The 57,671-nt window shown below is 33.1% G+C and carries 66 protein-coding genes and 4 pseudogenes (2 of these 70 cut by a window edge); 49 read left to right on the top strand and 21 right to left on the bottom strand.

Translation table 11 applies throughout. The features are described from left to right. From M1D66_RS12765 to ltaS, 5 genes are all read left to right on the top strand, one after another. Window positions 1-343, top strand: partial view of a TetR/AcrR family transcriptional regulator gene (locus M1D66_RS12765; protein WP_001107309.1) — the 3' portion only. Its footprint begins 224 nt before the window's first position; the window shows 343 of its 567 coding nt (coding positions 225-567); the start codon falls outside the window, past its left edge; the stop codon is at window positions 341-343. A gap of 210 nt (window positions 344-553) precedes the next feature. Further along, on the top strand, window positions 554-3,670 hold the full coding sequence (locus M1D66_RS12770; RefSeq protein ID WP_242555185.1) for an MMPL family transporter: 3,117 nt from the start codon (window positions 554-556) through the stop codon (window positions 3,668-3,670). 470 nt (window positions 3,671-4,140) lie between these two features. Further along, on the top strand, window positions 4,141-4,989 hold the full coding sequence (locus M1D66_RS12775) for a P-loop NTPase family protein (RefSeq protein ID WP_242555186.1): 849 nt from the start codon (window positions 4,141-4,143) through the stop codon (window positions 4,987-4,989). 377 nt (window positions 4,990-5,366) lie between these two features. Further along, window positions 5,367-6,992, top strand: a complete 1,626-nt coding sequence (locus M1D66_RS12780; RefSeq protein ID WP_000633864.1) for an ABC-F family ATP-binding cassette domain-containing protein — start codon at window positions 5,367-5,369, stop codon at window positions 6,990-6,992. 527 nt (window positions 6,993-7,519) lie between these two features. After that, entirely contained in the window at window positions 7,520-9,493 is a 1,974-nt protein-coding gene (gene ltaS, locus M1D66_RS12785) for a lipoteichoic acid synthase (protein WP_000808770.1), read from the top strand. A 56-nt stretch (window positions 9,494-9,549) separates the two neighbouring features. Here ltaS and M1D66_RS12790 read toward each other — a convergent pair whose 3' ends face one another. The 3 genes from M1D66_RS12790 to M1D66_RS12800 form a co-directional block, all read right to left on the bottom strand. Then, window positions 9,550-10,224, bottom strand: a complete 675-nt coding sequence (locus M1D66_RS12790) for a TerC family protein (RefSeq protein WP_000346932.1) — start codon at window positions 10,222-10,224, stop codon at window positions 9,550-9,552. Between the two features lie 110 nt (window positions 10,225-10,334). Continuing rightward, window positions 10,335-10,997, bottom strand: coding sequence for a DUF3841 domain-containing protein (locus tag M1D66_RS12795; RefSeq protein ID WP_000637706.1), 663 nt, complete (start codon window positions 10,995-10,997; stop codon window positions 10,335-10,337). A gap of 157 nt (window positions 10,998-11,154) precedes the next feature. After that, window positions 11,155-11,982, bottom strand: a complete 828-nt coding sequence (locus tag M1D66_RS12800; RefSeq protein WP_000551452.1) for a peptidoglycan-N-acetylglucosamine deacetylase — start codon at window positions 11,980-11,982, stop codon at window positions 11,155-11,157. 293 nt (window positions 11,983-12,275) lie between these two features. On the opposite strand from M1D66_RS12800, the gene M1D66_RS12805 reads away from it, so the two are divergent. The 7 genes and pseudogenes from M1D66_RS12805 to M1D66_RS12835 form a co-directional block, all read left to right on the top strand. Then, complete coding sequence (locus tag M1D66_RS12805) at window positions 12,276-13,097, top strand: MBL fold metallo-hydrolase (RefSeq protein ID WP_242555187.1); 822 nt, start codon at window positions 12,276-12,278, stop codon at window positions 13,095-13,097. A gap of 188 nt (window positions 13,098-13,285) precedes the next feature. Beyond that, on the top strand, window positions 13,286-13,675 hold the full coding sequence (locus M1D66_RS12810) for a VOC family protein (protein WP_000800667.1): 390 nt from the start codon (window positions 13,286-13,288) through the stop codon (window positions 13,673-13,675). A gap of 451 nt (window positions 13,676-14,126) precedes the next feature. Further along, complete coding sequence (locus tag M1D66_RS12815) at window positions 14,127-14,810, top strand: DNA alkylation repair protein (protein WP_000923471.1); 684 nt, start codon at window positions 14,127-14,129, stop codon at window positions 14,808-14,810. A 16-nt stretch (window positions 14,811-14,826) separates the two neighbouring features. Continuing rightward, window positions 14,827-15,587, top strand: a pseudogene (locus M1D66_RS12820) (nucleotidyltransferase domain-containing protein). After that, entirely contained in the window at window positions 15,544-16,089 is a 546-nt protein-coding gene (locus tag M1D66_RS12825) for a GNAT family N-acetyltransferase (RefSeq protein ID WP_001102498.1), read from the top strand. The pseudogene M1D66_RS12820 and the gene M1D66_RS12825 overlap by 44 nt, the downstream one beginning before the upstream one ends. Before the next feature lie 33 nt (window positions 16,090-16,122). Continuing rightward, on the top strand, window positions 16,123-16,623 hold the full coding sequence (locus tag M1D66_RS12830) for a GNAT family N-acetyltransferase (RefSeq protein WP_000620314.1): 501 nt from the start codon (window positions 16,123-16,125) through the stop codon (window positions 16,621-16,623). After that, window positions 16,620-16,766 (top strand): annotated as a pseudogene (locus M1D66_RS12835) (DinB family protein); the annotation flags it as partial. The gene M1D66_RS12830 and the pseudogene M1D66_RS12835, both read left to right, overlap by 4 nt. A 32-nt stretch (window positions 16,767-16,798) precedes the next feature. Here M1D66_RS12835 and M1D66_RS12840 read toward each other — a convergent pair. Beyond that, complete coding sequence (locus M1D66_RS12840) at window positions 16,799-17,131, bottom strand: hypothetical protein (protein WP_419836395.1); 333 nt, start codon at window positions 17,129-17,131, stop codon at window positions 16,799-16,801. Between the two features lie 38 nt (window positions 17,132-17,169). On the opposite strand from M1D66_RS12840, the gene M1D66_RS12845 reads away from it, so the two are divergent. From M1D66_RS12845 to M1D66_RS12910, 14 genes and pseudogenes are all read left to right on the top strand, one after another. Beyond that, complete coding sequence (locus tag M1D66_RS12845; RefSeq protein ID WP_000644585.1) at window positions 17,170-18,108, top strand: DMT family transporter; 939 nt, start codon at window positions 17,170-17,172, stop codon at window positions 18,106-18,108. A 56-nt stretch (window positions 18,109-18,164) separates the two neighbouring features. Continuing rightward, a complete protein-coding gene (locus tag M1D66_RS12850) occupies window positions 18,165-18,566 on the top strand; it encodes a GNAT family N-acetyltransferase (protein WP_153595273.1) in 402 nt (133 codons plus the stop codon). A 230-nt stretch (window positions 18,567-18,796) separates the two neighbouring features. Then, entirely contained in the window at window positions 18,797-19,600 is an 804-nt protein-coding gene (locus M1D66_RS12855) for an AAC(3) family N-acetyltransferase (RefSeq protein ID WP_000783346.1), read from the top strand. 15 nt (window positions 19,601-19,615) lie between these two features. After that, the gene (locus tag M1D66_RS12860; protein ID WP_000676721.1) at window positions 19,616-20,305 is read left to right on the top strand and encodes a phosphopantothenoylcysteine decarboxylase domain-containing protein; all 690 of its coding nucleotides are present in this window, start codon (window positions 19,616-19,618) and stop codon (window positions 20,303-20,305) included. Window positions 20,306-20,445: 140 nt separating this feature from the next. After that, entirely contained in the window at window positions 20,446-20,919 is a 474-nt protein-coding gene (locus tag M1D66_RS12865) for a tetratricopeptide repeat protein (protein ID WP_153595272.1), read from the top strand. A 12-nt stretch (window positions 20,920-20,931) separates the two neighbouring features. After that, window positions 20,932-21,944: pseudogene (locus tag M1D66_RS12870) on the top strand (hypothetical protein). A 205-nt stretch (window positions 21,945-22,149) separates the two neighbouring features. Further along, window positions 22,150-22,659 (top strand): ribonuclease FAU-1 family protein, encoded by a 510-nt coding sequence (locus M1D66_RS12875; protein ID WP_001037874.1) that lies wholly within the window; start codon window positions 22,150-22,152, stop codon window positions 22,657-22,659. 239 nt (window positions 22,660-22,898) lie between these two features. Beyond that, entirely contained in the window at window positions 22,899-23,489 is a 591-nt protein-coding gene (locus M1D66_RS12880) for a TetR/AcrR family transcriptional regulator (protein ID WP_242555188.1), read from the top strand. Further along, a complete protein-coding gene (locus M1D66_RS12885) occupies window positions 23,486-24,214 on the top strand; it encodes a hypothetical protein (protein WP_000691333.1) in 729 nt (242 codons plus the stop codon). Before M1D66_RS12880 ends, M1D66_RS12885 begins: the two co-directional genes overlap by 4 nt. Before the next feature lie 348 nt (window positions 24,215-24,562). Further along, window positions 24,563-25,210 (top strand): annotated as a pseudogene (locus M1D66_RS12890) (ABC transporter ATP-binding protein); the annotation flags it as partial. Between the two features lie 17 nt (window positions 25,211-25,227). Then, window positions 25,228-26,214 carry an aliphatic sulfonate ABC transporter substrate-binding protein gene (locus M1D66_RS12895; RefSeq protein ID WP_000276907.1) on the top strand — a complete coding sequence of 329 codons (987 nt, stop codon included), beginning with the start codon at window positions 25,228-25,230 and terminating at the stop codon, window positions 26,212-26,214. Between the two features lie 16 nt (window positions 26,215-26,230). Beyond that, a complete protein-coding gene (locus M1D66_RS12900; protein WP_000432131.1) occupies window positions 26,231-27,079 on the top strand; it encodes an ABC transporter permease in 849 nt (282 codons plus the stop codon). A 76-nt stretch (window positions 27,080-27,155) separates the two neighbouring features. After that, the gene (gene ssuD, locus M1D66_RS12905) at window positions 27,156-28,268 is read left to right on the top strand and encodes an FMNH2-dependent alkanesulfonate monooxygenase (protein ID WP_000422248.1); all 1,113 of its coding nucleotides are present in this window, start codon (window positions 27,156-27,158) and stop codon (window positions 28,266-28,268) included. A gap of 195 nt (window positions 28,269-28,463) precedes the next feature. Further along, on the top strand, window positions 28,464-28,556 hold the full coding sequence (locus M1D66_RS12910) for a putative holin-like toxin (RefSeq protein WP_001289320.1): 93 nt from the start codon (window positions 28,464-28,466) through the stop codon (window positions 28,554-28,556). 228 nt (window positions 28,557-28,784) lie between these two features. Here the strand turns inward: M1D66_RS12910 and M1D66_RS12915 are convergent, their stop codons facing one another. Beyond that, window positions 28,785-29,606, bottom strand: a complete 822-nt coding sequence (locus M1D66_RS12915; protein ID WP_000189709.1) for an HNH endonuclease — start codon at window positions 29,604-29,606, stop codon at window positions 28,785-28,787. Window positions 29,607-29,755: 149 nt separating this feature from the next. Here M1D66_RS12915 and M1D66_RS12920 point away from each other — a divergent pair, with 149 nt between their 5' ends. Next, complete coding sequence (locus tag M1D66_RS12920; RefSeq protein ID WP_000837892.1) at window positions 29,756-30,841, top strand: AI-2E family transporter; 1,086 nt, start codon at window positions 29,756-29,758, stop codon at window positions 30,839-30,841. A 240-nt stretch (window positions 30,842-31,081) separates the two neighbouring features. Here M1D66_RS12920 and M1D66_RS12925 read toward each other — a convergent pair whose 3' ends face one another. The 6 genes from M1D66_RS12925 to M1D66_RS12950 are packed head-to-tail and all read right to left on the bottom strand — an operon-like array spanning window position 31,082 to window position 32,093. Then, complete coding sequence (locus M1D66_RS12925; protein ID WP_000668497.1) at window positions 31,082-31,222, bottom strand: YrzI family small protein; 141 nt, start codon at window positions 31,220-31,222, stop codon at window positions 31,082-31,084. Between the two features lie 27 nt (window positions 31,223-31,249). Then, window positions 31,250-31,390, bottom strand: coding sequence for a YrzI family small protein (locus M1D66_RS12930; RefSeq protein WP_086385749.1), 141 nt, complete (start codon window positions 31,388-31,390; stop codon window positions 31,250-31,252). 52 nt (window positions 31,391-31,442) lie between these two features. Continuing rightward, a complete protein-coding gene (locus tag M1D66_RS12935) occupies window positions 31,443-31,583 on the bottom strand; it encodes a YrzI family small protein (RefSeq protein WP_000669805.1) in 141 nt (46 codons plus the stop codon). A gap of 26 nt (window positions 31,584-31,609) precedes the next feature. Continuing rightward, window positions 31,610-31,753, bottom strand: coding sequence for a YrzI family small protein (locus M1D66_RS12940; RefSeq protein WP_000668963.1), 144 nt, complete (start codon window positions 31,751-31,753; stop codon window positions 31,610-31,612). 28 nt (window positions 31,754-31,781) lie between these two features. Further along, complete coding sequence (locus tag M1D66_RS12945) at window positions 31,782-31,925, bottom strand: YrzI family small protein (RefSeq protein ID WP_000142729.1); 144 nt, start codon at window positions 31,923-31,925, stop codon at window positions 31,782-31,784. A gap of 27 nt (window positions 31,926-31,952) precedes the next feature. Then, window positions 31,953-32,093, bottom strand: a complete 141-nt coding sequence (locus M1D66_RS12950) for a YrzI family small protein (RefSeq protein ID WP_000156193.1) — start codon at window positions 32,091-32,093, stop codon at window positions 31,953-31,955. Window positions 32,094-32,534: 441 nt separating this feature from the next. Between M1D66_RS12950 and M1D66_RS12955 the strand changes: the two genes are divergently transcribed. From M1D66_RS12955 to M1D66_RS12985, 7 genes are all read left to right on the top strand, one after another. Beyond that, the gene (locus M1D66_RS12955; RefSeq protein ID WP_086385748.1) at window positions 32,535-33,128 is read left to right on the top strand and encodes a DUF4825 domain-containing protein; all 594 of its coding nucleotides are present in this window, start codon (window positions 32,535-32,537) and stop codon (window positions 33,126-33,128) included. 13 nt (window positions 33,129-33,141) lie between these two features. Beyond that, window positions 33,142-33,630, top strand: coding sequence for a DinB family protein (locus tag M1D66_RS12960; protein WP_086385747.1), 489 nt, complete (start codon window positions 33,142-33,144; stop codon window positions 33,628-33,630). A 124-nt stretch (window positions 33,631-33,754) separates the two neighbouring features. Then, the gene (locus tag M1D66_RS12965; protein ID WP_000805199.1) at window positions 33,755-34,135 is read left to right on the top strand and encodes a GntR family transcriptional regulator; all 381 of its coding nucleotides are present in this window, start codon (window positions 33,755-33,757) and stop codon (window positions 34,133-34,135) included. After that, window positions 34,132-35,004, top strand: a complete 873-nt coding sequence (locus M1D66_RS12970; protein WP_144596329.1) for an ABC transporter ATP-binding protein — start codon at window positions 34,132-34,134, stop codon at window positions 35,002-35,004. Before M1D66_RS12965 ends, M1D66_RS12970 begins: the two co-directional genes overlap by 4 nt. After that, complete coding sequence (locus tag M1D66_RS12975; protein WP_078439471.1) at window positions 35,001-35,672, top strand: DUF4052 family protein; 672 nt, start codon at window positions 35,001-35,003, stop codon at window positions 35,670-35,672. Before M1D66_RS12970 ends, M1D66_RS12975 begins: the two co-directional genes overlap by 4 nt. 32 nt (window positions 35,673-35,704) lie before the next feature. Beyond that, window positions 35,705-36,184: a CcdC family protein gene (locus tag M1D66_RS12980; RefSeq protein ID WP_086385745.1), complete on the top strand. Its 480-nt coding sequence runs from the start codon at window positions 35,705-35,707 to the stop codon at window positions 36,182-36,184. A gap of 117 nt (window positions 36,185-36,301) precedes the next feature. Continuing rightward, complete coding sequence (locus M1D66_RS12985) at window positions 36,302-36,811, top strand: 2'-5' RNA ligase family protein (RefSeq protein WP_001259199.1); 510 nt, start codon at window positions 36,302-36,304, stop codon at window positions 36,809-36,811. Window positions 36,812-36,825: 14 nt separating this feature from the next. Here M1D66_RS12985 and coaW read toward each other — a convergent pair whose 3' ends face one another. From coaW to M1D66_RS13025, 8 genes are all read right to left on the bottom strand, one after another. Beyond that, window positions 36,826-37,647, bottom strand: a complete 822-nt coding sequence (gene coaW / locus M1D66_RS12990) for a type II pantothenate kinase (RefSeq protein WP_000442501.1) — start codon at window positions 37,645-37,647, stop codon at window positions 36,826-36,828. An 84-nt stretch (window positions 37,648-37,731) separates the two neighbouring features. After that, window positions 37,732-38,130 (bottom strand): 3-hydroxyacyl-ACP dehydratase FabZ family protein, encoded by a 399-nt coding sequence (locus M1D66_RS12995; protein ID WP_000547649.1) that lies wholly within the window; start codon window positions 38,128-38,130, stop codon window positions 37,732-37,734. A 56-nt stretch (window positions 38,131-38,186) separates the two neighbouring features. Next, window positions 38,187-39,386 (bottom strand): LL-diaminopimelate aminotransferase, encoded by a 1,200-nt coding sequence (locus M1D66_RS13000; protein WP_140335794.1) that lies wholly within the window; start codon window positions 39,384-39,386, stop codon window positions 38,187-38,189. Window positions 39,387-39,727: 341 nt separating this feature from the next. Next, complete coding sequence (locus M1D66_RS13005; protein ID WP_000757017.1) at window positions 39,728-40,090, bottom strand: hypothetical protein; 363 nt, start codon at window positions 40,088-40,090, stop codon at window positions 39,728-39,730. A gap of 169 nt (window positions 40,091-40,259) precedes the next feature. Then, window positions 40,260-40,559: a hypothetical protein gene (locus M1D66_RS13010; RefSeq protein WP_001279462.1), complete on the bottom strand. Its 300-nt coding sequence runs from the start codon at window positions 40,557-40,559 to the stop codon at window positions 40,260-40,262. Window positions 40,560-40,712: 153 nt separating this feature from the next. Continuing rightward, on the bottom strand, window positions 40,713-41,915 hold the full coding sequence (locus tag M1D66_RS13015; RefSeq protein ID WP_000269261.1) for an MFS transporter: 1,203 nt from the start codon (window positions 41,913-41,915) through the stop codon (window positions 40,713-40,715). A gap of 295 nt (window positions 41,916-42,210) precedes the next feature. Next, the gene (gene exsC / locus M1D66_RS13020) at window positions 42,211-42,645 is read right to left on the bottom strand and encodes an exosporium protein ExsC (RefSeq protein WP_000148797.1); all 435 of its coding nucleotides are present in this window, start codon (window positions 42,643-42,645) and stop codon (window positions 42,211-42,213) included. Window positions 42,646-42,813: 168 nt separating this feature from the next. Further along, window positions 42,814-42,966 (bottom strand): YqbF domain-containing protein, encoded by a 153-nt coding sequence (locus M1D66_RS13025; RefSeq protein ID WP_000291905.1) that lies wholly within the window; start codon window positions 42,964-42,966, stop codon window positions 42,814-42,816. 478 nt (window positions 42,967-43,444) lie between these two features. Here M1D66_RS13025 and M1D66_RS13030 point away from each other — a divergent pair, with 478 nt between their 5' ends. The 8 genes from M1D66_RS13030 (at window position 43,445) to M1D66_RS13065 (ending at window position 48,394) form a co-directional block, all read left to right on the top strand. Beyond that, window positions 43,445-43,813 (top strand): hypothetical protein, encoded by a 369-nt coding sequence (locus tag M1D66_RS13030; RefSeq protein ID WP_000071478.1) that lies wholly within the window; start codon window positions 43,445-43,447, stop codon window positions 43,811-43,813. Window positions 43,814-44,009: 196 nt separating this feature from the next. After that, window positions 44,010-44,795: a class I SAM-dependent methyltransferase gene (locus tag M1D66_RS13035; RefSeq protein ID WP_000031301.1), complete on the top strand. Its 786-nt coding sequence runs from the start codon at window positions 44,010-44,012 to the stop codon at window positions 44,793-44,795. A 69-nt stretch (window positions 44,796-44,864) separates the two neighbouring features. After that, complete coding sequence (locus M1D66_RS13040; protein WP_000621873.1) at window positions 44,865-45,053, top strand: DUF3970 family protein; 189 nt, start codon at window positions 44,865-44,867, stop codon at window positions 45,051-45,053. A gap of 77 nt (window positions 45,054-45,130) precedes the next feature. Continuing rightward, window positions 45,131-46,096, top strand: a complete 966-nt coding sequence (locus tag M1D66_RS13045) for a nucleoside hydrolase (RefSeq protein WP_001223682.1) — start codon at window positions 45,131-45,133, stop codon at window positions 46,094-46,096. Between the two features lie 180 nt (window positions 46,097-46,276). Next, window positions 46,277-46,519 carry a GlsB/YeaQ/YmgE family stress response membrane protein gene (locus M1D66_RS13050; protein WP_000638306.1) on the top strand — a complete coding sequence of 81 codons (243 nt, stop codon included), beginning with the start codon at window positions 46,277-46,279 and terminating at the stop codon, window positions 46,517-46,519. A 77-nt stretch (window positions 46,520-46,596) separates the two neighbouring features. Next, window positions 46,597-46,992, top strand: coding sequence for a hypothetical protein (locus M1D66_RS13055; protein WP_000834883.1), 396 nt, complete (start codon window positions 46,597-46,599; stop codon window positions 46,990-46,992). A gap of 320 nt (window positions 46,993-47,312) precedes the next feature. Further along, window positions 47,313-47,459 carry a hypothetical protein gene (locus M1D66_RS13060; RefSeq protein ID WP_000959548.1) on the top strand — a complete coding sequence of 49 codons (147 nt, stop codon included), beginning with the start codon at window positions 47,313-47,315 and terminating at the stop codon, window positions 47,457-47,459. A 263-nt stretch (window positions 47,460-47,722) separates the two neighbouring features. Then, complete coding sequence (locus tag M1D66_RS13065; RefSeq protein ID WP_002204763.1) at window positions 47,723-48,394, top strand: YjgB family protein; 672 nt, start codon at window positions 47,723-47,725, stop codon at window positions 48,392-48,394. A gap of 170 nt (window positions 48,395-48,564) precedes the next feature. On the opposite strand, the gene M1D66_RS13070 is transcribed toward M1D66_RS13065, so the two are convergent. Then, window positions 48,565-49,779: an MDR family MFS transporter gene (locus M1D66_RS13070; RefSeq protein WP_242555189.1), complete on the bottom strand. Its 1,215-nt coding sequence runs from the start codon at window positions 49,777-49,779 to the stop codon at window positions 48,565-48,567. A 101-nt stretch (window positions 49,780-49,880) separates the two neighbouring features. On the opposite strand from M1D66_RS13070, the gene M1D66_RS13075 reads away from it, so the two are divergent. The 5 genes from M1D66_RS13075 to M1D66_RS13095 all read left to right on the top strand — a co-directional run bounded on the left by M1D66_RS13075 (window position 49,881) and on the right by M1D66_RS13095 (window position 55,410). After that, complete coding sequence (locus tag M1D66_RS13075; RefSeq protein WP_242555190.1) at window positions 49,881-51,617, top strand: ABC transporter substrate-binding protein; 1,737 nt, start codon at window positions 49,881-49,883, stop codon at window positions 51,615-51,617. Between the two features lie 159 nt (window positions 51,618-51,776). After that, complete coding sequence (locus M1D66_RS13080) at window positions 51,777-52,400, top strand: YhbD family protein (RefSeq protein ID WP_000102241.1); 624 nt, start codon at window positions 51,777-51,779, stop codon at window positions 52,398-52,400. Between the two features lie 13 nt (window positions 52,401-52,413). Further along, window positions 52,414-53,124: a bactofilin family protein gene (locus M1D66_RS13085; RefSeq protein ID WP_242555191.1), complete on the top strand. Its 711-nt coding sequence runs from the start codon at window positions 52,414-52,416 to the stop codon at window positions 53,122-53,124. An 18-nt stretch (window positions 53,125-53,142) separates the two neighbouring features. Beyond that, the gene (locus M1D66_RS13090) at window positions 53,143-53,850 is read left to right on the top strand and encodes a polymer-forming cytoskeletal protein (protein ID WP_000400908.1); all 708 of its coding nucleotides are present in this window, start codon (window positions 53,143-53,145) and stop codon (window positions 53,848-53,850) included. A gap of 24 nt (window positions 53,851-53,874) precedes the next feature. Next, window positions 53,875-55,410, top strand: coding sequence for an MDR family MFS transporter (locus tag M1D66_RS13095; protein ID WP_000229616.1), 1,536 nt, complete (start codon window positions 53,875-53,877; stop codon window positions 55,408-55,410). A 54-nt stretch (window positions 55,411-55,464) separates the two neighbouring features. Here M1D66_RS13095 and M1D66_RS13100 read toward each other — a convergent pair whose 3' ends face one another. Further along, window positions 55,465-55,785 carry a hypothetical protein gene (locus M1D66_RS13100; RefSeq protein ID WP_001062733.1) on the bottom strand — a complete coding sequence of 107 codons (321 nt, stop codon included), beginning with the start codon at window positions 55,783-55,785 and terminating at the stop codon, window positions 55,465-55,467. Between the two features lie 252 nt (window positions 55,786-56,037). Here M1D66_RS13100 and M1D66_RS13105 point away from each other — a divergent pair, with 252 nt between their 5' ends. Together M1D66_RS13105 and M1D66_RS13110 are read left to right on the top strand one after the other, a co-directional pair. After that, window positions 56,038-56,817, top strand: a complete 780-nt coding sequence (locus tag M1D66_RS13105) for a BC_2878 family exosporium-associated protein (RefSeq protein WP_078187068.1) — start codon at window positions 56,038-56,040, stop codon at window positions 56,815-56,817. Between the two features lie 310 nt (window positions 56,818-57,127). Further along, window positions 57,128-57,671, top strand: partial view of a GNAT family N-acetyltransferase gene (locus tag M1D66_RS13110; protein ID WP_242555192.1) — the 5' portion only. It continues 227 nt past the right edge of the window; the window shows 544 of its 771 coding nt (coding positions 1-544); its start codon is at window positions 57,128-57,130; its stop codon lies off the right edge, out of view.

A 57,671-nucleotide genomic window follows, 5' to 3' on the forward strand; every position in this document is an offset into this window, starting at 1 on the left:
AAATATTCGTGAACAGTTTAGTCATACGTATAACCGTTTATTTGAATTTGCGAGAAACAATGTGGATGCTTTTTTATTTACAAATTCTCACTGTGATAGTTATTTTCTTGATGAGCAGAGTAAGAAAATATTTGACGATTTTATAGGCTTCTTTATGAATATTATTGAAGATGGAATCGCAAAAGGTTTGCTTCGTCCATTGCCTCCAGTTGCTTTAATTATTATTGTATATCAACCGTTAGAAAAATTAACGAAAGTAATTGCAACAGGGCAATTAGAATACTCGAAAGAGTTAGTAAAAGAGTTGGAAGAAAGCTCTTGGAACGCTATTAGAATCATTTGATTCTATAGCTTTATAAGGACAGGAATGAATATTCATTCCTAAATAGAATTAAAAAATGAGAGTAGGAGAGGGTATTTGTGCAACTAAAGGAATGAATATTCATTCCGGAAAGACTAGTTTAATAGAGTTTACAAAATAATGTAATAGAATAATAGGAATGAATATTCATTCCGTAACTAACGTAAATTTTAATCGCGGGAGATGATGCAAATGAGCAAGCTGAAAAATTGGAGAAGTTTATCTTTTCTATTATGGATAGTTATTACCATTACAATGATCGTAACGATGCCTAATATGGATAAATTAGTGAAAGAAAAAGGGCACATTACGATTCCTAATACAGAACAAAGTAGTATTGCTGACAAAATGATAAAAGAAATGGATAAAGACGGGACAGAAAAGTATGACATTATAGTTGTTTTTAATAGTGACAGTAAAACAGCTTTAACGACTGAGCAAAAAGAGGAAATAATAAAAACAATCAACGCTTTGCAAAATGAAAAAGAACAATTAGGAATTAAAGAAGTTGTTTCACATTTAGATAATAAAGAATTAGAGAAACAATTAGTTTCTAAAGATAATACGACTATTTTAACGCAAATATCGATAGATAAAAAGCATGGTGAAATATCGAAAGTTACAAATAACCTTCATAATAAAGTGAAAACGAAAGGGGTAACAACGTACTTAACAGGAAGTGATTTAATAGCAGGAGATTTCCTTACATCTTCTCAAGAGGGAGTGAAAAAGACTGAAGTTATTTCAATCATTTTCATTCTTGTAATATTAATCATTGTATTCCGTTCACCTATTGTTCCAATTGTTTCTCTTCTTACTGTTGGGGTATCATATTTAGTTTCAATGGGGATTATTGCTCATTTAGTAGATCAATTTAATTTTCCATTTTCTAACTTTACACAAGTGTTTGTCGTTGTTGTCCTGTTTGGGGTTGGAACAGACTATAACATTTTATTATTTACGAGATTTAAAGAAGAATTAAGTAAACAAGAAAACGCATTTTTGGCTACGAAAGAAACATTTAAATCGGCAGGGAAAACCGTTTTATATAGCGGGATAGCAGTACTAATTGGTTTTGCATCTCTTGCTTTAGCGAGTTTTAAACTATATCAATCTACTTCAGCGGTAGCAATTGGTGTCGCAGTTTTATTACTAGTATTAACTACGTTAAATCCGTTTTTTATGGTGCTTTTAGGAAAAGGGATGTTTTATCCCGTTAAAACATTTAAAGGTCATGAAGACAGTCGTCTATGGGGATTCTTTGCGAATAACTCAGTAGTGAGACCATTTGTAGCTTTAATTATTGTATTCGTGATATCAATTCCTTTCATATCAAAGTATTCTAATACACTTAATTACAACGATTTATTTGAAGTAGACAATAAATATGAGTCGAAAATGGGGATTAACGTAATAGAAGAACATTTTCCACCTGGTTTTTCTTCACCAAGTACGTTAGTCATTCAATCGAATAACAAGTTAGATGAGGCGAGTTCGCTTCAAACTTTAGATGAACTAACTGATAAGATTTTGAAAGTAAAAGGTGTTTCAGAAGTATATTCACCGACACGTCCAACTGGTGATAGGATTAAAGAACTATATATAAATAAACAAGCGGGTGAACTAAATACAGGTTTAGGAGATGCCAATGGTGGTATAAAGGAAATTAATGATGGATTAACTACTGCGAAAGATAAGATGGGTAATAAGGACTCAAATAGTCTTGCGAACGTTCAAAAGTTAATTGATGGAACAAATGAAGCGAAAAGTGGTGTATCAGCATTAGGAACAGCTTTAAATCAACTATCCAATGGCATAAATGACGGAGCACAAGGTGCGCGGCAAATTGAGAGTGGGTTAACTTCAGTAAATGAAAATATAAGTGTATTATCTCAAGCAACTTCACAACTTCATGCTGGCTATACACAGTTAGAAAAAGGTTTAAGTTCTTACGATCAATACTTCGGAAGTATTTCTCAAGCGATTGACGGTGCGAAGAAAGGTTATGAACAAATTGAAATGTTAATGACCAATTTCGTTCAAACGAAACCAGAATTAGCGAATGATCCAAACATACAACAAACGATAGGAATTGCTAAAGAGGCTCAAAAGAAATTAAGCGTACTTTCAAATGAATTAAATCAATTAGCAACGCAGCACAAAACGGCGATGAGTTCATTTAAAGAAGCGAATCAATCGTTACTGAAAGTGGATAACGGCTTAAAAGAAATGAGCAATGGAGTTAATAAGTTACAAAAGGGAGCAGCCGATCTTAAAAATGGATTAAATGAAGGTTCTTCAGGTTCAAAACAAATTGCAAATAAATCAGTTGAGTTACAATCTGGATTAACGAAAATAAACGATGGGCAAGGTCAGCTATTAACCGGACTGAAAGACTTGCAAGAACAGATGGGTCAATTACAATCCGGACTAACTAAAAGTACAGAAGGCCTTGAAAAGGTAAGTAATGGCCTAGGGGATGCTCAGAAATATTTAGGAGAACTGAACGAATCAAAAAGCTCTGAGAAATTCTATATTCCAAAAGAAGTTTTGGAGGGAGAAGATTTCCAAAAAGCTTTGAATACGTACATGTCACATGATAGAAAGACTGCTAAAATGACAATCATTTTAGACGTAAATCCGTATTCAAAAGAAGCGATGCCAATTATTCAAGAAATCAATAACACAATAGATGGTACTTTGAAGGGGTCGGAATTAAATCATGCGAAAACAGCAATCGGAGGAACGACAGCTAGAAACGTTGATTTAAAAGAAGTAACTGGGCAAGATTTCTTACGTACAGCTACAATTATGTTAATTGGAATCGCGATTGTATTAATTGTGATTACACGTTCATTATTAAACACCATCTTTATTATTGGATCGTTACTATTAGCTTACTTTGCATCATTAGGGATAAGTGAACAAATTAGTACGCATATTTTACATGTAGATTCATTAAGCTGGAATGTTCCATTCTTTAGTTTCATAATGATTGTCGCTTTAGGAGTGGATTATAGTATTTTTGTAATGATGAGATACAATGAGTTAGAAGGGGACCCAGCGACGAAAATTGTAACTGCTTCTCGTCATATCGGAGGAGTCGTATTATCAGCGGCACTTATTTTAGGTGGTACATTTGCTGCATTAATCCCTTCAGGTGTATTAACGCTTATACAAGTAGCATCCGTAGTTGGCGTTGCACTTCTTCTATTAGCTTTAATTGTGATGCCGATATTATTACCGGCATTAATAGGGTTAACGAGTAAAATGAAGAATTATGCAAAGAAATTAAGTGAAAGAAAATAAAAGAATCCCCTTTTAAAAGTAACTGTTTCAGTTATGGGAGAGAACATATAAAATAACACACAAATTAGGGATGTAAATCACATATGATTTAGCATCCCTTTTTTAATTGTTATTGCATTGTTTAAGTACTTTTATCTAGTTAAATTGCAAAGGAAGAGAAAAAGAAAACAGTAAAAACACCAGCGCAACGATTGGGGATTACTGACAAAGTATTTGATTTAAAAAATATAATTTACTTTAGATAGTTCACTCAAATAATGGTGGACTATCTTTTTTAAAAGGTAAATGGAAATTTATGTTAAAATAATGATAGAGATTGTGAAAAAATGTTCTTAAACTAACGGTCAGGTTACTTTAAGAAGGATTTTTCAAAGGAAATGTTGAATATCGTATTTTGAAGGAGTGATTGCAGTGGAGTAAGTAATTTTTTAAATCTTGGTTAAATACTTTGAAGGAAGGGATTTATAAATATGAATACAAAACTAATAATAGTAGAAGGTTTACCTGGATTCGGAAAATCGACCACTGCAAAGCTAATAAATGAAATTCTAAGCCAAAATATAATTGAAGTTGAACTATTTTTAGAGGGGAATTTGAATCACCCCGCCGACTATGATGGTGTATCTTGTTTTAATAAATTTGAATTCGATAGATTAGTATCTAACAGTGGAGATTTTAAAGAAGTGCTTCTTAAAAGAGTTTTAAAAAAAGGAAGCAATTATTTATTACCATACAGAAAGATAAAAAATGAGTTTGGTGACCAGTTTTCGGACCAATTATGTAATGATATTTTTAAAAACGATATATATGAATTACCATTCGATAAAAATGTTGAATTAATTGCTGACAAATGGAATGACTTTGCTGAAATTGCTCTAGAAGATAATAAGGTTTATATTTTTGAATGTTGTTTCATACAAAATCCATTAACAATTGGGATGATTAAATACGGTGAACAAAAAGAAAAAATAATAAATTATGTAATGAAAGTTGCAAAAATCATAGAGAATTTAAATCCAATGTTATTCTATGTAGAACAAGATGATCTTGAATTTTCATTTAGGAAGGCATTAAAAGAAAGAAATCCAGAATGGTCCACAGGAATTGTCGACTATTATACGAACCAAGGCTATGGGAAAGAACATAACCATTCAGGGGTAGAAGGAGCGATAAAAGTTCTTGAAGCTAGAAGGAATTTAGAGTTAGAAATATTCGATATGTTAAAAATGAAAAAAGAAAAAATCAATAATACAAAATATGAAATTGCCTCATATAGGTCAATGTTAAAAGATAAGTTAACAATACAAATGGTGAAATAGCTTTTTACACTACCTGGTGCTTTAGTTGGAGAAGGAAATGAAAACGCTCAGAATATTTTCTGAGCGTTTTAGTTTGCTATTTATAATGCGAAATGCATACAAATTATTGTGTTATTTCAATTGATAAACATAATGCTCCAATTATAAATGTTTTTTCAAAATGAATCCTCTTTAAAACGTGTATGTAACTTTAATCTAATTAAAAACAAAGGTTTTATTCGAGTTTGGAAAGAAAGGAATAGCAATCAACCGTTGCTATTCATCCAGCTTCTACTATATAATAGCTATAGTCTACAATAATTGAGTCGTAATATGCGATTTTTTAAGACAATCGGTGAGAAAACGCTGAAATAAGCGGTATTAGTAGGAGGACACAAATGATTACAGTAAGTAACGTTAGTTTGCGTTTCGCGGATCGCAAATTATTTGAAGATGTTAACATAAAATTCACGCCAGGTAACTGCTACGGTTTAATCGGAGCAAACGGTGCTGGTAAATCTACATTCCTAAAGATTTTATCTGGAGAAATTGAACCATCAACAGGTGACATACATATTACGCCAGGTGAGCGTCTAGCAGTATTAAAACAGAACCACTTCGAATATGAAGAGTTCCCAGTATTAGAAACAGTAATTATGGGTCACACGCAACTTTACAAAGTAATGCAAGAGAAAAATGCTATTTACATGAAAGAAGACTTTAGTGATGAAGATGGAATGCGCGCTGCTGAACTTGAAGGTGAGTTCGCTGAGCTTAACGGTTGGGAAGCTGAGTCAGAAGCTGCAATTCTTCTTAAAGGTTTAGGTATTGGTGAAGATCTTCATGATAAGAAATTGTCAGAATTAACTGGGGCAGAGAAAGTAAAAGTATTACTTGCTCAAGCTTTATTCGGTCAACCTGACATTCTATTATTAGATGAGCCTACCAACCACTTGGACTTAAAAGCGATTCAATGGTTAGAAAACTTCTTAATGAACTTTGAAAACACAGTTATCGTAGTATCCCATGACCGTCACTTCTTAAATAAAGTATGTACGCACATGGCTGACCTTGATTTCGGTAAAATTCAACTTTATGTTGGTAACTATGACTTCTGGTATGAGTCAAGCCAATTAGCTTTAAAATTAACACAAGATGCTAATAAGAAAAAAGAAGAGAAAGTAAAAGAGTTACAAAACTTCATTGCACGCTTTAGTTCAAACGCTTCTAAAGCGAAACAAGCAACTTCTCGTAAAAAATTATTAGACAAAATTACATTAGATGATATTAGACCGTCATCACGTCGTTACCCATTCGTTGGCTTCACACCTGAGCGTGAAGTAGGAAATGACTTATTAACTGTTGAAGGTCTTTCTAAAACAATTGATGGTGAAAAAGTGTTAGATAATGTGTACTTCACTTTAAATAAAGGTGATAAAGTTGCATTTATCGGCCGTAACGATATTGCGATGACAACATTATTTAAAATTCTTATGGGTGAAATGGAGCCGGATAGCGGTTCATTCAAATGGGGTGTTACAACCTCTCAATCTTACTTCCCAAGAGATAACTCTAAGTACTTTGAGAACAGTGATTACAACTTAGTTGAATGGTTACGTCAATTCTCTCCACAAGATGAGTCTGAAAGCTTCTTACGTGGTTTCTTAGGCCGTATGTTATTCTCAGGTGAAGAAGTTAAGAAGAACGTTTCTGTATTATCTGGAGGCGAAAAAGTTCGTTGTATGTTATCTAAAATGATGTTAAGTGGTGCGAACGTAATCACACTTGACGATCCAACGAACCACTTAGACCTTGAGTCAATCACAGCATTAAATAACGGTTTAATTGCATTCAAAGGTACAATCTTATTCACATCTCATGACCATCAGTTCGTGCAAACAATTGCAAACCGCATTATCGAAGTAACACCAAACGGTGTAATCGATAAAGAGGCTACTTATGATGAGTTCTTAGAAAATGAGGAACTTCAAAAACAAGTAGATGCAATGTACAAAGGTCAATAATATATAATGAAAAAACTCGCTCTTTTTAGAGCGAGTTTTTTTGTCGAGAAAACGTAACATCGCTGGTCGGTCAAATGAATAATTATTCAAATATAATATTAATGAACAGGAGAATTTTTTCATGTATGAAGGGATGTAATGACTTTAAGATTTAAAGAGTTAGTTGAAGAAGGGAAATGTAAGTGGAGTAATATAATCAAATCGTATTATTTTGTCATGTGAAATATGTACCAAATTTGGAGATAGAATAGTTTGCGAATGAGTTTATAAAGGTATATAGTATGGGGTGTCATAATTAGTGGATGAATCTTGGGAGAAAACAGGAAATGTTACAAATTTATTTTGTTAAATAGAAACCAAGGTCAAAATGTCTAGAAAGAAATAGTTGAATAAATACTAGCTTCAAATTATAATTACTAATATTCTTCATATAGTTAAATAAAGATAATCTATTTGAAGAAGAAAATTTGAATAGAGAGACAGACTTATAAAAAAATAAGCCTTGGATGATCAAAAGAGGTGGAGAAATGAAACAGTTCTTATTAAAGAGCAAAAGTGTGTTAAGCAATCATTTTGGATTCTTTCTGTTTGCCGTTATTTTATTGTGGCTCAAAACATATGCAGCTTATGTAACGGAATTCAATTTAGGAATTTCAAACACAATTCAAAAATTCTTGCTGTTTTTTAACCCGCTTAGTTCAGCAGTTCTATTTTTAGGACTTGCATTATTTGCAAAAGGGAAACGATCTTATATTTGGTTAATTATCATTAATTTGTTATTGTCGATTCTTTTATACGCAAACGTAGTATACTATCGCTTTTTCAGTGACTTTATTACGTTCCCGACATTAACACAAACGAATAACTTTGGAGATTTAGGTGGTAGTATTCTTGCGTTGCTACATCTTTATGATCCATTATACTTCTTAGACACGATTATATTAATTGTGTTAGTCGCAACAAAATTTGCAAATCCAAAACCAATTCGTGTTGCGAAGCATAAATTATCTCTAGTATTTGTAGCAGGTATTTTATTATTCAGTGTTAACTTAGGTCTTGCAGAGTCTGACCGTCCTGAATTATTAACAAGAACGTTTGACCGTAATTATATTGTGAAATATTTAGGTGCATACAACTACACAATTTATGATGGAATTCAAAGTGCGAAAGCATCGACAGAACGAGCATTAGCTGATGGCGATAATATGACAGAAGTACGAAATTATTTAACATCAACTTATGCAAGTCCAAATCCTGAGTATTTCGGTAAAGGAAAGGGAATGAACGTAATTTACATTCATTTAGAGTCATTCCAAAACTTCTTAATTGATTACAAATTAAATGGTCAAGAAGTTACACCGTTCTTAAACTCATTTACAAAAGATGCGAATACACTTTATTTTGATAACTTCTTCCATCAAACAGGACAAGGGAAAACATCTGATGCGGAGTTTATGTTAGAGAATTCAATGTTTGGTTTACCGCAAGGTTCTGTCTTTACAACGAAATCTCATAATACGTATCAATCAGCACCAGCTATTTTAGGACAACAAGGATACACATCAGCAGTATTCCACGGTAACTACAAAACATTTTGGAACCGTGACGATATTTATAAATCATTTGGTTTTAATAAATTCTTTGATGCGTCATACTACGATATGAATGAAAAAGACGTAGTAAACTACGGGTTAAAAGATAAACCGTTCTTTAATGAATCTATTCCGTTATTACAAACGTTGAAACAACCGTTCTATACGAAGTTTATTACGTTATCGAACCATTTCCCTTATCCAATCGATAAGGCAGAAGCAACGATTGAACCAGCAACAACAGGTGATTCATCAGTAGATACGTACTTCCAAACAGCACGCTATTTAGATGAATCTGTAAAAGGCTTCATCGATTACTTGAAACAATCTGGTTTATATGATAACTCAATTATTGTTATGTACGGAGACCATTACGGTATTTCAGATAATCATAACGCAGCAATGTCAAAAGTAATGGGTAAAGAAATGAACTCATTTGAAAATGCACAGTTACAACGTGTACCATTAATCGTTCGTGTACCAGGAGTGAAAGGTGGCGTACAACATCAATACGGTGGTGAAATTGACGTTCTTCCAACGCTATTACACTTACTAGGTACAGATACAAAGAATTATGTTCAATTCGGTTCTGATTTATTATCACCAGATCATAAACAAGTCGTTGCGTTCCGTAACGGTAACTACGTAAGCCCAACAGTTACTGCACTAAACGGCAAATACTATGATACAACTACTGGAAAACCTGTAGAATTTACAGATGAAATAAAGAAAAATGAACAAATGGTTCAAAACTCACTAAAATACTCTGACCAAGTCGTGAATGGTGACTTATTACGATTCTACACACCGGAAGGATTCACTCCAGTAGATCGTTCGAAGTATAACTATAACAACCGCGATAAAAACAAAACGAAGGTAAAAACGACTCCGGAAGGGGAAGCTAAATAAATAATAAAAGGCGCTATTCATATGAATAGCGCCTTTTATTTGTAAATATACCATCATTATGAGACAGAACCAGCTGTTGCTTTTTGTTTAGCCTTTCCGAAGAAAACTACGCCGATGATGATAATAATGATAAATGCCCATTTAACCAAAGGGTTACTTTCGAAAAATCCAGCGAACCATTTCTCATCTACAATCATTTTCGCGGCAGTATAAGCTAAAACGGCTGCTCCAATCGTAATGATGACAGGAAAACGATCTACCCATTTTAAAATCAATGTACTGCCCCATACGACTACTGGAATAGACACTAATAATCCGATGATTACTAAAGAAAAGTTACCATGGGCAGCTCCTGCAACAGCGAGTACATTATCGATGCCCATTAACGCATCAGCAATAATAATGGTTTTAATAGCAGACCAAAATCCTTCTTCGGCCTTAATATCATGATCTTTGCCTTCAGCAATTAATTTATAAGCAATCCATATAAGGAGTACACCACCAATTAGAAGTAGCCCTGGTATTTTTAACAACCAAACAACAACTAAGGTAGCGAGGGCTCTAATCGCGATTGCCCCGATAGTTCCCCATATAATAACTTTCTTTTGCTGATCTTTCGGTAATCTTCTTGCTGCTAATCCAATTACAATGGCATTATCACCGGCTAACACTAAATCAATTACAATGATGGCAAGTAGGGCGGACAAATATTCGGCTGAAAGAAAATCCATATACATATCACTCCTTAAGAGTAATATGTGCTAAAGTGTTGATAATATAAAAAATAGGATTGAATTTGTATATTCAATCCATAATTTCTTACTGTATTTTGATATATGTTTTAATTTCGTATAAGTCGCTTTTGTATTCTTTTTTGTTTATCGTTTCGCTTTCTTAATTTTCGATTCATCTTTTTAATGCGGTTTTCTTTTCTATTATCCCAGTTATCACTTCGGATTTTACTAATAGACTTATCTGTCTTAGCACGAAAACGTCTTACTTTTTTCACGAAGGAAAGGGGTATTTTGCCGATAACACCTTGTTTTTCTAACGAATCCTCTTTACCTAGACACCAATCAGGATGAGATAATAAATAGTCGAAATCAAATGTTATCCCGTATTCTTTATCCATATATGTATACCATTCATCTAAAGTACACTTATTTTTTGTATGTAAATATGTTGATCCATCAGTCATAGCACAGCACCAATAGTCAAAATAGCTCCATAGTACCCATTCTTTCGGTACATCTAGTGTTAAAATTACCATTTTTGAATTTGTTCTACCCCAAGCTTTATGATTTCGATTTGGGTAATTATTTGCTTCCCAGACCCAAATAGGATAGTTACCTTCGTAATGAGGCAATCTTGTTTTAGCGACGCGCACCATCCAGTCATATGAATATACATCGTCTGGATCGATGAATTCTTTATTACCTTCTAAATAACCAAGTTTCTTAAATTGTTTCCATGCTTCTTCAGTTTGTACTGTATATACGATCATATGGCACCTACTTATTTAAACTAAATTATAGTATAACATGTGATTTTGAATTTTTATTGATATTAGAGAAGGGGGAGTTTGAGTCGAATATACGAGGAGTAATTCCCAAAATGATAAAAAGACTTGATTCCCAGCTAAAGGAAATCAAGTCTTTTCATTACATACGATTATCATGCCAGAAGTTTAATGGGAAGTGTTCGTTCTCATTATATGCTTCTAATTCATATCCTTTTTCTTTCAGTCCTTTAATAATTCCAGGAACTGCTTTTACTGATTGTGGATGAATATCATGCATAAGAATAACTTCTGTTGGATTTGTAGCACCATGTAACACGTTTTCTACAATTTTAGCAGATGCAGCATCAACTTGCATTTTGTTATATTTCCAGTCTAAAGAATCAATTGTCCAATCCCAAACTTTTAAGCCATTTTCTACAACTTTGTTGCGAAGAGCTTCGTTTAATCCTGGCATAGAGCCGTAAGATGGACGAGTTAATACTGGTGATTTACCTAAAACACCAGCGATTAAGCCTTGGTCTTCCTTCATTTCATCTACGTAATGACCTTCAGTGTAAAGTTTCTTGTAGTTATGAGTCATACTGTGCATCCCAACGTAGTGACCTTCAGCATCTTCGCGTTTTACAAGATCAGGGAAAGCTTTTACGTTTGAACCAATTAGGAAGAATGTTGCTTTTGCATTTTCTTTCTTTAACATATCTAAAAGCTCAGCTGTGTATTTTCCAGGACCGTCATCAAATGTTAAATAAGCGACTTTTCTAACTTGCCCGTTATAATGTTTTGGAGCTTCTTTCGGAGCAAGAGATGTTTGAATCTCACTTACAAGTTGAACAGATTTTGCTTCATCCTCTGTACTAGCTAGAGCAGTATGTACTGATCCAAAAGCTACTTCGTATGTGAATAATACCCCCGCACAAACTAACATAGCCCTTTTTACTAAAGTTGTCATTCGAATTCCATTGTGCATAATTTTCCTTCTCTCTATAAAAGTTCTACTCTACTATATTAGCAATTATAGGTAGGGAAATGCAAAAAAAACTTTTTTACAAGTGTAAAAAAGTTTACTCAAAAGTATGCAAGATTTTATATCAATTGCAGTTTTGAAAAATAGGATGAATTTAAACTTTATTATTTAAACTTTCAATCACCAAATCATACTTTCGTATCACTTCGTTTTCGTTCCAATTATTGATTCGAATGTTTTTGTTTTTTATTAAAATATTGGTAAAGAAACAATTACATGAAAAAAGGAGTGGGAATATGGATAATTATATTTGCACTACATGTGGAGTACAGTATCCCGAAAATGAAGAAGCACCTTCTCGCTGTAAAATTTGTAACGAGGAAAGACAATATGTTAATCCAATTGGGCAGTCATGGACAACATTAGAAACGATGCAAAATAGCAATTTATACAAAAACGAAATAATAAAAGAAGAAAGCGGTTTGTATAGCATTACTACTAAACCTAAATTTGCGATTGGACAAACAGCATTTTTAATACAAAGTAAAACTCTAAATGTTATGTGGGATTGCATTGGTTATTTAGATGATAAAACGATACAACGTATATATGATTTAGGTGGTATTCAAGCAATAGCACTTTCTCATCCACATTATTACTCTACACAAGTTAAATGGGCGGAAACATTCAATGTACCTATTTATATTCATGAAGATGATAAAGAGTGGGTGGTTCGTCCGAGTAAGCAAATTAAATTTTGGTCTGGGGAGCATCTGATATTATCGGAAGAACTTACATTGCATCGCTTAGGAGGCCATTTTAAGGGTGGAACTGTTATACATTGGAAAGACGGTAATGAAGGGAAAGGTATTTTGTTATCAGGTGATATTATACAAGTAGTTTCGGATCGAAAATGGGTAAGTTTTATGTATAGTTATCCCAATCTCATTCCATTACCAGCGAATAAAGTTAGAGATATGGCAGAGAAGGTAAAAGATATCCAATTTAGTCGACTATATAATGCATTTCATGGTGTGGTGGAAGATGCGAATAAAGCTGTACAAAGATCTGCTGATCGGTATATAAAGGCCCTGCAAGGAGAACTATTTCATACGTAATAGCTTGTAATTCATCTCTATATTTATATAACTAATTTTATATGAATTTTATACTAAAGTCCTATTGTTTATTAACTAATAGGTCTTTCAACTTAGGAAGTTCACACTAATGAGGGATGTTAAAGGGAATATATGTAACCTATACTAATTACTATAAAGCTTTGGAAAATGAAAAGGAGGAGATTTGCATGAAGAATTGGGTTCAATTTAGAATTGCAAGACCAACAGATAAATTTGAAGAAGTGATAAGTTTTTATGAAACAGGATTAGGTTTAAAACGTATAGGGGAATTTCACAATCATGAAGGATATGATGGGGTTATGTTTGGCTTACCAGATGAAGAGTATCATTTGGAGTTTACTACACATGTTAATGGAAGTCCATGTCCGGCACCGACAAAAGATAATTTACTAGTTTTTTATATGCCTATTAAAGATGAAATTGAAAAGATAGTGAATCGATTAAGTAATATGGGCTATCATGAGGTAGAACCTGAAAACCCGTATTGGATAGAGAAAGGAACCACAATAGAGGATCCAGACGGTTGGAGAATTGTGCTTATGAATGCATCTGAATAAGAAAACTATTTTCATATGAAATAGAGTGTAACAAAATGATTTAGACATAAATCCCTACAGTGTTTGTAGGGATTTTTATATAAGAAATTTTTATTGAGAGAGTTATTAAAATGTAGAAAGTATTTTGGCTAAGAACAAATGTAGTAAACATAATTTATGAAGGAGGTATAAAAGTATGATAGTAAACCATTTTGAAGCGTTTTCTAAACATGTTGGAAATACACATCTTATTAAAAGTTCTTTCGTAGTTTATATCTTATTCTACGCAAAATTGATACCATCAAAAAACTGTATGTTTAACATGTATAGTTTTTTTGATGGTATAGCTGTGCAATGTTTAAAAATTTCACATACCGTATTTTAAAAATAAATATAGGAAAACCAAAAAGTAATGTAGAATATATCGTACATACATATATACAGTCAACATAAAAGATAAAGAGGTGGGTATATGTTACTTGAGGAAGTAATGCGGCAACTAGAGGAATATGGAACAGAACAAAATCGAAAAACGTATAAAAACCACGGAGCGAAAGAGCCGTTATTTGGAGTTAGTTTTGCGAATTTAAAATTGTTAAAAAAGAAGATAAAAAAAGATCACGATTTAGCAGTTGAATTGTGGGAAACGAAAAATATGGACGCAATGACATTAGCAACTTATATTTTAGACCCGAAAAAAATAACGACAGAACAGCTTAATAGTTGGATTCAGGATGTTGATTATTACTGTTTAATGGATGTTCTTATGACATCTATATGTACTTCGCCAATTGCAATAGAAAGAATGGAAGAGTGGACAAAGTCTAATGATGAATGGATTGGAAGAGCTGGCTGGTCTTTATTAGCAAATATAGCGATTAAAAATAAAACGTTACATGATGATTTCTTCTCTCCGTATTTAGAAGAGATTAAAGAAAATATACATAATGAAAAAAATAGAAAAAAAGAAGCGATGAATAGTGCTTTAATCGCAATAGGAATTCGTAATGAAGACTTAGAGCGACAAGCGATTGAAATTGCAAGTGAAATTGGAAAAATAGAGGTTGATCATGGTGCAACATCATGTAAAACACCAGATGCAGAAAGCTATATAAAAAAAGCGAGAGAAAGAGCTGAAAAAAAGAAAGTGAAATAAGAAAAGAGGATCGGTTATGAAACCAATTGAAGCAGCACAAAACATAATTACATTACAATTTCCGAATTGTGATGTAGCTTTACTCGGCGGAAGCGTTGCACGAGGAGAAGCGACGAAAACATCTGACCTTGACATTGTAATAGTCGATCAAAGTTTAACTTCTTGCTATAGAGAATCTTTCTATAGTAATGGATGGCCTGTTGAGGTGTTTGTTCATAATTTCGAAACATATAAAACCTTTTTCAAAATGGATTGTGATCGAGGGAGACCGTCGTTACCACAATTAGTTTCAGAAGGGATTGCCTTAAAAGGGGAACAGGAAATTGTTGAGAAATTAAAAAAAGAAGCGAATGATTTACTACATAAAGGACCGGCTAAATGGACCGAAGAAACGATTAAGCAGAAGCGATATTTTATTACGGATACTTTAGATGACTTTATTGGTGCAACAAAAAGAGAAGAAGAATTGTTTATCGCTAATTTATTAGCCGATTTAGTACATGAATATGTATTAAGAGTAAATGGTAAGTGGCTTGGGAGTTCAAAATGGTTTATTAGAGTGCTAAAAAGATATGATGAGCAATATGCAAACAAATTTGTAGCCGCTTTTGATCATTTTTATAAAACGGGAGGGAAAAATGAATTAATTCATTTTATAGAAAAGACGTTAGAACAGTATGGTGGAAGAGTGTTCGAAGGATTTTCTATTGGTAAATAAAGAGAGGAGAAAAAAATGAATGTACCATATGTTCAATTAAGAGAATTGACACTAGATGATGTAGAAGATCGCTATCAATGGTCATTAGATAGAGATGTAACAAAGCATTTAGTTGTACCAGATCAATATCCTCCGTTCACTCGTGGAGATACGAGAAACTGGATTGAAGCTTGTATAAGCCGAAAAAATGGTTATGAACAAAGGGCAATCGTTACTGAGACAGGTATACATATTGGATGGGTAGACCTTAAAAATTTTGATAAAACAAATAAAAATGCTGAACTAGGAATTGCGATTGGAAATAAAGACTATTGGGGTAAAGGATTTGGAATGGCAGCTCTAAACAGCATGTTACAAATAGGTTTTTCTCAGTTTGAATTGGAGAAAATTTGGTTACGTGTAGATGAAGATAATACAAAAGCTAAAAAGAGTTATGAAAGTGCCGGATTTGTATGCGAAGGGTTAATGAGAAATGATCGATTGAGACAGGGAAAGTTCATTCATCGCTATCGTTACAGTATATTAAAAGAAGAGTATGAATCAAAAAATAATAACCTGTAAAAATATTATGTAAATTAAAAAGGGGAAAATAAAATGATTCGATTACTTACAAAAGCGGATGCAAAAAAATATTGGGAGTTGCGTTTACAAGCACTACAAGTAAATCCAGAAGCATTTATAACGACTTATGAAGAAGCAGTACGTCAAGAAAACCCTCTTGAACGAGTTGCTAGTAATCTTTCATCCAACAGTAGTTTTACATTTGGTGCTTTTAATAATGAAAATCGTTTAGTTGGGGTTGTTACTTTATTAACAGAAGAAAAAGACGCATATAAGCATAAAGGACATATCGTTGCAATGTATGTAGATACTGAAAATCGAAGAAGTGGTCTTGCACGTGATTTAATACGTAAAGCAATTGAAAGGGCAAAAGAGATGAAGCTAGAGCAATTGAATTTAGGGGTTGTGTCAACGAACGAACCAGCCAAACGATTATATGAATCAATGGGATTTAAAACATACGGAATTGAAAAAAGGGCTATAAAAATGAATGGTGTGTATAGTGATGATGAACATATGGTGTTGTTCTTTTAAGAGAGGAAGTTTTGTATGAAAAAGGCGAAACTGCGACAATAAGATGGGGAATATGGCATATAGCAGATCATAATCGGTATCATCAAGCCCATATAAGTCGATTGAAGAAATTATACAGAGAATATAAACTACATATTCTTTAATTTTTTAATGAACGAACGCCCCTAAATAATAATTAAAGGAGGCGTTTGTTTTTATTCGTTCGCTTTTCTTCCCAAGCTATCATTAAATTTTTATGATAATCTTTTGGTTTCTCAATAGAAAACCAGTAAATTGAATGTGCAATAGTTGGTAACCATCTTTTATAGCGGATGCGTATATTTTCATGGTGAGTATAGTGGGGCGAGATTAAAGTAGATTTTGACCCTTGAAAATTTTGACATGTAATGGCCTCGATTTCATACCAATGCACTTTATTCCCATGTAAATCTACTACAATTCCTTCATCATCACTAAAGTGAAATGTAGGTTTGAATGTAGATTTTTCATCGCGTATACTAAAATATATGTCATAGAGATAAAAAATTAAATACAAGGGGTTTTACAATGAAAGCAATTGTTATAGGGATACTGGCATCATTTTTCTTTGCCTTTACTTTTGTTTTAAACAGGGCAATGGACTTAGAAGGTGGAAGCTGGATTTGGAGTGCATCATTACGGTATTATTTTATGGTTCCAATGCTATTACTTATTGTTATGTATAGAGGGAACTTAAAGCAACTCTTTCAATATATGAAAAACAATCCGAAAGAATGGTTAGTGTGGAGTATCGTTGGATTTGGTCTCTTTTATGCACCGCTTAGTTTTGCTGGAGCGTTCGGACCAGGTTGGCTCGTTGCATCAACATGGCAAATTACAATCGTTGCAGGGATTTTGTTAACACCATTTTTTGCGGTGGATCCACTACATAAAAAACTTCCGATGAAGGAATTAGTAATGTCGGCCATTATTTTATTCGGTGTCGTTCTCATGCAAGTAGAACATGCTTCTTCATTAGGTATTCGTGAAACCGTTTTATGTGTAGTTCCTGTACTTATTGCAGCATTTGCGTATCCTCTTGGAAATAGAAAAATGATGCAAGTTTGTAAAGGGGAATTAGATGTATTTCAGCGAGTACTCGGTATGACATTAGCAAGTTTACCATTTTGGTTTTTATTATCTGGTTACGAAGTATCAACAGGCGGATTACCGTCAAGTAGCCAAGTTTTTCAATGTTTTATTGTAGCAGTTAGCTCTGGGTTAATCGCGACAGTATTATTTTTCTTTGCAACAGATCTTGTGAAAGATGATCCGCAAAAATTAGCAACAGTGGAAGCGACGCAGTCTGGTGAAGTTTTATTTGCGCTAGTAGGAGAGTTGATCTGGTTATCTGCACCAATTCCATCATCATTATCTTGGATTGGTATGAGTCTCGTTATTATTGGAATGATACTTCATAGTTATGTGGCTGTCGTTGTAAAAAAAGAAGAAAAAATAACGGCGTAATGAGATTAGCTCTTTTTATTAAGAGCTAGTCTTTTTTCATAGAAAGGGATGAAAGTATGAATTTACAGTGTGTTAAACAAATTGAGAAAGATTCAATATTAAATGTGCTACAATATGCCGTCGGTCCAAATGAAATAAGCTTAAAGAAGGCAGTAATATTTTATCAAAGTAATAAAGGGACTTTGTACAAATATGAAGAAAAAGCTTGTCTAGGTATTGAAATAATCGGAGAAACTAAAGCACGCATATGTCATATAGCAGTGGCTCCAGATTATCGTCAAAAAGGAATTGCACTGCAAATGATTAAAGAAGTGGTAAGGATATATCAATTGACTTATATAGAAGCGGAGACAGACGATGGGGCGGTAGAATTTTATAAAAGAATTGGTTTTCAAGTTAAAAGTTTAGGAGAAAAATATCTAGGGATAGAAAGATTTCATTGTTACATGGAAAAATAGTATAAAAATATGCATATGGAGTATAGTTTGAAAAAATAGGATTTACATTTTTCTTCATTTCAAAAAACTCTCGCTCATCATTATCTACGATTTTAATAGAGTTTTGAGGCTTCAGTATAATAATATACATATTTTTGTAGTAATGAATATGATTAAGTTAAAAATTAAGAAAAATATGATAATATATTTATATAAAAGTTTAAATTTACGTGGCTAGTGGGGGAACCAATATGAAAATGAATGAAATAGTAGCAAGTACACAATTTCCAAATACAATCGAAACAATAACAAAAGATTTAAAAGCATTAGGAGTCGAAAAAGGAATGACAATTATCGTTCATTCATCACTAAGTTCTATCGGGTGGATATCTGGTGGTGCCGTTGCTGTAGTAGAAGCATTAATGAAAGTTGTTACGGAAGAAGGAACGATAATAATGCCAACGCAATCTTCGGATTTGTCCGATCCGAAACATTGGTCAAGACCACCTGTACCGGAAGACTGGTGGCAAATTATCCGAGATAACGTCCCAGCATTTGATTCACGTATAACCCCAACAAGGGGAATGGGTGAAATAGTTGAATGTTTTCGTACATATCCGAATGTAGTACGTAGTAATCATCCGTTAGGAAGTTTTGCTGCATGGGGAAAACATGCAGTAGAAATAACAATGAACCATTCGTTATCAATGAGCTTTGGAGAAGAATCTCCATTAAGAAAAATATATGATTTAGACGGGTACGTATTATTAATTGGTGTTGGATATGATTCCAATACGTCTGTTCATTTATCCGAGGTGCGTTCTGGTGCATGTGAGTTAATACAAGTAGGAGCACCTATTATAGAAAACGGTGAAAGAGTGTGGAAAGAGTTTGTTGAAATGGATTACGAATCTGAGAAGTTTGTAGAAATTGGTGTGGAGTTTGAGCGAAAAGGAACTGTAAAAAATGGGAAGATAGGGAATGCAACGTGTCGTCTAATGAAACAGCGTGATATAGTTGACTTTGGAACAGAATGGTTTCGTAAGAAAAATTAGTAAGGGATGGTTACAATGAAGGGGAAAAAGGTATTAATTACGAGCGGTGGTTGTCTAGAAAAATGGGATCAAGTACGCGGGCATACGAATATGGCCAAAGGTACAATCGGAAGGATAATCGCAGAAGAACTTCTAGCTAAAGGGGCACATGTTATATATTTACACGGTTATTTTGCGGAGAAACCGAGTGATATACATAGAGGGTTAGAATTACATCCATTTGAAGGAATCGTTGATTTACAAGATAAAATGAAAAGTATCATATCACATGAAAAGGTTGATGCAGTCATTATGGCAGCAGCTGGATCAGATTGGATTGTAGAGAAAATTTGTGATCAAGATGGTAATGTTCTTAATATGAACGGAAAAATTTCAAGTGATATAGCACCGATTATTCACTTTCAAAAGGCTCCAAAGGTATTAAAACAAATAAAAGAATGGGACCCAGAAACAGTACTTGTTGGTTTTAAACTTGAAAGTGATTTAAATGAAGAAGAACTGTTTGAAAGAGCAAAAAATAGAATGAAAGAAGCAAGGGCGAATGTAATGATTGCGAATTCACCACATTCTTTATATTCGCGCGGGGCTGTGCATTATGTAATTGGACAGGATGGTAAAGGGAAGTTGTGTAATGGGAAAGATGAAACAGCGAAAGAAATTGTCAAAAGCTTAGAGGTATTATGTAATCGTGTCACTGCTTTTTAAAATTAAGTTTTTAGATGAGAATGAATCCGCATAGTATAAGTAAGCGAAACTTTAATTGGTGGGAATTTTACTTTTACACGAATGTGAAGCGTATACCAATCAAGAGCTATACACAGAATAATTGGTGAGGAGTGGATTCTATGGAACATTTATTAAAGCAAGCTATTAAACTTAGAAATGAAAAGAAATATGCGCAGTCTAAAGATATGCTTATAGGATTAACAAACTTTACAAAGGATGCAGAAGTACTGTATCAGTGTGCGTGGATACATGATGTAATGGGGCTAGAAACAGAAGCAGTTCCGTATTATGAGCAGGCAATCGCAAATGGACTTGATGGCGAATCGCTTTGCGGTGCTTATATTGGTTTAGGAAGTACATATCGTTGTATAGGGGAATATGAAAAGGCAATTACAGTATTAGAAGCTGGGGTGAAAAAATTCCCAGAGAACGCTCCAATGAAAGTATTTTTATCATTAGCAAAATATAACGTAAACGATCACGAATCAGCGATGAAATTATTACTTGAAACTGTCGTGAAAGTAGAGGAAGTAAAAGAATTTGAACGTGCCATTTCATTTTATAAAGACCATTTAAATGAGGTTTTTAAATAAAGGAGTGAACGTATGAAGGTTACACTATCACGAAGGCGAAAAGGTACTTGGATTGGACTCGTCTCTTTAATTATGCTATCAAACTATTTATTGTATGCCCTTCCAATTGTATCAGTTGCGCCGAAAGAAGTTGTGCTTGGGTCATTATTAGATTGCATGTTTGTCATTCCAATCATCACGTATTTCTTCATTATTCGAAAAAGATACTCGTTAACATATATAGTTCCTGTTGTAATAGCTGGTTATATTTTTGCAAGATTTGTTATTCCAAGTGACTATTTACAAGCTTTTTCATTCATCTCTTATATTATTGTTGCGGCTGAAATTGCATTTGTAGGTTTAGAATTATTCCTTCTCTATAAAATTGTTAGAGTGCTTCCTAAAATAATAAAAAAATATAAAGAATATAGAAGAGAAAATTATTCCTTTTCTTATGCAATTGATGCAGCGTTTGACGCTACTATGAAAAGAGGTAAGTTAATAGATGTCATTCTAACAGAGTGTAAGTTAATCTATTATGCGTTTTTATCGTGGCGTGAAAAAGTACCAACAGGTAAATCTGTATACTCATATCATAAAAAGACTGGTGCTATAGGTGTGTATATCATGATTATTCACGCAACAGCAATTGAAAGCATTGGTTTTCATTATTTACTACATCAGTGGAATCCAGTAATAGCATGGATTTTACTTATTTTAAATGTATACGCGATGATTTATTTTATAGCTGAAATACAAGCGATGCGCAAAAATCCACTTGTCGTAACAGAAGAACAAGTAATCATTCAAATCGGATTAGGAAAGAAAAGGGTGAATTGCTAACGGCAAAAGAAGGGAGACAGGTATTGGATGCAACTGTTATGGAGTTCATAAAAGAACCTGCTACTTTTGAAATAACATTAAAAGAGCCAGTGAAAGCGCAGTTGTTATACGGCTTTTCTAAAACAGTAAGTCGTATTTACTTAAATGTTGATGAAGAACGAAAATTTTATGGTGCGGTTAAGGAAAAGTTAAAACATGAGTAATAGTACTGTTAGTTGCATAAAAACAAATGAGCTTCCGTTAGAAGTGAAAAAATATGAAACATGGATAGTGAAAAACTCTTTCTAAATAAGAAGGAGTTTTTATTATGTATTTGTATAAATCATTATATAAAAAACTATATACTTCTTTATTACTACATAAATGGATATAATTGAGGATAGAACTAGCATAAGGGGAAACAAAATAATGAATAAGTTACTTACATCGAAAATTGAAATTATAGAAAGAAAAATCCGGTATAACTCAACAATAGTAGATCACAATTGCTTATTACTTGAAAAGCAATCACAAAGTATCGTTTTATTTCACGAGGTGCAGTATTCATTTACAATGACTGCAAATGATACTAAGTTAATAATCCCAAAAGGGAGTTATACAATCGCATATTACTGGAAAGATCGTCCGTACAATTTATACGTATGGAGAGATATAAAAGGAAAGTATTTAGGTTCCTATTTTAATATCGTAAAAAACACACAAATAAAAGATGAAGTGGTTTCCTTTGAAGATTTAATCATCGATATTATGGTACTTCCAAATGGAGAATACTTCATATTGGATGAGGATGAATTACCAGAACCATTAGGAAATTTCGAAGGTGGTTATGTGAAGAAAGCTCTTTATGGATTAAAAGAAATCATTCAAAAAGAGCTGCCACCAATAGTTTTGGAGACAGCCAGGGTGCAGAGGAAATAAAATTTAATTACATAAATATTTTGAATGGGAATGAGTAGTCTCAAGTTATATGATCTAACTTTTTTAATAAATCTAAGGTTAGTAGCATATCTCTTGAGATTACTCTTTTTTTGTAGAAATTTCGTCGCTTAGTTATTAAATCGATTTTAAATTTATGAAATAATATTGACTGAATCAAGTTCAGTCGTTTATGATTGAATCAGATTCAGTCGTGGTGAAAACATTGTAGGAGATGACGTATGAAAAGAATATCAAAAGAACCAGATGTAAGACGCCAAGAGTTAATGGATATTGGTTTTGAACTATATATAAAAAATGGTATGAAAGGATTTGGCATAAAAGATGTTGTGAATCATGCAGGTGTAGCAACGGGCTTATTTTATTATTACTTCAAGTCTAAAGAGAATTTTGTTGATGAAGTTTTAAATGACTTTATTGTGAAAAATATGGAGTTAATTGAAGAAATACTTATTTCAAATGAACGGTCTGTCATGCAAAAGATGAAAGATTCACTAGATATATTTTGGACATTTATTGAAAAGTTAGCACCCTATAAAAATGTGAGTTCGTTTCAGACGGAACAACATTTTCAACTGGAACAGAAATTATTCGCACGTATGCAACCGTTAATTAGACAAGTAATTGAAGAGGGAGTGAAAACAGGGATTTTTTATACTGATAACTCATTATTAGCTTCTGGGTTTATTTTATACGGTCTTAGCAGTATTGCTCATTCAGAAGTAAAGTTGAATCTAGATACAAAACAAGAAATGGTTAATTTAGTATTAACTACACTACGATACAATCAAAAGGAAGGAGAGAGTATATGAAGATTATTATCGATGGAAATAATATCTCACAAGAGCAACTTATAAAATGGAAAAGAGAACGGATAAAAAAAGTATTATATATATTAGGACATAAAGAGTCTGAAATAAATGATACAGACGTCATGATAAAACAGCTAACGGAAATAAAGTTGCGATATACATACAATGAAATGTACGAAAAGTTGAAATCAAAACTTAGATTAAGTGCAATAGGTATGCGTATCTGTACTCTTTTATCTGGCGATAGACGAAAATTTTCAAAAACTAGTATTTATTTAGACGGGATTACAGCAGAAGAAGCCATACATGGAATTGATAGTTTGATGCTTGAACAATCACGTGAAAATAACAAAGTGAATTTATCTGCTTGTCCTGATCACTATGTACTAAGGCCCTTTGGGGAAAATGAATTAGAGGTTATCGAAACTACTGGTAATTCTCCGTTTCCAGTTCAATTTTTCATTGTTTTTGGTGACGAAACTGGATTGAAAACACCAAGAGATAAATCTTATCAATATCAATCAACAGGTGTTGCACGTATGAAAGATGGTACTACTATTGGTGGAGTTCGACATCAATTTAAAGATACTGATACAGGGATAGAAGTAAGTCTAGTTGTTGAGTTCCCAGCCCTTTGTCCTAATAGTCTAATTAAATCCCATCAAATGCATTTAGCGTGTGAGTTTTCTTATTGGTTACAGTGGATTAAAGATCAGAAAAAATAGTAAGTAAACGATATCGTTAAAATAAACAAAAGTAAAATGTTCAAACAAATCATATGTATGTTTTAATAAAACCTAGTTGACTTATCGGAAATATTTGTATAATATGTACTTAATTCCATAACGTATTGCTGATTGGAGAAACCGAAGGCATTTTATCTATTGATAAAATGCCTTTGGTTTTTTTATTGCATAAATACTGAATCTGTTCATTTATATGAATCATTTCAAGGAGGCGAAGAAGTGACTGTTTCAATTGATGGAGTATCAAAATATTTTTCGAAACAAACTGCTACGGTTCAAGTATTAGAGAATATTAATTTTCAATTAGAAAAAGGGGATTTCGTTACAGTAATTGGTCCGAGTGGTTGCGGAAAAAGTACATTACTAAAAATCATTGCAGGTTTAGACAGCGATTTTGAAGGTGAGATCACTATTGATAGGGAGCGTATAACAAAACCGAGTAAGAAGCAAGGATTTATATTTCAAGAGCATCGATTGTTTCCATGGCTTACAGTGGAAGAAAATATTGCAGCTGATTTGTCGTTAAAAGATAAGTATGTGAAAGATAAGGTGAGAGAATGGGTTGAAATCGTTCGGTTAGATGGCTTTGAAAAATCGTATCCGAAAGAAATTTCAGGCGGGATGTCACAACGTGTTGCGATAGCGAGAGCGTTATTAAGAGATCCAAATGTATTATTACTTGATGAACCTTTTGGAGCGCTGGATGCTTTTACTCGAAGTCATTTACAAGAAGTATTGCTAAATATTTGGGAGCAGAAGAAAACAACAATGATATTCGTTACACATGATATAGACGAAGCAATATATCTTTCAAACCGAATCATCATTATGAGTGCAAAACCAGGGAAAATACATAAAGTGATTGAAAATAATTTGCCTTATCCGCGAAATAAAACTTCTCAATCGTTTCAACAACTTCGAACGAAAGTATTACAGCAGTTTGAATATGGAGGGTTGATTCAAACAAGTATATAGGAAAAGGGTGATTTTATATGTATAAAAAATTTAAAATTCTTTCTTTTGCTTTAGCTATATCAGTATGTTTATTAGGATGTGAAAAAAGTACAGCAAGTAGTAAGAAAGAAGATGTAACAATACAAATTGGTATACAGCAAGGGTTAAGCCCGCTATTACTAGCAAAGAAAAAGGGGTGGTTTGAAGAGGAGTTTAAAAAAGAAGGAGTTAAAGTGAAATGGACAGAGTTCCAAAGTGGACCTCCTTATTTTGAAGCAATCGCATCAAACCGATTAGACTTTGGTGAAGTAGGGAATTCTCCAGTCATTTCAGCGCAAGCAGCAGGTATTGGATTTACCGAAATCGCCAATACAAGTTATGCAAGAAAAGGAACTGGAATTCTCGTTCAAAAAGATAGCAAAATTGCGAGTGTAAAAGAGTTAAAAGGTAAAAAAATTGCAGTAGCAAAAGGAAGTAGTGCCTTTAATTTATTGTATCGAGCACTTGATAAAGAAGGGATTGATGCAAAAGAGGTAAATGTCATTCAATTACAACCAGATGAAGCGCAGCCTGCATTCGAATCAGGATCAGTAGATGCATGGGCGATTTGGGACCCTTTCATATCATTACATACGTTAAATAAAGGTGCGAAGGTGATTGCAGACGGTGAAACATTAAATGTCTCTTCGCCAGAATTTTTAATTACGAGAACAAAATTTGCGAAAGAACATCCAGAATTAGTTGAGAAATTCCTCGAAGTTTATGAGAAAGCACGTGTATGGCAAGATGCTAACTTAGATGAAGCAATAAAAGTATATACTTCTGTAAAAAAGATAGATGCGGAGATCGTAAAAGAAGTGTTTAATCACGACAAACCAATTTTAGTTCCGGTAACGAAGGAAATAATAGCAGAACAACAAAAGACAGCGGATTTTCAATATAAGCTCGGTTCTATAAAGAAAGAAATTAAGGCGGAAAAAGTTGTAGATAATTCTTTCGTAGAAAAAGCATTGAAAGCGAAGTGAAAAGAGGTTTTGTAAAGTGGAAAATACGAAAGCTGTTATGAAACCAGCGAGTATAACGATTGAGAAAAACAGCGTTAAGAATGTGCGAAAGTTAAATGTAAAAGTTTTAGTAAGGGCGATTACTATACCGGTTATTATATTAATAATTTGGCAGTTAGCTGGCGTATTCGGTCTTGTTTCTAAAACAGTTTTACCAACACCATTAGATATTTTTCTAGCTTTCCAAGAGCTTATTAAAACAGGAGAGTTATTCGGCCATTTAAGTATTAGTGTATTCAGGGCTGCGGCTGGTTTCTTTATTGGTGGGGGCTTAGGAATCATTTTAGGAACGATTGTTGGATTTTCAACGAGAAGTGAGCAATATTTAGATCCATCTGTGCAAATGTTAAGAACTGTACCTCATCTAGCTGTTGCGCCACTTTTCGTATTATGGTTCGGTTTTGGTGAAACATCGAAAGTGTTATTAATTGCAGATGGTGCATTTTTTCCTTTATACGTAAACGCATTTTTAGGTATTAGAGGTGTGGATTCAAAGTTATTTGATGTTGCGAGAGTGTTAGAGTTTAGCAAAAGAAAACTAATTACGAAACTCATTTTACCATCTGCATTGCCTAACCTTTTACTAGGAGCAAGGTTATCGTTAGGTGTTGCATGGGTGAGTTTAGTAGTAGCAGAACTTATGGGATCTACAGAAGGTATTGGTTATATGATTATGGATGCAAGGCAATTTTCAAATACAGATATCGTATTTGTCGGCATAATTATCTTTGCATTTGTTGGGAAGTTTTCTGACTCTCTAGTACGTTTACTAGAAGTGAAGTTTTTAAGATGGCGAGATAATTTTAAAGGTGAGACTGGGAATTAACATATAAATTATTAGGGGTAATTTATATAGAATGTGTTAGTATACGTTTCAAAATAAATAAGGGGTGTGTAAAGGTATGGAATTATTATGGTTTATTCCGGCTTATGGAGATGGTCGATATTTAGGAACGACAAAACGAGGAAGAGCAGCTGAATATGGTTATTATAAGCAAGTTGCTGCAGCAGCTGATTATTTAGGATATACGGGTGTTTTACTTCCAACTGGTCAAGGATGTGAAGACCCTTGGGTGTTAGCTTCAGCTCTTGCTGCTGAAACAGAAAAACTAAAATTTTTAGTAGCAGTGAGGCCAGGACTAATGTCACCTACAGTTGCAGCGAGGATGGCATCTACATTTGATAGAATTTCAGATGGGAGATTGCTTATTAATGTAGTAGCTGGAGGAGATCCAGTTGAACTACAAGGAGATGGATTATATCTTGATCATGATGAAAGATATGAAGCAGCGGATGAATTTTTAAAAGTTTGGAAATCGACATTGCAAGGTAAAACGATCTCTTTAGAAGGAAAACATATTAAAGTTACAGATAGTAAAGTTGTATTCCCACCAGTTCAAACGCCATATCCTCCTATATATTTCGGAGGATCATCAGCTGCTGGAAAAGAAGTAGCAGCTGAACATAGTGATGTATATTTAACGTGGGGAGAGCCGCCAGAGCAAGTGAAAGAGAAAATAGAAGAAGTAAGAAAACTTGCAGAAGAGAAGGGGCGTACAGTACGATTTGGCATTAGATTACACGTAATTGTAAGAGAGACAGAAGAAGAAGCATGGGAAGAGGCCGAACGTTTAATTCAATATGTGGATAATGAAACAATTGAGCTTGCTCAAAAGACATTTGCAAGATATGATTCGGTTGGTCAAAAACGGATGACACATTTAAATAAAGGTACGAGAGAGTCGTTAGAGATAAGCCCTAATTTATGGGCTGGAATCGGACTTGTAAGAGGTGGGGCAGGTACTGCACTTGTAGGCGATCCGCATACAGTAGCAGAAAGGATAAAAGAATATGAATCGTTAGGAATTGATACGTTTGTTTTATCAGGATATCCGCATTTAGAAGAAGCGTATGAAGTGGCAGAATTGTTATTCCCATTATTGAAAGACAAGAAGAAAGAAGAAAATAAAATTGTTGGTGAAATGATTGCTGATGCATATGCATTAAAAAGATAGTGAGAAATAAAGTTTCACTTATTTATTGCTTCATTTTGTTTACTGCCTGTTAATACGGTATAAAAAATCCGCAAGTTATTCGCTTGCGGGTTTTCATCGTAAATTATTAGAAAATATGGTAAAATTAAAGGGTAACTTAAGGTGCGGTTGGTTGTTCAATTATCACTTCTCCGAGTAGGAGGGGGGTGATAATACGTGAGTGAAATAGCGTTGCTACTGCAAGGTGGACTGTTTCTCGTTGCATTGTTAACGTTCGTCGTCGTTTTAATAGACAAGCTCAAAAAATAACAACCCACCTATGCCTATAGAATGTGGGTTGTTTTGTTTGTAAGAAACAAATAGGATAAATGAACAATCCAATCTGCTAAGTTACGTGGACTAGTGTGTAGCCGCACACTAGTCTTTTTTATTTATATACAATTTATAATTGGTTTATGTGATTGTATTGTTCTTTTCATACTCATTATAACACAGTGTCTTTTCATCAAGAAAGGAGACCGTATGTTCTGGTCACTATTATATAGTAGGTGCTTTTTCTTTAAACAGCCCATCCATATACTGTTTTAAACTTTGGACATAAAATTTCTGTGTATTCACATTATTTACACCGACAATGGGTGATGGAAGGTCAAATCTTTTTTCTGATAAATGAACGACAACATCAAAGATGTCAAACAAGCGAATGAAGCAAAACAGACCGTCTTTATCGCTAAGTAAAATAAAGTAATGATTTTCACTACTTGTATTTAGCGTATTCCATAAAGAACTTTTGCTTAAATCACGTACAATGCTTTTTTCTTTTAGTTCCACGAAATCTGCATTTGAGAGAATGGTAGAAATATCAATTGCATCTTGATCTTCAAAGTAGCCATCAACTGCTTGTACAGCGAATGTATAAGCCATTTTTAATATACTCATTTTATATTTACGGTTATCTAATAGTAATTCACGTTGAATAGAACTCGCTACTTTCGTTACACGTTCCTCTTTCCAAATTTCATTATGTAAGGAAATATCGTGCTTTTTACATAGTTTCATAATTAATGCATTAGAATAAAGAATTTCGTCGCTTACTTCGACAACATCAGTCTCAGCAGCCGCAAGTTCCTCACCGTGCTCATTCGTATAGAGTGGGGAATCAATTTGTCTTTTCATTTGTTCAATCTTAAATTGACTCAATTTATGCCTAATTAAAGGACGATCAATATTTGTTGTCATTTGTTCATGACAAGTATCACAAATTGAGTTTGTGAAATAATATCCACATAATATTTCTGGAATGACATATTGTTCACTAAGTTCTTTCGTATCTTTTCTGCAAATGATGCATTGTGTCATTTTTATCACCTTTACCTGCAAATTTGTATGTAATCTCATTGTAGTGTATTTATCGGTATTTTGGAATATTGTAAAGGAAAATATTATGTGAAATTCATACTTATTTTGTTACAATGAAGAGAAGTGCTAGTTTAAAGGAGGCCATTTTTTTGAAATCAAAAGTGCACTTTTGGACATTAGAAGTGCTAATGGTTGTAGGAATCATATTTATTTGCACAAAAATATCATTTTTATTTCAACCGATTGGTATCTTCATATCAACATTATTTTTCCCAATCTTAATCGCGCTTTTTTTATACTTCATATTTAATCCTGTATTAATCTTTTTGGAGAATAAAAAAGTACCTAGAAATTTAGCGATATTGCTGTTATATCTTTTTATCATAACATTAACTGCGGTTGGCGTTGGAGTAGTTGTTCCTACGATTTCACAACAGCTAATGGACTTAGTAAAAAATATGCCAGGCTACATAAAAGAGGGAAAAGTATACATACAAGAATTATCACATCATAGGTTGTTTGAATGGTTATCTACACAAAACTACGTTTCCATTGAAACAATTGAAAAAAATGCGATTGAATACTTAAAAGATATACCAAATACAATTACGTCGAGTGCAACGGCTTTATTTGGTATTATCACGAACGTTGCATTAGTTGTATTTACTGTACCGTTCATTTTATTTTACATGTTTAAAGATGGACATGCCTTTCCAGGAAAAGCGGTAAGTTTATTACCAGAGTCTTACCGTGAAGAGGGGCTTCGTATCATTAAGGAAACGAACGAAACATTATCTGCATATATTCAAGGGCAAGCGCTCGTTTGTATATTTGTAGGTGCGTTTACTTTTATCGGTTATTTAATTATCGATTTACCGTACGCTTTCGTTTTAGGAATTATCGCAGCATTTACAAACATCATTCCTAACTTAGGTCCATTTATCGGGGCAGCACCAGCTGTTATTGTAGGACTGTTCGTATCTCCGATGCAAGCCTTATACGTAATTATTATCGTAACAATTGTACAACAGTTTGAAAGTAATATTATTTCACCACGTATTATGAGCTCGAAATTAAACATCCACCCATTAACAATTATTATCCTAATTTTAGGGGTAGGAAACTTTGCTGGAATCATCGGAATGATTTTAGCAGTACCAGTTTATGCAGTAACAAAAACAGTTGTTTCGAACTTAGTGAGATTGTTTAAGACGAAGAGAAGTAACCGAAAATAGTAAAAACTGAGGAAGATACACCGCTTTTTAAGTGGTGTATCTTTTGTTTATAAATAAATAATTAAAAGCGGGTTGATTTGATTTTATTATATATTTTTTATACATCAAATTCAGTGATAAACTTGTGTGATATAAGCTCTATAAAACTATGTGGAATCCCTCTGAACTATCCAAATCATTTCCTTACAGCGTGCTATCAACATCATAATCGACTCCTTTCAATTCTATATAGTTAAACGATTAAAGGTGAGTGTAGTACTTGCTTCTACGATCTCGAATTTCATCAATAACTTGTTTATATTGTCTTTCTTGTTTTAATTCATTTTGAGATATTGTTTCTTTTTGAATCGTAATCGTTAAAAAGAAAAGGTGAAACTTCATATGTGAATTCCTCCTTTCGAATTGGAATTACAGATGACTACAGTAATGACTTTGTCTTTCTTTTACAGAATTCATAGCCTGATTAATTTGTCGTTCATGAAGCATTTCAGACTCAGAAAATTTATTTCTTTGAATGGTAATGGTTAAAAAGAATGCTTTAAATTTCATAAAATAATTGCCCCTTTATAAATGATTTAGAAAAAACGAGTGTAATAAGAAATTATAGGTGACTACAGTAATGACTTTGTCTTTCTTTTACAGAATCCATAGCCTGATTAATTTGTCGCTCATGAAGCATTTCAGACTCGGAAAATTTATTTTTTTGAATGGTAATGGTTAAAAAGAATACTTTAAATTTCATAAAATAATTACCCCTTTATAAGTGATTTAGAAAAGACGAGTGTAATAAGAAGATTGACGCTCTTTTACTTCGTCCATAATGTTTTGAATGTGTTGTTCACGTAAAATCTCTTTCTGTGAGAGCTTACGTTTTTGAATAGTGATTGTTAAAAAGAATGCTTTAAATTTCATGAATATATTACCCCTTTAAAATATATTTTTAATACATTTGAGTGTAGTATGAACTTTTAATGTCAGTTATTTTATCAGTCAGTTGTTTTAACTGTTGTTTACGATTGATTTCAGTTTCAGATAAAGTATTTTTTTGAAGTACAGTCGTAAAAAAGAAAATATGAAAAGTCATAAATGAATTCCTCCTTTCGAAAAGGAATTACAGGTGATCACAGTAAAGTGCTTGGCGCTCCTTAACATCATTCATAGCTTTTTCAATTTGCTCATTATGAAGAATTTCATCTTTGGAAATTGTATTTCTTTGAATCGTAATACTTAAAAACAATACGCTAATAGTCATTGAATGTTGCTCCTTTCTTAGAAAAATAATGTAAGAGACTAAAAAATCGCGCAAAAAAACCACAGGAAGATACAGTTCTCCTATGGCTGGGCGTGAAAAAGCCACAGGAAAGTATACGACCTCCTGTGGCGAATTTATGAATTAAATGAAATAAAGTACGATTTTCAATTCTCCATTAGGGTGGTCGAATTCATATTTAATTGTCCAGAAAACACAGGTGCAGTTAACGCTAAAGTTAATGCATGTAATTGTAATTTCATCATTTCCTTCGACCTCCTTTTAGAATTTTTTTCTTACGTTAGTAAGTATATACAATTAATGGATAATTGTAAACATAAAAAATGAAAATTTTTAATTTTGATTAAAATGCGTATATTTAAAAAGGGATTTGAAAGTAAATATTGTAATTAACGAAATATCGATAAAAATGGGGGATGCTAAATGAAATATATGCATCATAACATGATCGTTATGCTAACAATTTTTTTATTCATTGCGGCTTGTTCTAACGGAGAAAGAATAAAAGATATATATGATGTTAGGTCAGATGATTTTAAGAAATATACTGGGACATACGTTGGTAATAATTCAGATGTGGTTGCAATTGTTAATCATTTACCCGGTGGTGGAACAGTTCAAAGTATAAGTTTAGGAAATGAAAATATAAAAGTGAACTATGGTGCAAAAGAAAGTGGGGCTCTTACAGAAGAAATGATTGAGACGTATTGGTTTGATGAGAAGGATACGATGAAGAAGAATTTTTTCTTTAATGCTATATATTTAGTGATTTTAGTACCAAATGCAAAAAGTTATGAGTTTCAGGTAGATAATAAAAACTTTAAGATAACGAGGGAAGAAATGTTATCAATTTTGCATAGTATATTCGATGATTTTCCAAAAGAAAAAGATATATGGGATAAAAATAAAGTTATAAAGTTCTTTAACGGCAATGAAGAAAAAATTAAAATGCTTGTGGAAGATAAAGATTTTCGGAAATCTTTATTTGCTAAATATCCAGTGAGCCAGTTGAAATAATGGAGGGGAGAAGATGGAGTTAGTATACAAAATTTCTTATCATAGAATGCAGGATTATTATTTACCTAAGTTAGTACAGGCGATTAGGCTCGTTAGTGAAGAAGATTTGTGGAAACAAGAGACCTCTGTTAATTCAATTGGTGGAATCGTACTACATATTTGTGAACATTTACAGAGAAATACAAGGCGTTATAAGGATCCCAATATAGTTTTTGAAAATGGAATTGAAGAATATTTTCCAATAAAACATTTAAGCTTCGAAACTTTGTTAAAAATTGTTGAAGAAACATTTGATGAGTGGGGAAAAGTATATATACAAGTATGGGAAGAAAAAAGGCATATTGATCTTCATAGTTTATTACATTTAGTGGAGCATACAAGTTATCATTTAGGGCAAATAGTAGATCGTACAAAGTCAATAAAGGGACAACAATTTAACTTTTGTCAAAATGGTATAAATGAAAAGAATTTGAGAACAAGAGTTGAAACCTCGAAATTTTAGAAAGAGAGTCATTCGTTTAAGAATGACTCTCTTTTTTGTAAAAGAAATTTATGGAAATAAATATATTTATGTGATATGGTTAATTACATAAGTAATGAACCTAAGAACCTAAGGTGGTGAAATTGTGAAACCTACTCTGGAGCAAAATAAATTAATATACTTACAAATTGCAGAAACAATTGAATCTGATATTTTAAAAGACATATTGCTTGAAGAAGAACAAGTTCCATCGACAAATCAATTTGCGAAGATGTTACAAATAAATCCGGCTACTGCAGCTAAAGGGGTGAATGTATTAGTGGATGAGGGGATTTTATATAAAAAGAGAGGGATCGGAATGTTTGTTGCAAAGGGAGCGAAAGAAGTCGTACTAAAAAAAAGACAAAATACTTTTATGACTGAATATTTACCTAAAGTGTGGGAAGAAGCGAAAGTACTAGAAATATCAAAAAATGAATTGATGGATATGATTCAAAAGATTACGAAGGAGGGGAAAGAGGGATGATTGCACTTGAAACGAAAGATATAACGAAAAAATATAAAAAGAAAATAGCTGTAAATGAAGTAACGATTTCATTGGAAGAGCATAAAATATATGGTTTGCTTGGAAGGAACGGAGCAGGGAAAACGACACTATTAAATTTACTTGCAGGTCAAATTACTTCAAGTAGTGGAAGTGTATCAATATTTGGTGAAAATGTATTTGAAAATAGTAAAGCAATGCAAAATATTTGTTTTGTTAGAGTTAAAGAAACTGCATATTTAAATGATAAAGTAAAAGATATTTTTAATTTATGTAACATGTTTTATAAAAACTGGGATCAAGAGTTTGCTGAAGAACTTGCTAGGAGATTTCAACTTAATTTGAAAGACAAATACCATAAATTATCACATGGAATGCAAACTGTAGTAGGAATTATTCAAGGATTAGCAAGTAGGGCGCCGATTACAATTTTTGATGAACCAACTACCGGTTTAGACGCAGCACATCGAGAGTTGTTTTATAGTTTACTATTAGAAGAGTATGGTGAGCATCCAAGAACAATTATATTATCAACTCATTTAGTAGAAGAAGTAACCCATGTTATCGAAGATGTAATTATCATAAAAGAAGGTGCAATTGTTGTTCAATCATCAGTGGAAGATTTATTACGACAAGGTCATATTATTTCAGGAAAAAAAGATAAAGTAGGTGAGTTTTCAATTAATAAAAAAGTTATAAATCGAGAAGTTTATGGAAATAAGGGGATTTCTGTTATATGGGAAGAACTTTCTAATGAAGATTATTACTCTCTTGAAAAAGAAGGATTATCAATTGATAGAATTACATTACAAAAACTATTTATTTATATAACTGGTGGTGAAATAAAATGACGATGTTAATGAAGCAGTTGAAGTTACATATAAAATATCAGTATAAAGCCATTCTTATCTTTTGGACTGTGGCATTACTTATAAAAGGGACAATGACTGCAACTGATTTAAAGGGAATAAAGGTAGCATTTTTACACGATATCTTTAATAATTCATCAATTGTAATCGTAATGTTTATTGTGATAAGCGTGTTTCTTATTCAACTTGATATTTTTCCTACAGTCGTCTCGTTTGGTGTTACTAGGTTGCAATTTTTGATTGGTTCAATATGTTTTAATTTATTGCAATCAGCATTGTTTTCATGTCTTCAAGCTTTGTTTTTACAGGATACATTTTATAAAACAGAACATGTAAATTTAGGAGCATCTGCAATTGAACAATTCTTTGTACAATTCATATTTTATAGTACATTAGCTTGTTTATTCCAATCAACAACTATTGTTCAGAAAAGATTTAATTGGTTCGGATTCGCCTTTAGTATAATAGTTTTATTCGGATTAGCGAGTACAATGTATGCAGGGATAGGTATAAAAGAGTTGGTGTTTATTAATAGTAAAATGTTACTAGCAATACCTAATTTCATATTAGTTTCGATAGTTCTTATTTGCATATATATTGTAATTAGCGCTCTATTTATTCGTAAGGTTTCGTTTGAAGATACAATTTAAATACAATTATTTTAGGGGAGAAGGAAGAGTAAATGGGAGATACTTCTTCATTAATAACCGTCTTTTTATGCATTGCACTACTAATATTTTGGCGTCGTTATCGCTCCATGCATAAGCCAATAAAGGGATCGGGAAAACGTATTTTATGGCCATTACTATTTTTAACACCAGGTATTGTATGGTTTTTAGGTCCCGTACATCCAGCTATATTGCAAGTAATTATAGCGGTATTCATTGGTGTACTTTTTGCTGTGCCGCTTATAGTATTAACAAATTATGAACGAAGAGATGATGGGAATATTTATACGAAAAAAAGTGCAGCTTTTTTAATTACTTTTATTGCACTTGTCGTTTTGAGATACGGTTCAAGAAAATATATTGTTGACTTAGATCGGCAAACAATAGGTTTATTATTTTATGTTGTTGCAATATCGTATATTTTTCCTTGGAGAATTGCCTGTTATATAAAGTTTAGAAAAGTTTGGCGGGAAAATAATAATCATGCTATATGAAAACTTCTCATTTGAGAAGTTTTTTTATTTTTACAGGTAAGCAAAACAAGTTGTTGAAGGGCAGGCTGTCATAGAATATGATACATATTATAATGAGGAAAAGTTGAGGGGATAAAAATGCGTACAATTTTACTTTTTCTAAACAACATGTTCATTAGCGAAATCGAGGACATTAGGCAAAAACATGATCCTTTATTTGGATTAATTTCACCGCATATTACAATTGTATTCCCATTTGAAAGTTCGATTTCAAATGATGAGCTGAAATTACATATTATAAATGTATCAAAACCGATACAGAATATAGAAATTGAATTTACGAATCAAATTACAAGTGAAAGAGAATATTTGTTTTTACGAGTTGAAAAGGGGAAAGAACAAATAGAGGAACTACATAATATTCTATATACAGGACCTTTATTACAATTTTTGAAAGAAGACATTCCGTACATCCCGCATGTAACAGTCGGAAGAAAAGAAAGTGCCGAATTAGCTGCTGAAGTAGTGAAGGAGATTCCTAGTTTTCATGGGAAGTTAAATTGTGTGATTGATAGAATAAGCGTGGAGCGAATTGGAGAGAACGGGGAATCAATTATTGAATTTGAAGTGCCATTTCTAAAAAGCTGACAAAAGTCAGCTTTTTATTTCGTAGCATGAAGTAATGCACCAATTGCACCGCTATTACCACCATCTTGTAAAAAGATTGGTGTTTTATTTTGATATTCGGTGTAGCTACTAATAATATGTTGAAGTTGTACGTTATTACATAAAGTCGAACCAATATAAATAATATGTTCAATGTTTTTTGTTTCAGCGAATTGAAGGCTTAATGCAGTAACGACTTCACCTACAAGTCCTTGTACAGTAGCTAGTATATCGGAGCTACTATTATTTGATTCTGTAATGGCTGCTTTTCCGAAGTTACTAGCAGTTAAGTTATTATCGATAGGGGAAAGAATACCACCATAAATATCTCCAACCGTAATATCTAGTTCTTTTCTAGATCCTACTTTTGTTAGAGGTATTATATCTTCAAAATGATCTATATTTGTTAACAATTTTGAGAGTCCCATAATAGTCCCACCGCCAACTCCGGTTCCACCAGCGCGAATATATTGTTCATTATAAACATAATGGATAGAAGTACCTGTACCGATATTGGTTAAAATAAAATTGTTTATAGTATGTTGTTCTTCTTTTAATATGAATTGGACACCTGCAAGAGTAGCTTCAAATTCGCTTAGCTCTATTATTTTATATGAACCTGTAAGCAGTTGCTGTAATAGTTTCGATTTACCACCCGTAATACATATTTGTTTTATGCCATTGTTGTTTTTAATCCAATCTATTATTTTATGTTGTTCATGCGAGTAAAATTTTTCAAAAGTTAATAGCTTTTTTTTGTTAAAATAAGCTATTTTCGTTAATGTGCCTCCAGCATCGATACCGATAGTACGTTCCATTTTCCTGCTCCTAACTACGTAATATGTTTTCCTATTTACTTAATCGGTTGAGAATAGATATTTCCAACTGATATAAGGAACACTTTAATCTGCTTGATATATTAATAGTTTTTCTATAGTTACAATAGGCTGGTCGTTTACAGTTGCAATACCTTTACCAAGAACAAAACCTCGGCGATTGCGCGTTAGCTCATAATGTAAATCAAGTTTATCACCGGGATATGCTTTTCCGTGGAATTCAACTCCATCTAAAGAGGAGAGGAATCCTAGTCCTTCAGAATCACTTGTATGTACAAATGCACTAAGCTGAGCAAGTGCTTCTACAATTAACATATGAGGCATATGTTTGTGACTATCATTTATAAACCATTCGTTATTTGTAATGAGTTTATATCCTGTAACGAATTCATCTTGTTTTACATTTGTTACTTTATCAATCATTAAAAATGGATAACGATGGGGAAGTGTGTCTTTAATATGCATATGAAAGTACCTCCAATTAATAATACCCCTGCTAAAGTTAAGCAGGGGAGCCGGAATTAATTTTTAACTAATTCATTTACTTTTTCAAGGACGAAAATGCCGCTATTTCTAATGTTTTCAACAACTTGTTGCAACACTTCTTTATCTTGAACGAGTGCAATACGTACGAAGCCTTCTCCGTGAGGTCCAAATGCATGACCAGGTGTAACAACGACATTCGCACGATCCATTAATGCATAAGCGAAGTCTAGAGAAGTCCACCCTTGTGGAATTTCTGCCCAGACAAACATACTGCCAGCTGGCTTATCGACATTCCAGCCAAATGTTCGGAATCCATCGACTAAAGTATCTCTCCGTTCTTGATAAATATTGCGGTTTTTCTCACAAAATGCAGCGCCATTTCTTAGTGCTGCAGATGCCGCTTTTTGAATTGGTAAAAATACACCGTAATCGGTATTAGATTTAAATTGAGTAAGTGCACGAACAATTTCTTCGTTTCCAATCATATATCCAATACGGCTACCCGCTAAACTATAACTTTTTGACAAAGAATTGATTTCTACACCAACTTCTTTAGCACCAGGTACAGAGAGGAAGCTAATTGGCTTATTACCATCGAAATAAAATTCAGCATAAGCAAAATCATGGACAACGATAATATTATGCTTTTTCGCGAATGCGATTACTTCTCTAAAGAAATCTTCATGAGCCATTGCTGGAACGGGATTCCCTGGGAAGTTTAAAATCATCATCTTTGCTTGATCGGCAATTTCTTCAGGGATGACTTCTAAGTCTGGTAAGAAATCATTCTCTTTCTTTAAAGGCATGTAGTAAGATGTTGCACCAGCCATTTGAATACCTGTTTCATAAGCTGTATATCCTGGATCAGGAACTAATATAATATCACCTGGATTTGCATAAACCATAGGTAAATGAACGAGCCCGTCTTGTGAACCCATTAATAATAAAACTTCTTTATCCGCATTTAATAAAACGTTATGAGTGTTGTTGTAATATTCAGTTACAGCTTCGTGAAATTCTTGAATACCTGATAATGTATACCCGTAGCTCTCTTTCTCACTCGCTGTATGTACCATTGTTTCTCTTACAAAATCAGCGGGCGGCATATCAGGATTTCCGATGCTCAAATCAATCATGTTATGACCTGCTGCAATTTTTTCTTTTTTATAGGCTCCTAATTCACTAAATATAGAAGATTGGAATGCTTTCATTCTAGTTGCTAACGTGTAAGTCATCAAAACCCCTCCTAAAACAGTGCTTTCATTCTGCGTTTTTAATTATTCTGAAAACACATGTTTATATTTTATCATTTTTTTATGAAAATTAAAACGATTGACAAATTTAGAGGAAGGATTAGTCTATTTTGAAAAGTATCGATGTAAATAGCGTAGATGTGTTAATTGAAATGTCTATTATAGGATTCATTTTATATAACTTAAGGTATTTTCTAGTTTTTATTAAGTATATTTCTCATGTTTTGAATGAAAAAGAATACGAAAACAAGGGCTGTTTTTGTGGCCGATTTCTAAAGTGAAATAACGCAGAAAATATTTTCTGCGTCTCCTCTGAAATGTAATCATTTCTTTTTATATGTGCATAATTTTTCGGCTGTCAAAAAGTATACATTTAATGTACCGTCGGCAACTTTTAAAGTTTGGTCCGATGTAAATGAATTACCATAATCAATGTGATATACATTAGAATTTTTGACAAATGAGCCTTTATATAAATCGTCTTTATTCTTTGTTGTCTGCATTTCTACTAAATTTTGCACAATTTCCTCTTTATTTTCTTTTTTGACAACTGTTTCAAATTTATAATATACAGGGCATTCACCTTTTTTATTGTCAACGACTTCCCAAGAACCGTATATATCGTTATTGCTGCATCCACTAAGTAGGATGATTAGTATAGGAATTGTAAGTAGAACCTTTTTCATTTTGTGCTCCTTTCTTTTAAATTTGAATAAACGTGCGAATACGATAGGGATATTATAATAAATAAAGTTTAAATTTTTTTAAAGAATTATTTAATTTCATATAAAAATTTAAGAGAAATTAAATAAGCATGAATCTAGTGTAAAGTCAGATTCATGCTAGTACTATAGCCTATGTTATGTCTTTTTTGAGGATAAATAAAGAGGAAAGCAGAATCACTATTCCATTTAATATATATACGCTTGCGATCATAAAGGCTAACGTACCTGCACCAAATCCTGCTTTATCGAATATAGAAGCAAATGTTGCGATAGTCAAAAAAATAATGGGAGTCAGTAGTAAAAATATGAAACCTGCCACGATTCTTTTTTTAAAACTATGTCCAGATAAGGAAATGGCTAAAAAGTTTAGGATGCTAAACAGAGCAATTGCAAAGAGCAGGACAATAAATACTTCGATGCCATCAGACATTTTACCACTCCTTTTATAAAGAGTACTTTTTATAATCTATTCGAAATAAAAGGGGGATACTCCTTTAGGTAATTTCAATAAACGTAATAAATAGGCGTATTATAAAACAAAGAAGTATGGATTCAATATTAGACCCATACTTCTTTGTTTATTTTATAAATTTGCAGATTGCGAATGCTGTTTTTCATAATGTTTCTGCTTAGAAAGGGAAATAGAAATAATCAATAATGAAACGACTCCAAAGATGAGAACCATATATTGTAACCCAATTGTATCTAAGAAGAAGCCTGTGCCAAGTAAGACGATTTGGAACATAACCCTCTCAAACATATTACGGAATGAGAAGAGGCGACCGTGATAACTTTTTTCCACTTTCGTTTGGAAAATCGTCGACATAATAGGGAAGAAGCAGCCAACACTAAACCCAAACAAGCCAAATGATGTAAGAGCCATCCATTTTATATCGCTAAAGAACAATGACAGATGTGCAAAAGCAGTACAAACTGCGAAGAAATATAGTAATTTTTCAGGTTTGAAATGATCAGATAGACGTTTAATTACGAAGGCACCTAACATAAATGCGACACCTTCAATTGTATATATGAACCCTTTAATCGTAGGATCATGTTGCATTTCGCTAATGTTAATAACCATTAAATTAAACCCAGCTATAAATAATAGAGGGATGATACTTAATATAAGTGCTGTAAAAGCAATAGGAATTCCTTTTAAAATACGAAATACTTCCATAAAGCTATTATCTTTTGCAGCTTGTTTACTTGGTGTTGTTGATTTCTTGTCTTCGAATTGTAGGAAGAAAGTCGAGAGGAATAATAAGGCGTATGCTGCCATTGAGAAGGCATACATGTACTGTAAACTCATCACAACTAAAAGAATTCCACCTAGTGAAGTGCCTGCAATACGAGCAATTGTACCAACATTCATATGTACACCGTTCATTTGTAATAACTCATGCTCACGTACGATGAGTGGAATTACAGATTGTAATGCAGGGAAATAAAATGCTGCTGAAATTTGAAGAGCAACCATAAATGCGATCATAAATGCGATACTTTCAAATTGAATAGCAAAAAACATGAAAATAACACTTAAAACTCGACCAAACCCAGCGTAAAGAAGAACTTTTTTCTTTTCATACTGATCGATGACACGGCCAGCCATAGGTCCAACTAGAACACCGGCTAATAGTCCGATAAATAATATAACTGATTTCATGAAATCAGAAGGGACATATTTTTGCATAAATTCAAGGTTGCCAAGAATACCAAGCCATAATCCTAGACCTGCAATAAACTCCCCAATTAAAACAATCCAAACGTTTTTATTACGCCACATAACATTAAAACCTCTCCGTCTTTTAAAATGAAAAACTCGTATATAAAACCTCCTTATTTATGTATTCTTTTCATACGAACTTTTTTAGAGTCAGAGTCTATATTACGTGTTTCATAATTGGATTTCAATCTTTTTGATTGGTCAAAAATTTGATGTGTTAATTGATGAAATAAGTGAATCAAAACGTAAAAAAATTATGATTAAAGCTAATAGAAAGTAAGGATACATATAAAAAAGCAAGAACGTATAACTACGCCTCGCTTTTCTCAAGTACAAAATTAAATATTAGATTCACTTAGCAACATTTACGCTCTTGTCCAATAGCTAAAGCGCTAAAAGATAGTGGGCCAACAACTTCTGCGCTTGCACCACTAGTAAGGTTTTCTACAGTTAATGAATATTCGTGTGTTCCACTGCTAACGTTTTGATCTATAGCTTGAAATGTTTGTACGTAGAATTGTTCAGAATCTGTAGATTCAATACCTACTTGCGCATTAAAAATTTCAATGTTATCACGGAAAATTCGGAATAAAACTTGTGAAGTCTCAGTTATACCTTCTACACCAATTGTAGCGATTAATTCTACTCGATTATTACGTGAATCTCTACTTGAAATTCTCAATTTCAAATTTGCTAAAATTGCTTTATTTGGAGAAGCTGGGATTGCAAAAGTTGTTTCACCAGTTTTACTAATAGGTTGAGTAGCTTGGTAATCAATGATATGAGTCATATTCTTCACCTCCTCATATACTAGAATATGAAAATAGTGAAGAATTAGCTTGGACAAATACTAGATTATTTAATAGAGTCAACAACAATTATTGAAAAGAAGAAATTCACATAAAAGCATTAAGAATATATCACAATAAGATGATATGCTTCTTAATGCTTTTTGTAATTAAGCAGAGTATTCTTCTTTACGTACTTCAAAAAATTCATTACGTCGTAAGTAATTATAAATTTTCTCTGAAACCTCTTCTTCTTCAGACACCAAGAAACGATGATCAAAAGCGTAGAAAGATTGACCTTTAATTAATTTTACGTAATACATATTAAACGCCTCCTGACACTAGATTATTACTTGCTTCATATTTATGATGGCCTATATGTCTGCTAAAAATACTTGAAGTTTCAAAGGGGATAAGCAGAGGGATGAAAGAGCTTACAATTCTGTAAGGTTTATGTCACCTTTTTCGATAGTTTACATTCGCTAATTTCTTCTATACTACAAATAAGTTACATAAAATAAGGGGGTAAAAAGATGGATGAAGTAATTGGAGAAGTTGTAGCAGGTATTTGTGAGTTTGTAGTGGAAGTAACAGCGGATGCTATAGGAAATTTAGTTTCCGGAAATGATGAGGAAAAAGAAACATTATAATAATTTGTAAAAGAATAAAGTTGATCGAATTATAAAGGCTGATTTCTAAAGGGGATTCAGCTTTTTTATTTTTTACATTATATTAACTTAATTTGAATATTCATTTGTTATCATATTTAAGAAGCCTATATAAGGAGGTGAATAAACAAATATGTCGAATTCAGGGCCTGATTTATCTGTTTCTCGTTTGATTGTGGTAAATATAGAGGAAAAAGAATATCATTTTATTGTTCGTGAACATCCGATTGTAGGGAAATTTATATCGCTATTTGAAAATGGAAAAGAATATGGTTTAATAGATAAACAAATCGCTAATAAAGATAAATTTATTACATCGGAGCTTACTAAGTTAGATTATTTTAATATAGATGTTTTATATCTTACACCTGGTTGGATATGGATTGGTATGGATCAATTTGGTTTACATGCTCGTGAGGCTACTTATAACGAAGTAGATGTTATTATGAAGTTGAAAGAGGATTTATATTATATAGATATATATGAAGAAATAAAAATGTAGTAAATATTTAGTCAGGTTAGGGGGCAAGTTCCCGTAGCCTTTTTTTGTTTAATGAAATAACGTATAATCATATTATTTTGATTATACGGGAACGTGATGAGAAGTGAGATGAAAAGAGGATTTGAAAATACATGAAGAGAATTGTAATAATTATATGAGTCGTATATGTAAATAACAATAGAAAGAAGATGATAATATGAGTAAAGAAGAGCTTGTGAAAAAACAGTTTGGCAGTAATGCAGATAAATATGTAAATAGTAAAATACATGCTAAAGGACTGGATTTACAATATGTAGTTCAACAAGTTGAGTCTCGTCATAATAATCGTCTTCTTGATGTTGCTACTGGTGGCGGACATGTGGCAAATATGTTAGCACCTATGTTTGAAGAAGTAGTTGCACTTGATTTAACAGAACAGATGTTAGAAAAAGCAAAAGTTTTTATAAAGCAGAATGGGCATGAAAATGTATCTTTTGTAGCAGGAAACGCAGAGGATTTACCATTTGCAGACCATTTTTTTGATACAATCACATGCCGGATTGCAGCCCATCATTTTACGAATCCGGCTCAATTTATTTATGAAGTAAATCGTACATTGAAGGATAATGGATTATTCATCTTAACAGATAATGTTTCGCCAGAAAATAATGAATATGATACATTTTATAATTTTATAGAAAAAAAGCGAGACCCAAGTCATGAACGAGCTCTAAAAAAGACAGAATGGCTTACTTTATTAGAAAAAAACGGTTTGCAAATGCAGTCATGTCTTACTTTTGATAAGAAGTTTGATTTTGACTGGTGGTGTAATATGATGGATGTCCCTTTACAAAAGCGTGAAAAATTAACAGAATGTATGATGAAAGCACCAAACGAAATGAAGGGATATTTTAATATTCAATTTAAAAATAATAAAGTAGAATCGTTCTATACTGAAATGGCTATGTTTATATGTAAAAAAAGTACAACGTTAAAAAGATAAATGTGTTGCAGTCTTTCTGAAGTACGATATACTTAGTACAGAGAAACTGAGAATTGAGGAATAGTTATAATGATTCGTGTACGCATTGAAGGTTCTGAGGAAGAAATGCTTGAATTTATGGGGAAAATGCCAGACATTCCTGGATTTGAAAAGACACATATGAGAGAGCCGAGAAAAGGAAATAACCCGAAATACGATTCAAGTAAAAATGTACTTGCATATTTGTCTTATAAAAAGATTGAAGTCGCCAATAAATAGGCGACTTTTTTAGTTTGCGCTGTTTCACCGCCTTGTCTTTTTCACATAATAATAATAGTAGATTATGCTTAAGAGGGGTGAGAATAGTTAATAAGAAAATTATCTTTTTTGGAGATTTTGGTATTGATGACGCCGTAGCGTTAATTTATGCAAATAAAACATGTAAATTAGATATTCTAGGTATTGTTGCTGAGTACGGGAATGTATCACGAGATATCGTTACGGAAAATGTTTATTTTTTAGAAAGGTACTATGCTACACAAGTGAAAATTATTGAAGGTGCGAGTAGACCGATGACAGCTGAAGAGCCTTTGTTTTTCCCTGAAATCCACGGGGATCACGGTTTAGGTCCTATTATTCCACCTGAGATGAGAATTTGTAAACGAGAAAATTTTTGTGAATTAATCAAATTAATCGAACCTTGTCCAGAAGATATTATAATTGTGGCGACAGGGAGACTAACGACGCTTGCTACGTTATTTTTATTGTATCCAAATATAATGGATCGTATTTGTTCGTATTATATAATGGGCGGCGCTTTCCTATTTCCAGGTAATGTTACACCAGTATCTGAAGCGAATTTTTATGGTGATCCAATTGCAGCAAATATTGTTATGAAATATGCGAAAAACGCTAGCATATACCCGTTAAATGTAACACAGGGCGCGCTTATTACGCCTGAAATGGCCAATATAATAGATAAACAAGGAACTGGACAGGCGAAACTCATTAAACCAATGATTGATTTTTATTATGAGAATTTCTATAAAAAAGAATATCCGGGTATTGGTGGAAGTCCTATACACGATTTACTACCGTTTATCTCGTTTATAAATGACAGTATTTTCGAATATAAAAAATCGGCAGTGTGGATTAGTACGACAAATGATGTGACTAGGGGCCAAAGTGTAGCAGACTTTAGAAAAATAGCTGAGCCAACAAGGTTTGATGATCGGCCGATTCAAAGAATTGCTGTTGGTTTTAACTATGCAGCTTTTAAAGAAGAGTTTATGCGAACAATATTGAAGCCAGATTGTTCTTAATGTGTGTAATAACAAGTCGGATAAATCGTTAGTTCAAAAAAAGGTTTAATCTGTGTGTATTATTCTCAAAAATCTTAAAGTTGAACAACATGAATAACTTATGAAAAATGTCACATAACTAATGGTAAGCAATTGTTTCTAATTATATTTTGATTGGTGAAATGTAAAGGAGGTTATTATATGATTTGGTCTTTAATCGTCGGTGGTATATTAGGATGGCTTGCGAGCTTAATTACTGGAAAGGACGTACCTGGTGGTGTAATTGGTAATATTATTGCTGGTATTATCGGTTCTTGGGTTGGTTCGAAATTACTTGGTAGTTTTGGTCCAGTCATTGGCGGATATGCAATTATTCCAGCTTTAATCGGTGCGATTATTTTAATTTTCATCGTAAGCTTCTTATTACGAGCAATGCGAAAATGAATGTAAGGACTGTTTACATTTGTAAGCAGTCCTTTTTATATGTTATGCTAGTATTATACAATCAGGAGGTGTCAGCATTGAAATCATTTACAGTAAATTTCCATCAAGAAGATAATGCAAAAGCGACAACAGTACATAAATTAAGTGAAGAGGACTTCAATAAAGCAACTGAAAAAGGTACTCGTCATTTATTTGATTTAGATACAAACGTTGGCTTCTTCGTATTCTTTGATGCAGAAGATGCAGAAGGAAATGATCAATACTTAATGTTACAATATGAAGGGGATCATGAAGAACCAACTGCATGCTACGGATTTGATTTAAAACTATACTATCAATTTTTAGCACTATACTTAAACGATCTTGAATTCCAAGGCGAAACAGATGAGGAAGAGGAAGAATACGGTCCAATTCATCATTTAGCGCATTTACTTTATCATATTGTTGAAGATGGTAAATCAATCGAAGTGTAATATACATATTTGAAGCTGCTCTTTTTGGGCAGCTTTTTTATATGACATTGAAATGGTGTACTGTAAGCTAAATAAGGTGAAATTTTAATCAGTGGGGGTTTTGTTCATTCCCACTGATTATCAGCCCTCACCAATTTAGCTTTTACGGGCAGCAGGGCCCCCACCTAACTGCTTTGTTTCCGCTGAATTTTGAGGTGGGGATCTTACTGCCCGGCAAATAGCGGGATAAATTAATAATAGAAATTTATTTATTACTTTCATGTTAGCGTCTTAAAACACCTGTTATAATGATTGTAATTAAATTCTTGGAGGCTAATTCTATGCTTGTAGATGTAAAAGCTTTTATTAAAGCTGCAGGTTTAACATGTATTTCATCATTAAGTGGAGATAACACGTTTGCTTATAATTTTGAAACAGTAAAAAACACTATCGCTACATTTTTTAAGAAGCTAAGATTTACCGTTTAATTTCATTTCAACCAGTAGGAAAAGAGTAATCACTTCCTACTGTTTTTTTTGTTTCAAGGAGCTGTTGTGACAGTATAGATAGAGGATATTATCATTGAGAAGAGAAGGTTTAAAGAAGGAGATGAATACGATGATTAACAATATAATTCCAAGTTTTTTAAAATTATGGGAAAGTGACGATTTAGAATTAGAAGTCCTTAATTAATACTATACTTCGCATCCAGTTGATTATCGAAATGAATAAAATACAATAGGGGGTAAAAATGATGAAGGTATATTTGAAAATAGTTATGTTATTTCTTACTTTTACATGCACATTTGCATTAGCAGCATGTAAAGGGACAGACGAAAAAAAGGAAGCAAATCCAGCCTCGGAAAATAATAAAAATGAACAAAGCAATTCTTCAGAAGAAAAGAAAAATCTTGAAGCAAAACCAAGTAATGAAAAAACAATAAAACCATCAGCTGAGCAAGATTCGAAAGATAGAACACTTAATCAAAAATCAATTAACCACGTTAAAGATTTGTTTGAACTAGCAAAAGAAGGAAAGGTACCTAATGTGCCATTTGGAGCCCATACAGGGGATATTGAAGAAATTGAAAAAGCGTGGGGGAAAGCAAATAAAACCGAATATGCAGGGAATGGAATGTACGCAACTTTTACAAATAAAAATGTTGTTTTCGGATTTAATAAAGGGTCACAAGTTTTTGATGTACGCTCATATCATGCAGAACTAAAATTGATTACATTACAAGAAATTGAAAAAGCATTAGGAAAACCATCTTCAGTTAAAGAGAATGGTGAAGATAAAATATATGTATACAAAGTAAATAACCAGTATGAATTGAAATTTGTCATTCCAAAATCGACTGGTAAGGTCGATCATATTTCCGTATTTTCGCCAGAGGATAGTATTAATAAAATGGCAGGATAAGAAATTAAGTGATTTCAAAAACACCTCACTTTCTTGAAGTGAGGTGTTTTTAGTTGTAAACAAGGAACGTCTCCTGTCATATAAAACATACTTTCATATGCGAAATACTTCACTTTTATTTTTTAGCATTTATCCAATAAGAAATGTTGATCTACTGAAAAAGTAGTAACCTATAAATTATGTGTAGGATGGTTCACGATTTTTTTACGTTCCAAACTTTGAACAAATAGCGCTTGAACAATACCTCCAACTAATAAGAAGCTAGCACAAATATAAAACAGCATACTTCCATTTAACTTACTTAATATAACTGCACCAATAACTGGTCCACACGTTCGAGATATATCCCAGTGTATACCGTAAATTGAAAAATATAAACCACGTTTATCATGAGGTGCAATTTCTGAAACGAATCGTAATAAATGGTTTAGAGCAATACTTTCTCCAATGACTAAAAAGAGTAAGGTGAAGAATAACGACAATATCGTCGTTGAATAACTAAAGCCAACTGCAGCTATTGTATAGCAGGCGTAAGAAATAAGGATGATTTTCGCCATAGAAAATCGTTCAGACCATTTTACGAGGAAGATTTGTAGAATGATTTCCAAAATGGCTTTGCATGTTGAAATAAATGCGAGTATGAATACGAGATTAGGAAATACATGTTCTGCAAAAATACGATAATTCGTCTCAGTTTGTGCATAAAAAAAGCTAATAGGAAGTGTAGAAACCATAAGACCTAATATGGCGTAATGTTTAAAAACAAATTGCTTTGGTGAACTTGCCTCAACTGTTTGTTTCGACTTACTCATAGGTGGAACGGTTTCTGGGAGCTGGGTCCAAACAACAACGGCATATATCGTAAGGGTTACACTTTGCACGATAAATAAATATTCTGGGTGAGTATTATAAAAACTTGCACCGATTAAAGGGCCGACTACGGATCCAATTGCTCCCATCGTTTGTAGGAGAGCAAAAATTTCTGCTTGCTGCTCTTGTTTTGTTAAATCAGCAATTTGTGCACGTTGAGCTGGAATATATAAGGAACGGCCAATACCATTAATGATATATAACAGTGCAAATATAAAAACGGATTGAGCGAAAACGAAACTACCGATTGCAACACCTTGTAGTAATAATCCGAGTAACATAATCTTTTTTCGGCCATATTTATCAGTAATTCCTCCAGCAATAAGTGTAAATAAAATGTCTGAAAGTGGCTGTAATCCGAAAATTAGCATAGTTATTATTACATTGCCGTTTAACATTTTATTGACGTAAATAATCATAATGAGAGCTAACATAGATTCAGTCGTTCGGGTTAATAATTCACCACACAATCTAATAAAAATAGGTTTATTGTAACGAAGTAAGAGATAATTCAATATTAATTCCTCCTTTCTATATTGAAATGATAAGATGAAAGGAGAGTTGGAAAAAGGGTAGAAACTATAGGGAGGATTTTTCACCTTTTAGGGGGAGTATGATGTTTATTTTAGATCAATACATTGAACTATGGATTGCTTATGGAAAAGGAAAAAAAGAGGGAGAACGATTGGAAGTAACAGTGCAAAATATATCTGGTACATTATTTTGTACAGAGCGCAATAGTAAATTAATTATAAAAAAATTAGATGAGTTAAATTGGATTAAGTGGTTTCCAGGTCGCGGCAGAGGAAATCGGTCTAAGTTAATATTTCAAAAGCACCCGATATCTTTAATTTTAGATAGAGGAAAAGAAATAACGAAAAAAGGGGATGTGAAAAGCGGAAGTATATTTGTGGAACGCTATAGCTCACATTTTCCATCGGTAAAGGGAGAATATCATTCCTGGGTGGATTCAATATTTGGTCATAAGGTTGAAATGACATCTGAAGGGAGAAGAGATGTACTCCGGTTGCAAGTACAAATGAATTTAGATATCATATTAGATCCTGTATACGCTACAATGCGTTCAGAATGCCATATGGTAAAACATATATTCGACACACTCGTGTATGTAGACGGTAATACAAACATTATAGAGCCAAGACTTGCATTTCACTGGGAATATAATGACGCTGAAAAAATATGGACGTTTTACTTACGAAAAGGAGTTCACTTTCATAATGGAAAACAACTTACTGCACATGATGTTATATACTCGTTGAATCGATTTATGAAGCTGGAAAATAATGCACACGCATGGATGTTACAACACGTTGAAAATATCCGTTCAGTGGATGACTACGTTTTCGAAATTCAATTACATACGGAAAATCGAATGTTTTTACATATGCTAAGTGCAGAACAGTGTTCTATCGTGAATGAAGATGAAGCAGGAGGGTTAATTGGAACAGGGCCTTTTCAATTATATAAAAGTAATGAAAATCTGTTCATTTTAGAAGGACATCCTTTATATTTTCGTGAAAGACCTTTTTTAGATCGTATTGAGTTGTGGAATGTAGAACAAGGTGTAAGTACATACGATGTTTTAGTAAAGGCGCAGTATAAAGATAAAGAAAAACATAATAAAGAATTGTCTCGGCTTGAGTCGAACGTGACATATATAACATGTAATCTTACGAAAGAAGGACCAATGCAAGATGCGTTATTTCGGAAAGCGTTATATAACATCATTCATGGTTATACAATCGTTCAAGAACTCGGCGGAGAACGTGGAGAAGTGGCAAAGAAACTAATATTAGCAAATGAAAGCATAGTAGATATTGACGAAGATATCGAAAGTTTAATTAAAAGGAGTACTTATCATAGTGAAGTGCTACAACTCTACACATTTACAGGACGAGATCATGTTGAAGATGCACAATGGATACAAAAAGAGTGTGCGAAGTACGGGATTCGTGTAGAAAATAATTTTCTTGAGATAGAAGAGCTATTGGAAGTAAGTACGATACAAAAGGCCGATATGATGCATGATAGTGCCACAATAAGTGAACGAATAGAAGATAGTTTATTATATATGTTTCTTACAAAAAATAGTTTTATTCATGGACAAAGCAGCATGGACTTTCATGAAAAGTTGTCTCCTTATTTTAGACAAGAAGAATTAGAGAAAAGAGTTACACTGTTACGCGATATCGAGGATACTTTGTTACGTCAAATTCATATTATTCCTTTATATCGTAATAAACAAGAGGTAAGTACACATGAAAAAGTTCAAAATATAATGATTAATTCACAAGGTTGGATTGATTTTTATAATATTTGGTTTAAATCTTGATATATAAGGGCTTTTGCACATTTTCATAAGATGTGTAAGAGCCTTTTTTGTATGTAGGAATAGGTTTGTTTTACACATTGTTACGCTACTTGTGATAAAAGTCTATTTACAGCGTAACAGTGTTATGTTACATTGTTGTCAGGAAGGAGTGTTATACAGTTGAGTACAGATTTAATTTCAAAAAAAGATTTATTAGAACTAACTGGTATTTCATACGGACAGTTATATAGGTGGAAAAGAAAAAATTTGATTCCGGAAGATTGGTTTGTACGAAAATCAACGTTTACAGGTCAAGAGACATTTTTTCCGAAAGAAAAGATATTAGAGCGTATCGATAAAATCCAAACGATGAAAGAGGATTTATCACTTGATGAACTAGCTAACATGTTTTCACCGAGTGTGAGAGAAATTCTTTTAACAAAGGAAGACATTTTATGCAAGGGGATTGCATCAGAACCAGTTTTACAATTTTTCATAGAACAAACGAATAAAACAGCAGAGTTTCAATTTGTAGACATTCTTTATGTGTACATGTTAGAAGAATTACTACAATCAGGAGAGATTAGTTTAGAAGAAGGAAAAATGGTCTTGCAAGTTTTACGTGAAAATTATGAAGCAATGAAACATAAAACTTGTGACTTAATCATCGTCCGAAAGTTAGGGATTTCTACATGTTTATTAGTTTCAAACGTGGACGATTTAATTTTTGAAAAAGGCACCAAAATCGTTTTACGCGAAGCGATTATGAAATATACCGAAGCATTAAAAACTAAATTGTTGTAGTGGAGGAGAAAGTATGTGTACAGATAATTTGATTATAAATGGTTACGGTTCATCGAATGGTGGCGAGTTTCATAAAGTGCAATTAAACGGAAAAGGAACTGTGAATGGAAATGTTGAATGTGAGCAATTTGAATGTAACGGTTACGGTGCAGTTACTGGCGATTTGAAAAGTAGCAGTGCACGAATTAGCGGATCTGGTAAAGTTGATGGCACAGTTCATGCTGAAACGATGCGAATTGATGGAAAAGCAACAATTACGCAAAATGTAAAAGCAAACAGTTTGAAAATTGCAGGAAAAGGTACGATAGGTGGAAATGTCACTGGTGAAGAATTTAAAGTCAATGGTCAAGCTACAATTGACGGTAATTGTGAAGTGGATACTTTTTCTTCAGAAGGACAATTTACAATCGGTGGTTTATTAAGCGCAGATGAAATTAATATAAATATTCACGGTACATGTCGAGCGAAAGAAATTGGTGGTCAAACGATTAAAGTAAGACATAGGTCAGGTACATTTAGTAGGCTATTTAAAACAGTATTTGGCTTGCAGTTAGAAGCTGAACTATTAGAAGGTGACAATATCGATATTGATTATGCTCACATAAGAACGGTAAGAGGAAACAATGTTACAGTAGGAGCAAACTGTGAGATTGAACTGATTGAATATACCGGTGTTCTTACTGTTGATAAAAATGCAAATGTAAAAGAAATTAAGCAGGTTTAACGGAAGGGAGAAATCAGTATGGAACATCCACATAGTCTCACAGTAAATGGTTCTGGTAATTCAGCAGGCGGAGATTATAATAAAGTGAAGATTCGCGGTGAAGGAACAATTACCAATGATATGAGTTGCAATGAGTTTAAAACGTACGGAACGAGTGATGTACGCGGTAATGTGAAAGTGAAAAACTATGTCGTGTATGGAGATAACGAAGTACAAGGAAATGTAGATGCGGAATATGTAAAAGTATATGGTAATACACAAATTCATGGTGATGCTCATATTGAAAAAACAAAAGTTAGAGGTATGATAGATATTGAAGGAAAGTTTTCAGGTGATTTCGTAGATGTAAAAGGTGCTTTAAATGTAAAGGGAGATATTGAAGTAGAAGATTTATCATTAACTGGTGGTCTTGAAAGTGATGGATTACTTAATGCTGAAAATATTCAAATCTCACTTCGTTATGAAGGCAGTAAGGTAAGAGAAATTGGTGGTAAAAAGATTACTGTTCGTAAAAAAGCGAGATTTATTCCTTTTACTAGTCATGCTGGAAACCTCCAAACTTCGATTGTTGAAGGAGATGATATCTATTTAGAACATACGATTGCTGAAGTTGTAAGAGGCAACAACGTCACAATTGGTCCTGGATGTGAAATTAGTGTTGTAGAATATCATACTAGTTTTAATCAAAAAGGTAATGCAGTCGTAAAAGAACATAAACAAATATAAGTAGTATGAGGGAGAGCAAGAGATATGGTTGAGAAGAATAATAAGCTCGGCTTTGTTGTGGCGGGCTTATTGCTAGGTATTTTAATGGCATCGATGGATAATACCATTGTCGTAACGGCGATGGGAACAATCGTTGGTGACTTAGGAGGCCTCGAAAACTTTGTATGGGTCGTTTCTGCCTATATGGTCGCAGAAATGGCAGGCATGCCGATTTTCGGTAAGCTATCAGATATGTATGGTAGAAAGAGATTCTTTATTTTCGGTTTAATTGTCTTTATGATTGGTTCGGCACTTTGTGGTACTGCTGAAAATATTACACAGTTAGGTATTTATCGTGCCATTCAAGGTATTGGCGGCGGGGCATTAGTGCCAATCGCGTTTACTATCGTTTTTGATATTTTCCCACCTGAAAAACGCGGGAAAATGGGTGGTTTATTCGGAGCGGTATTTGGATTATCTAGTATTTTCGGGCCATTACTTGGCGCATATATTACCGACTACATTAGCTGGCACTGGGTATTTTATATTAACTTACCACTTGGCATTTTAGCACTTATTTTTATTACATTCTTTTATAAAGAATCACGCGTTCATAGGAAGCAAAAGATTGATTGGTTTGGTGCAATTACTTTAGTTGGTGCAGTAGTTTCTTTAATGTTTGCGCTTGAACTAGGCGGACAAAAATATGATTGGGATTCTAGCTTTATTTTAAGCTTATTTGGTGGATTCGCTATTTTAATCATCGCATTCATTTTTATTGAACGAAAAGTAGAAGAACCAATTATTTCATTTGAGATGTTTAAGCAGCGCTTATTCGGAATGAGTACAATTATTGCTTTATGTTACGGTGCTGCATTTATGTCAGCAACTGTGTACATTCCGTTATTTATTCAAGGTGTATACGGTGGTACCGCAACAAACTCAGGATTATTACTTTTACCGATGATGTTAGGATCAGTCGTAACAGCGCAGTTAGGCGGATTTTTAACAACTAAACTTAGCTACCGAAACATTATGATTATTTCTGCGGTTATTATGCTAATTGGACTATTCTTATTAAGCACGTTAACACCAGAAACAAGTCGTGCATTATTAACAGTTTATATGATTATTATCGGATTTGGAGTCGGTTTCTCATTCTCTGTACTAAGTATGGCAGCTATTCACAACTTCGGTATGGAACAGCGCGGGTCTGCGACTTCAACGAGTAACTTCATTCGTTCGTTAGGAATGACACTAGGCATTACAATCTTCGGAATGATCCAAAGAACAGGTTTCCAAGATCAATTAGAAGAAGCATTTAAAGGGATGAGCGGGGGAATGAATACAAACGCTTTAGGGGATTCAAGAGCTATTCTATCAGAATCGGCAAGATCTCAAATCCCTCCGCAAATATTAGATAAGATTATTGACGCTCTTTCTAGTTCAATTGTTCAAACATTCATGTGGGCATTGGTACCAGCTGGATTAGCATTCATATTCATTTTCTTTATGGGAAATGAGCGCATGGTAATTAAGAAACAACAAACGAATAAAAAGAGTGAAACATCAAAAGCGTAATGAAAAAGCTCCTTTCTAATTGGAAAGGAGCTTTTTCGTATGTACGGATTTAGATTAGCCTTCGATAATTTCGTATTCTTCGTCTGCTAATAGTAAAATTTGTGTTTTCTTACCTTTGTTTTGAACTTCGATTACATCGTAAGCACCTAAGTCTCTTACTTTGCTTTGAGAAGCGTTAACCATAACTTCAATAGAATCAATTAAGATATCTTCTTCAATGTATGATTCAGGCAATGCCATATCTTCAGTATCTAATACACATGCGTATAGATTTTGTAAGTTTTCAGCAGTTGGGTTTTGTTCCTCAACATCAATGATGTTTTTTACTGCTTCCATATTTTCCTCTTTTGCTTGGTATACTTTAATTTTAGCCATTGTTTTAATCTCCTTTATAACGTAATCGTAGAGGCTACACCTTATTATAACGTTTTTTTCATGAAAGATGAAATTGTTATATGTATTTATAGTAAAAATTATGTGTCCTTACTCAAAAATGGTGTGATTTCCATATAAATGTACGATTAGGTAACGATATTGCTACGTTAACGTTATATTGTCCAAGCTTTTCTTATTTTCTTCTCATATATATGTAGCAGCAATTCTATATAGAGAAGGGATGGAGTGTAAGTGGGGTGTGAACCGAAACGTAATTGTGGGTGTTGCCAAAATAGTATATGTGAGTTTTTACAAAGTCTAGAACCGTATACTAAAGTTGAAAGTATCATAATAGAAGGAAACGAAATTGCTGTATCTTATTTTCTTTCATTTAATAAGAAAACAGGTATCGTATCATTCGTACAAGAAGACAATGAGGTTATATTTGTCGATTGTTCAAAGATTGATGCAATTCGAATAGGGAAAGTATGTAGTTGCAAAACAAAAGTTAAATATATTGAAGAGGACTTTAGCTTGCTAGGAAATGTTTGCCCGCATTGTTTAACAGAGGGGAGTACAATCTTTTTCGATTTTAACAATCCTGAATTAAATGTGTCTTTCCAAGCAACAACAATTAATCCACCTAGATGTACTGAATTTACAGATGATCTCGGGAATGTAGTAAAGCAAATTACTATAGTAGGTGAGGCGAGAGTTTCTAGAGATTTTGTTCAAGTACCTGAACTGGTAGGTTTTCGATTACTTTTATCACATCCAGCTGGAGACCCTTTAAACTACGGATTATTATTTATTAATTTTCCTGATACGATTTTTATTTTTATATTGGCATCAAGCGGATACCTTTCCATTTCGAACTGTTTAAAAATAGAGGGCGGAACTGGTGATGCCGAAATAGAAGAGATGAAAAAAATGATAGAGGATGACGTTAACACGTACAAATCAGTTGTTAAATTGACTAAAGTATATAAGAACGGTGAGACGGAATCTTTTATTTATAAAAATGAGTTATAACACATGTATTTAAATGCACCCTCAAACTATTGTTGAGGGTTGTTACATAATTAATTATGTTGGTCCTTCAAACCGTTTGTTAACGGGTAAGAAATATATTTATTGTTGACTTATTTTATATGTTGATCATTTCATAGTTAGTAGATGTTATAATCATTTTATGTTTACTGATATTTTATAAATATTCGAAGTTTTAATTTAATAGTCAATTGCTTTTATGATGAACAGGTGGGTATGTATATGAATACGAATTATGGAGCGCTCATGAAAATGTTAAGAGTAGTTGATTCTAAAGAAGGCGGGAATGTAAATGATATATGAAGCGAATATACATACAAGAAAAAAACTAGTTTCTATGTTTGAGGATTTCAATAACGTTGTTTTACTTTCTTATTTACAAGGGCATATGGGTACTGCTTGGGTAAATGATCTTGAAAATCCAAAAGTAGCACAAGTTACGGTAGGGATTTTTACATTTTACGCTGGAGACCCAAATACGAAAGAAACAGAAGAGTTATTACGTAATATTCCAGAAAGAATTTTAGTTATCGTAAATAGTGAAGAGTGGAAACAACGCTTAGAAACATTCCATGAAAGAAAAATAGATAAGTTTTTACGTTATAAATTCAAACGAAATCCAGAAGTTTTTAATCGTTCAAAATTAAAATCTTTTATATCAGCACTTCCAAAAGAATATGAGTTAAGAAGAATAGACGAGCATATCGCAAATAGCCCTACATTACATAAGATATCTGAAGATTTCACAAGTCAATTTCATTCGGTAGAAGATTATATAAACCGTGGTATAGGTTATAGCATTTTATATAACGGAGAAGTTGTATGCGGTGCATCCT

The sequence above is a fragment of the Bacillus sp. PK6-16 genome (assembly GCF_056530295.1).

Excerpts from the sequence above, each read along its gene's own strand:
- M1D66_RS12975 (WP_078439471.1), top strand. The coding sequence starts at position 35,001 with ATGACGATGTTAATGAAGCAGTTGAAGTTACATATAAAATATCAGTAT.
- M1D66_RS12855 (WP_000783346.1), top strand. The coding sequence starts at position 18,797 with ATGAAAATGAATGAAATAGTAGCAAGTACACAATTTCCAAATACAATC.
- coaW (WP_000442501.1), bottom strand. The coding sequence starts at position 37,647 with ATGGAACGTACTATCGGTATCGATGCTGGAGGCACATTAACGAAAATA.
- M1D66_RS13040 (WP_000621873.1), top strand. The coding sequence starts at position 44,865 with ATGATTCGTGTACGCATTGAAGGTTCTGAGGAAGAAATGCTTGAATTT.
- M1D66_RS12895 (WP_000276907.1), top strand. The coding sequence starts at position 25,228 with ATGTATAAAAAATTTAAAATTCTTTCTTTTGCTTTAGCTATATCAGTA.
- M1D66_RS13030 (WP_000071478.1), top strand. The coding sequence starts at position 43,445 with ATGTCGAATTCAGGGCCTGATTTATCTGTTTCTCGTTTGATTGTGGTA.
- M1D66_RS12800 (WP_000551452.1), bottom strand. The coding sequence starts at position 11,982 with ATGCACAATGGAATTCGAATGACAACTTTAGTAAAAAGGGCTATGTTA.
- M1D66_RS12985 (WP_001259199.1), top strand. The coding sequence starts at position 36,302 with ATGCGTACAATTTTACTTTTTCTAAACAACATGTTCATTAGCGAAATC.
- M1D66_RS13075 (WP_242555190.1), top strand. The coding sequence starts at position 49,881 with ATGTTTATTTTAGATCAATACATTGAACTATGGATTGCTTATGGAAAA.
- M1D66_RS12825 (WP_001102498.1), top strand. The coding sequence starts at position 15,544 with ATGAATGTACCATATGTTCAATTAAGAGAATTGACACTAGATGATGTA.
- M1D66_RS12930 (WP_086385749.1), bottom strand. The coding sequence starts at position 31,390 with ATGAAATTTAAAGCATTCTTTTTAACCATTACCATTCAAAGAAATAAA.
- M1D66_RS13090 (WP_000400908.1), top strand. The coding sequence starts at position 53,143 with ATGGAACATCCACATAGTCTCACAGTAAATGGTTCTGGTAATTCAGCA.
- M1D66_RS13060 (WP_000959548.1), top strand. The coding sequence starts at position 47,313 with ATGCTTGTAGATGTAAAAGCTTTTATTAAAGCTGCAGGTTTAACATGT.
- M1D66_RS12815 (WP_000923471.1), top strand. The coding sequence starts at position 14,127 with ATGTTACTTGAGGAAGTAATGCGGCAACTAGAGGAATATGGAACAGAA.
- M1D66_RS13065 (WP_002204763.1), top strand. The coding sequence starts at position 47,723 with ATGATGAAGGTATATTTGAAAATAGTTATGTTATTTCTTACTTTTACA.
- M1D66_RS12885 (WP_000691333.1), top strand. The coding sequence starts at position 23,486 with ATGAAGATTATTATCGATGGAAATAATATCTCACAAGAGCAACTTATA.
- M1D66_RS13050 (WP_000638306.1), top strand. The coding sequence starts at position 46,277 with ATGATTTGGTCTTTAATCGTCGGTGGTATATTAGGATGGCTTGCGAGC.
- M1D66_RS12940 (WP_000668963.1), bottom strand. The coding sequence starts at position 31,753 with ATGAAATTTAAAGCATTCTTTTTAACAATCACTATTCAAAAACGTAAG.
- M1D66_RS12850 (WP_153595273.1), top strand. The coding sequence starts at position 18,165 with ATGAATTTACAGTGTGTTAAACAAATTGAGAAAGATTCAATATTAAAT.
- M1D66_RS12880 (WP_242555188.1), top strand. The coding sequence starts at position 22,899 with ATGAAAAGAATATCAAAAGAACCAGATGTAAGACGCCAAGAGTTAATG.
- M1D66_RS12915 (WP_000189709.1), bottom strand. The coding sequence starts at position 29,606 with ATGACACAATGCATCATTTGCAGAAAAGATACGAAAGAACTTAGTGAA.
- M1D66_RS13085 (WP_242555191.1), top strand. The coding sequence starts at position 52,414 with ATGTGTACAGATAATTTGATTATAAATGGTTACGGTTCATCGAATGGT.
- M1D66_RS12995 (WP_000547649.1), bottom strand. The coding sequence starts at position 38,130 with ATGCATATTAAAGACACACTTCCCCATCGTTATCCATTTTTAATGATT.
- M1D66_RS12935 (WP_000669805.1), bottom strand. The coding sequence starts at position 31,583 with ATGAAATTTAAAGTATTCTTTTTAACCATTACCATTCAAAAAAATAAA.
- M1D66_RS12810 (WP_000800667.1), top strand. The coding sequence starts at position 13,286 with ATGAAGAATTGGGTTCAATTTAGAATTGCAAGACCAACAGATAAATTT.
- M1D66_RS12845 (WP_000644585.1), top strand. The coding sequence starts at position 17,170 with ATGAAAGCAATTGTTATAGGGATACTGGCATCATTTTTCTTTGCCTTT.
- M1D66_RS13035 (WP_000031301.1), top strand. The coding sequence starts at position 44,010 with ATGAGTAAAGAAGAGCTTGTGAAAAAACAGTTTGGCAGTAATGCAGAT.
- M1D66_RS12865 (WP_153595272.1), top strand. The coding sequence starts at position 20,446 with ATGGAACATTTATTAAAGCAAGCTATTAAACTTAGAAATGAAAAGAAA.
- M1D66_RS13000 (WP_140335794.1), bottom strand. The coding sequence starts at position 39,386 with ATGACTTACACGTTAGCAACTAGAATGAAAGCATTCCAATCTTCTATA.
- M1D66_RS12860 (WP_000676721.1), top strand. The coding sequence starts at position 19,616 with ATGAAGGGGAAAAAGGTATTAATTACGAGCGGTGGTTGTCTAGAAAAA.
- M1D66_RS12830 (WP_000620314.1), top strand. The coding sequence starts at position 16,123 with ATGATTCGATTACTTACAAAAGCGGATGCAAAAAAATATTGGGAGTTG.
- M1D66_RS13015 (WP_000269261.1), bottom strand. The coding sequence starts at position 41,915 with ATGTGGCGTAATAAAAACGTTTGGATTGTTTTAATTGGGGAGTTTATT.
- M1D66_RS12955 (WP_086385748.1), top strand. The coding sequence starts at position 32,535 with ATGAAATATATGCATCATAACATGATCGTTATGCTAACAATTTTTTTA.
- M1D66_RS13100 (WP_001062733.1), bottom strand. The coding sequence starts at position 55,785 with ATGGCTAAAATTAAAGTATACCAAGCAAAAGAGGAAAATATGGAAGCA.
- ssuD (WP_000422248.1), top strand. The coding sequence starts at position 27,156 with ATGGAATTATTATGGTTTATTCCGGCTTATGGAGATGGTCGATATTTA.
- M1D66_RS12790 (WP_000346932.1), bottom strand. The coding sequence starts at position 10,224 with ATGGATTTTCTTTCAGCCGAATATTTGTCCGCCCTACTTGCCATCATT.
- M1D66_RS12970 (WP_144596329.1), top strand. The coding sequence starts at position 34,132 with ATGATTGCACTTGAAACGAAAGATATAACGAAAAAATATAAAAAGAAA.
- M1D66_RS12780 (WP_000633864.1), top strand. The coding sequence starts at position 5,367 with ATGATTACAGTAAGTAACGTTAGTTTGCGTTTCGCGGATCGCAAATTA.
- ltaS (WP_000808770.1), top strand. The coding sequence starts at position 7,520 with ATGAAACAGTTCTTATTAAAGAGCAAAAGTGTGTTAAGCAATCATTTT.
- exsC (WP_000148797.1), bottom strand. The coding sequence starts at position 42,645 with ATGACTCATATCATTGATTACCAAGCTACTCAACCTATTAGTAAAACT.
- M1D66_RS13025 (WP_000291905.1), bottom strand. The coding sequence starts at position 42,966 with ATGTATTACGTAAAATTAATTAAAGGTCAATCTTTCTACGCTTTTGAT.
- M1D66_RS12960 (WP_086385747.1), top strand. The coding sequence starts at position 33,142 with ATGGAGTTAGTATACAAAATTTCTTATCATAGAATGCAGGATTATTAT.
- M1D66_RS12775 (WP_242555186.1), top strand. The coding sequence starts at position 4,141 with ATGAATACAAAACTAATAATAGTAGAAGGTTTACCTGGATTCGGAAAA.
- M1D66_RS12770 (WP_242555185.1), top strand. The coding sequence starts at position 554 with ATGAGCAAGCTGAAAAATTGGAGAAGTTTATCTTTTCTATTATGGATA.
- M1D66_RS12950 (WP_000156193.1), bottom strand. The coding sequence starts at position 32,093 with ATGACTATTAGCGTATTGTTTTTAAGTATTACGATTCAAAGAAATACA.
- M1D66_RS12925 (WP_000668497.1), bottom strand. The coding sequence starts at position 31,222 with ATGAAGTTTCACCTTTTCTTTTTAACGATTACGATTCAAAAAGAAACA.
- M1D66_RS12945 (WP_000142729.1), bottom strand. The coding sequence starts at position 31,925 with ATGACTTTTCATATTTTCTTTTTTACGACTGTACTTCAAAAAAATACT.
- M1D66_RS13010 (WP_001279462.1), bottom strand. The coding sequence starts at position 40,559 with ATGTCTGATGGCATCGAAGTATTTATTGTCCTGCTCTTTGCAATTGCT.
- M1D66_RS13095 (WP_000229616.1), top strand. The coding sequence starts at position 53,875 with ATGGTTGAGAAGAATAATAAGCTCGGCTTTGTTGTGGCGGGCTTATTG.
- M1D66_RS12875 (WP_001037874.1), top strand. The coding sequence starts at position 22,150 with ATGAATAAGTTACTTACATCGAAAATTGAAATTATAGAAAGAAAAATC.
- M1D66_RS12795 (WP_000637706.1), bottom strand. The coding sequence starts at position 10,997 with ATGATCGTATATACAGTACAAACTGAAGAAGCATGGAAACAATTTAAG.
- M1D66_RS12980 (WP_086385745.1), top strand. The coding sequence starts at position 35,705 with ATGGGAGATACTTCTTCATTAATAACCGTCTTTTTATGCATTGCACTA.
- M1D66_RS13005 (WP_000757017.1), bottom strand. The coding sequence starts at position 40,090 with ATGAAAAAGGTTCTACTTACAATTCCTATACTAATCATCCTACTTAGT.
- M1D66_RS12805 (WP_242555187.1), top strand. The coding sequence starts at position 12,276 with ATGGATAATTATATTTGCACTACATGTGGAGTACAGTATCCCGAAAAT.